Annotated in this window: 41 protein-coding genes and 1 pseudogene (2 of these 42 cut by a window edge); 24 read left to right on the top strand and 18 right to left on the bottom strand. The window is 73.3% G+C overall.

The genetic code is table 11. From position 1 onward, the window contains the following. Positions 1–920, bottom strand: partial view of an aldehyde dehydrogenase family protein gene (locus D7193_RS17310; protein ID WP_120780567.1) — the 5' portion only. Its footprint begins 580 nt before the window's first position; the window shows 920 of its 1,500 coding nt (coding positions 1–920); the start codon lies at positions 918–920; its stop codon lies off the left edge, out of view. A gap of 267 nt (positions 921–1,187) precedes the next feature. On the opposite strand from D7193_RS17310, the gene D7193_RS17305 reads away from it, so the two are divergent. From D7193_RS17305 to D7193_RS17285, 5 genes are all read left to right on the top strand, one after another. After that, on the top strand, positions 1,188–1,604 hold the full coding sequence (locus D7193_RS17305) for an FHA domain-containing protein (RefSeq protein ID WP_120780566.1): 417 nt from the start codon (positions 1,188–1,190) through the stop codon (positions 1,602–1,604). Between the two features lie 160 nt (positions 1,605–1,764). Then, the gene (locus tag D7193_RS17300) at positions 1,765–2,829 is read left to right on the top strand and encodes an alpha/beta fold hydrolase (RefSeq protein WP_120780565.1); all 1,065 of its coding nucleotides are present in this window, start codon (positions 1,765–1,767) and stop codon (positions 2,827–2,829) included. 195 nt (positions 2,830–3,024) lie between these two features. Further along, positions 3,025–4,815, top strand: coding sequence for a 3-hydroxyacyl-CoA dehydrogenase family protein (locus tag D7193_RS17295; RefSeq protein WP_120780564.1), 1,791 nt, complete (start codon positions 3,025–3,027; stop codon positions 4,813–4,815). A 53-nt stretch (positions 4,816–4,868) separates the two neighbouring features. Next, positions 4,869–5,195, top strand: coding sequence for a hypothetical protein (locus D7193_RS17290; protein ID WP_120780563.1), 327 nt, complete (start codon positions 4,869–4,871; stop codon positions 5,193–5,195). A gap of 67 nt (positions 5,196–5,262) precedes the next feature. Beyond that, complete coding sequence (locus D7193_RS17285; RefSeq protein ID WP_120780562.1) at positions 5,263–6,072, top strand: alpha/beta hydrolase; 810 nt, start codon at positions 5,263–5,265, stop codon at positions 6,070–6,072. 7 nt (positions 6,073–6,079) lie between these two features. Here the strand turns inward: D7193_RS17285 and D7193_RS17280 are convergent, their stop codons facing one another. From D7193_RS17280 to mce, 5 genes and pseudogenes are all read right to left on the bottom strand, one after another. After that, positions 6,080–7,483: an AI-2E family transporter gene (locus D7193_RS17280; RefSeq protein WP_338324093.1), complete on the bottom strand. Its 1,404-nt coding sequence runs from the start codon at positions 7,481–7,483 to the stop codon at positions 6,080–6,082. A gap of 1,484 nt (positions 7,484–8,967) precedes the next feature. Then, positions 8,968–10,579 (bottom strand): annotated as a pseudogene (locus D7193_RS34965) (coiled-coil domain-containing protein); the annotation flags it as partial. A gap of 176 nt (positions 10,580–10,755) precedes the next feature. Beyond that, on the bottom strand, positions 10,756–12,015 hold the full coding sequence (locus tag D7193_RS17265) for a coiled-coil domain-containing protein (RefSeq protein ID WP_120780559.1): 1,260 nt from the start codon (positions 12,013–12,015) through the stop codon (positions 10,756–10,758). A 386-nt stretch (positions 12,016–12,401) separates the two neighbouring features. Continuing rightward, positions 12,402–13,757 (bottom strand): crotonyl-CoA carboxylase/reductase, encoded by a 1,356-nt coding sequence (ccrA, locus tag D7193_RS17260; RefSeq protein WP_120780558.1) that lies wholly within the window; start codon positions 13,755–13,757, stop codon positions 12,402–12,404. Positions 13,758–14,174: 417 nt separating this feature from the next. Then, positions 14,175–14,648 (bottom strand): methylmalonyl-CoA epimerase, encoded by a 474-nt coding sequence (mce, locus tag D7193_RS17255; RefSeq protein WP_120780557.1) that lies wholly within the window; start codon positions 14,646–14,648, stop codon positions 14,175–14,177. 62 nt (positions 14,649–14,710) lie between these two features. On the opposite strand from mce, the gene D7193_RS17250 reads away from it, so the two are divergent. The 6 genes from D7193_RS17250 to D7193_RS17225 all read left to right on the top strand — a co-directional run bounded on the left by D7193_RS17250 (position 14,711) and on the right by D7193_RS17225 (position 21,726). Beyond that, positions 14,711–15,910 carry an acetyl-CoA C-acetyltransferase gene (locus tag D7193_RS17250; protein ID WP_120780556.1) on the top strand — a complete coding sequence of 400 codons (1,200 nt, stop codon included), beginning with the start codon at positions 14,711–14,713 and terminating at the stop codon, positions 15,908–15,910. A 100-nt stretch (positions 15,911–16,010) separates the two neighbouring features. Continuing rightward, entirely contained in the window at positions 16,011–16,946 is a 936-nt protein-coding gene (gene meaB, locus D7193_RS17245; protein ID WP_377456129.1) for a methylmalonyl Co-A mutase-associated GTPase MeaB, read from the top strand. 81 nt (positions 16,947–17,027) lie between these two features. Further along, on the top strand, positions 17,028–17,441 hold the full coding sequence (locus D7193_RS17240; protein ID WP_120780554.1) for an Asp23/Gls24 family envelope stress response protein: 414 nt from the start codon (positions 17,028–17,030) through the stop codon (positions 17,439–17,441). Positions 17,442–17,568: 127 nt separating this feature from the next. Continuing rightward, on the top strand, positions 17,569–19,257 hold the full coding sequence (locus D7193_RS17235; protein ID WP_120780553.1) for a coenzyme B12-dependent isobutyryl-CoA mutase large subunit: 1,689 nt from the start codon (positions 17,569–17,571) through the stop codon (positions 19,255–19,257). Between the two features lie 206 nt (positions 19,258–19,463). Beyond that, a complete protein-coding gene (locus tag D7193_RS17230; RefSeq protein ID WP_120780552.1) occupies positions 19,464–20,372 on the top strand; it encodes a tetratricopeptide repeat protein in 909 nt (302 codons plus the stop codon). Positions 20,373–20,445: 73 nt separating this feature from the next. Continuing rightward, positions 20,446–21,726 carry an arginase family protein gene (locus D7193_RS17225; protein ID WP_241563162.1) on the top strand — a complete coding sequence of 427 codons (1,281 nt, stop codon included), beginning with the start codon at positions 20,446–20,448 and terminating at the stop codon, positions 21,724–21,726. A gap of 574 nt (positions 21,727–22,300) precedes the next feature. Here D7193_RS17225 and D7193_RS17220 read toward each other — a convergent pair. After that, positions 22,301–24,265 carry a penicillin-binding transpeptidase domain-containing protein gene (locus tag D7193_RS17220; protein WP_120780551.1) on the bottom strand — a complete coding sequence of 655 codons (1,965 nt, stop codon included), beginning with the start codon at positions 24,263–24,265 and terminating at the stop codon, positions 22,301–22,303. Between the two features lie 289 nt (positions 24,266–24,554). Here D7193_RS17220 and D7193_RS17215 point away from each other — a divergent pair, with 289 nt between their 5' ends. After that, entirely contained in the window at positions 24,555–29,615 is a 5,061-nt protein-coding gene (locus D7193_RS17215; RefSeq protein WP_120780550.1) for an NAD-glutamate dehydrogenase, read from the top strand. Positions 29,616–29,676: 61 nt separating this feature from the next. Here D7193_RS17215 and D7193_RS17210 read toward each other — a convergent pair whose 3' ends face one another. Together D7193_RS17210 and D7193_RS34605 are read right to left on the bottom strand one after the other, a co-directional pair. After that, a complete protein-coding gene (locus D7193_RS17210; RefSeq protein ID WP_120780549.1) occupies positions 29,677–30,375 on the bottom strand; it encodes a class F sortase in 699 nt (232 codons plus the stop codon). After that, positions 30,359–31,669, bottom strand: coding sequence for a putative sodium/potassium/calcium exchanger (locus D7193_RS34605; RefSeq protein ID WP_120781340.1), 1,311 nt, complete (start codon positions 31,667–31,669; stop codon positions 30,359–30,361). Before D7193_RS34605 ends, D7193_RS17210 begins: the two co-directional genes overlap by 17 nt. A gap of 531 nt (positions 31,670–32,200) precedes the next feature. On the opposite strand from D7193_RS34605, the gene D7193_RS17200 reads away from it, so the two are divergent. Continuing rightward, positions 32,201–33,940, top strand: coding sequence for a glycoside hydrolase family 6 protein (locus D7193_RS17200; RefSeq protein WP_120780548.1), 1,740 nt, complete (start codon positions 32,201–32,203; stop codon positions 33,938–33,940). A gap of 108 nt (positions 33,941–34,048) precedes the next feature. On the opposite strand, the gene D7193_RS17195 is transcribed toward D7193_RS17200, so the two are convergent. The 5 genes from D7193_RS17195 to D7193_RS17175 form a co-directional block, all read right to left on the bottom strand. Then, the gene (locus D7193_RS17195) at positions 34,049–34,432 is read right to left on the bottom strand and encodes a hypothetical protein (RefSeq protein ID WP_120780547.1); all 384 of its coding nucleotides are present in this window, start codon (positions 34,430–34,432) and stop codon (positions 34,049–34,051) included. Between the two features lie 81 nt (positions 34,433–34,513). Continuing rightward, positions 34,514–34,864, bottom strand: coding sequence for a hypothetical protein (locus tag D7193_RS17190; RefSeq protein ID WP_120780546.1), 351 nt, complete (start codon positions 34,862–34,864; stop codon positions 34,514–34,516). Positions 34,865–34,880: 16 nt separating this feature from the next. After that, positions 34,881–36,539 carry a sodium:solute symporter family protein gene (locus D7193_RS17185; RefSeq protein WP_120780545.1) on the bottom strand — a complete coding sequence of 553 codons (1,659 nt, stop codon included), beginning with the start codon at positions 36,537–36,539 and terminating at the stop codon, positions 34,881–34,883. A 184-nt stretch (positions 36,540–36,723) separates the two neighbouring features. Continuing rightward, the gene (locus D7193_RS17180; protein WP_120780544.1) at positions 36,724–37,731 is read right to left on the bottom strand and encodes a hypothetical protein; all 1,008 of its coding nucleotides are present in this window, start codon (positions 37,729–37,731) and stop codon (positions 36,724–36,726) included. Between the two features lie 12 nt (positions 37,732–37,743). Next, positions 37,744–38,403 carry a hypothetical protein gene (locus tag D7193_RS17175; protein WP_241563160.1) on the bottom strand — a complete coding sequence of 220 codons (660 nt, stop codon included), beginning with the start codon at positions 38,401–38,403 and terminating at the stop codon, positions 37,744–37,746. 443 nt (positions 38,404–38,846) lie between these two features. Between D7193_RS17175 and D7193_RS17170 the strand changes: the two genes are divergently transcribed. From D7193_RS17170 to D7193_RS17140, 7 genes are all read left to right on the top strand, one after another. Continuing rightward, positions 38,847–41,483 carry a sensor histidine kinase gene (locus D7193_RS17170; protein WP_120780543.1) on the top strand — a complete coding sequence of 879 codons (2,637 nt, stop codon included), beginning with the start codon at positions 38,847–38,849 and terminating at the stop codon, positions 41,481–41,483. Then, positions 41,483–41,905, top strand: a complete 423-nt coding sequence (locus tag D7193_RS17165; protein ID WP_120780542.1) for a roadblock/LC7 domain-containing protein — start codon at positions 41,483–41,485, stop codon at positions 41,903–41,905. Before D7193_RS17170 ends, D7193_RS17165 begins: the two co-directional genes overlap by 1 nt. Continuing rightward, complete coding sequence (locus D7193_RS17160; RefSeq protein ID WP_120781339.1) at positions 41,895–42,281, top strand: DUF742 domain-containing protein; 387 nt, start codon at positions 41,895–41,897, stop codon at positions 42,279–42,281. The genes D7193_RS17165 and D7193_RS17160 overlap by 11 nt, the downstream gene beginning before the upstream one ends. Further along, complete coding sequence (locus D7193_RS17155; protein ID WP_120780541.1) at positions 42,262–42,864, top strand: GTP-binding protein; 603 nt, start codon at positions 42,262–42,264, stop codon at positions 42,862–42,864. The genes D7193_RS17160 and D7193_RS17155 overlap by 20 nt, the downstream gene beginning before the upstream one ends. A gap of 87 nt (positions 42,865–42,951) precedes the next feature. Then, on the top strand, positions 42,952–43,986 hold the full coding sequence (locus D7193_RS17150) for a lactonase family protein (protein WP_120781338.1): 1,035 nt from the start codon (positions 42,952–42,954) through the stop codon (positions 43,984–43,986). A 163-nt stretch (positions 43,987–44,149) separates the two neighbouring features. Then, positions 44,150–45,907, top strand: a complete 1,758-nt coding sequence (locus D7193_RS17145; protein ID WP_120781337.1) for a substrate-binding domain-containing protein — start codon at positions 44,150–44,152, stop codon at positions 45,905–45,907. Positions 45,908–46,135: 228 nt separating this feature from the next. Further along, on the top strand, positions 46,136–47,620 hold the full coding sequence (locus D7193_RS17140) for a sugar transferase (RefSeq protein ID WP_120780540.1): 1,485 nt from the start codon (positions 46,136–46,138) through the stop codon (positions 47,618–47,620). 15 nt (positions 47,621–47,635) lie between these two features. On the opposite strand, the gene D7193_RS17135 is transcribed toward D7193_RS17140, so the two are convergent. Beyond that, a complete protein-coding gene (locus D7193_RS17135; protein WP_120780539.1) occupies positions 47,636–48,766 on the bottom strand; it encodes a PP2C family protein-serine/threonine phosphatase in 1,131 nt (376 codons plus the stop codon). 58 nt (positions 48,767–48,824) lie between these two features. Between D7193_RS17135 and D7193_RS17130 the strand changes: the two genes are divergently transcribed. Beyond that, complete coding sequence (locus tag D7193_RS17130) at positions 48,825–49,397, top strand: MarR family winged helix-turn-helix transcriptional regulator (protein WP_241563158.1); 573 nt, start codon at positions 48,825–48,827, stop codon at positions 49,395–49,397. Between the two features lie 15 nt (positions 49,398–49,412). On the opposite strand, the gene D7193_RS17125 is transcribed toward D7193_RS17130, so the two are convergent. Beyond that, positions 49,413–50,651 (bottom strand): ROK family transcriptional regulator, encoded by a 1,239-nt coding sequence (locus D7193_RS17125; protein WP_241563156.1) that lies wholly within the window; start codon positions 50,649–50,651, stop codon positions 49,413–49,415. 75 nt (positions 50,652–50,726) lie between these two features. Between D7193_RS17125 and xylA the strand changes: the two genes are divergently transcribed. The 3 genes from xylA to D7193_RS17110 all read left to right on the top strand — a co-directional run bounded on the left by xylA (position 50,727) and on the right by D7193_RS17110 (position 54,962). Next, positions 50,727–51,914 carry a xylose isomerase gene (xylA, locus tag D7193_RS17120; RefSeq protein WP_120780537.1) on the top strand — a complete coding sequence of 396 codons (1,188 nt, stop codon included), beginning with the start codon at positions 50,727–50,729 and terminating at the stop codon, positions 51,912–51,914. Between the two features lie 10 nt (positions 51,915–51,924). Then, a complete protein-coding gene (xylB, locus tag D7193_RS17115; protein WP_120780536.1) occupies positions 51,925–53,379 on the top strand; it encodes a xylulokinase in 1,455 nt (484 codons plus the stop codon). A 143-nt stretch (positions 53,380–53,522) separates the two neighbouring features. Then, positions 53,523–54,962, top strand: a complete 1,440-nt coding sequence (locus tag D7193_RS17110; protein WP_120780535.1) for an MFS transporter — start codon at positions 53,523–53,525, stop codon at positions 54,960–54,962. A 63-nt stretch (positions 54,963–55,025) separates the two neighbouring features. On the opposite strand, the gene D7193_RS17105 is transcribed toward D7193_RS17110, so the two are convergent. Together D7193_RS17105 and D7193_RS17100 are read right to left on the bottom strand one after the other, a co-directional pair. Continuing rightward, positions 55,026–56,702 (bottom strand): glycoside hydrolase family 13 protein, encoded by a 1,677-nt coding sequence (locus D7193_RS17105; protein WP_120780534.1) that lies wholly within the window; start codon positions 56,700–56,702, stop codon positions 55,026–55,028. A gap of 66 nt (positions 56,703–56,768) precedes the next feature. Then, positions 56,769–57,671 carry the 3' portion of a LacI family DNA-binding transcriptional regulator gene (locus tag D7193_RS17100; RefSeq protein WP_120780533.1) on the bottom strand. The gene runs 171 nt beyond the window's last position, so only the last 903 of its 1,074 coding nucleotides appear in the window; its start codon lies beyond the right edge, outside the window; it ends in the stop codon at positions 56,769–56,771.

Here is a 57,671-nt window from a genome sequence, read left to right as displayed (position 1 = left end):
GTGAGCCGGCCGGCCCGGGCGACCACCTTCTCGACGAAGGCGTCGAAGACGGGCTCGACCGCGTAGACCCGCTCGATGCCGATGCACGTCTGGCCGGCGTTGGTGAGCGCGCCCCAGACGCACGCCTCGGCGGCCGCGTCCAGGTCGGCGTCGGAGTCGACGATCATCGCGTCCTTGCCGCCCGCCTCCACGAGCACCGGCGTCAGGGTCTCGGCGCAGGCCGCCATCACCTTGCGGGCGGTGGCCGTGGAGCCGGTGAAGGCCAGCTTGCCCACGCCCGACCGGCAGAGCGCCGCACCCACGTCGCCGAGCCCGTGCACCGCGGTGAGGACCGGCTGCTCCGGTACGACCTCGGTGAACGTGTCGACCAGCCACTGCCCGACGGCCGGCGTGTACTCGCTCGGCTTGAAGACGACCGCGTTCCCGGCGGCCAACGCGTACGCCGTGGAGCCGATCGGGGTGAACACCGGGTAGTTCCACGGGCCGATCACGCCGACCACCCCGTACGGCTGGTACTCCAGGTGGCCGGAGAACTCGGCGAGGATCAGCCGGGAGCGCACCCGCCGCGGCCCGAGCACCCGCCGGGCGTTGCGCGCCGCCCAGTCGACGTGCTCGACGGCCGTGACGACCTCGACGACCGCGTCGCCGATCGGCTTGCCGCCCTCCCGGTGCACCAGGTCGGCCAGCTCCTCGATCCGCTGCGCGAGCAGCGCGCGCCACCGCAGCAGCCGCTCGCGACGGCCGTCGAAGCCCAGCGCGGCCCACCACTGCCCGGCGGCGCGGGCCCGCTCGACCGCGGCCGTCACGTCGGTCGGGCTGGCGACGGGGAAGCGGCCCGCCTCGGCCCCGGTGGCCGGGCTGGAGGAGACCAGCACACCGCCGTCGATGACCGGGGCGCCGGGGACATGCACAGCCGTCATGGCGGAAGTCTAGACCCGAGCGTTACTCGCCGGTAGGCCGCGAGCGGCACCCGGCGGGCCGGCGGGGGCGAGGACCTGCGGCGCGTCCCGCCGTCCGGCGGCGGCCGTCACGGCACGATGGGCGGAGTCACCCGTCCCGCCCGAACCGGGGAGCGGAAGGTGGCCGGCCGGAGCCGTGGCGATGACCGCGTGGCCGTGGAGGACGACTACGGTCCGATGGGACGCTGACGCGGGGAGTGATGGTGTGGGGTGGAGGGCTGACTGTCCATGGAGGAGCATCCAGAACTACTGCCGTTGTTGACGGTCGCCGCTGGGCCGATGCGGGGAGCGAGCTTCCGGCTACGGGCCGCGCCCCTGGTGATCGGTCGGGCGCCGACGGCCGACGTCGTCGTGTCCGACCCGCACCTGAGTCGCCGGCACGCCGAGGTCTGGCTCGCGCCGGAGGGCGCCTCGGTGCGTGACCTCGGCTCGACCAACGGCACGTGGCTGAACGACCGCCGGATCAGCGGGGTGGAACAGCTCGCCGACGGGGACGTGATCCGCCTCGGTCGTACCGAGCTGCGCGTCTTCGACCCCGGAGTGGCCCGTACGGATCCCGTCGGCTTCAGCTTCGGCACGCCTCGCCGGGACCACCGGCCGACGCTGCCGCTGCCGGTGCCCGCGACGCCGCCGGCGCTGCGCTGACCGGGACGCCGCCGGCGCTGCGCTGACCGGGACGTCACACCGTCCGCGCCGACCCGTGCCCCGGCCCGGCGGGCACGGGGCGCGGCCACACCGTGCGGCTCCGCCGGGTGGCGGCCGGCCACATGGACCGACGCCGGTCGCGGGTGGCAGCATCCCGCGGATGGAGAGCGAGCAGCGGATCGTCACGGCGAACGGCATCACCCAGGCGGTACGGGTGGCCGGGCCGCCCGGCGGGGTGCCCGTCCTGCTCGTGCACGGCAACTGCTCCTCGGCCGCCTTCTGGGAGCCGCTCGTACGGCGGCTGCCGGACACGCTCCGCGTCGTGGCGCCCGACCTGCGTGGCTACGGCGCCACGCAGACGGCCCCCGTGGACGCCACCCGCGGGCTGCGCGACTTCGCCGACGACGTCGCCGCCCTGCTCGACGACCCGAGCCTCTTCGGCGCCCCCGACGCGCGCCCGGTGGTGGTGGGGCACTCGCTCGGCGGGGGAGTGGCGATGCGGCTGCTCATCGACCACCCGCACCGGATCGCCGGGCTGCTGCTCGCCGCGCCGGTGTCTCCGTACGGCTTCGGCGGCACCCGCGACCTGGCCGGCACGCCGACCACGCCGGACTTCGCGGGCACCGGCGCCGGTACGGCCAACCCGGACTTCGTGGCCCGGCTGGCCGCCGGGGACCGGGGCGACGACGCCCCGGCCAGCCCGCGGAACGTGGTGCGGACCGCGTACGTGGCGGACCCGGCCGCGCTCGGCGACGACGAGGACCTGCTCCTGGACACCGTCCTCTCCACCGCCACCGGGGACGACAACTACCCGGGCACCTCGGTCGCGTCGCCCCACTGGCCCGGCACCGCACCGGGTGAGCGCGGCGTCCTGAACGCGCTCGCGCCCACCTACTTCCGGATCGCCGACGACCTCGTCGCGGTGGCACACAAGCCGCCCATCACCTGGGTGCGCGGCGACGCCGACGTGATCGTGTCGGACACCTCGCTGTTCGACCTGGCGTACCTCGGCTCGCTCGGCGCCGTACCCGGCTGGCCCGGCCCGGAGGAGTGCCCGCCGCAGCCGATGATCGGCCAGACCCGCGCGGTGCTCGACCGGTACGCGGCGGCCGGTGGGGCGTACCGGGAGGTGGTGCTCCCCGGCTGCGGGCACAGCCCGCACCTGGAGCGGCCCGCCGAGTTCGTGGCCGAGCTGCTGGCGCTGGCCAGCGTCCCGGCGGCCTGACCGGCCCGGCGCGCCGTCCGCCGGTCGCTTCCCCGCGGGCGACAGGTCACCCGGGGACAGGCCGGTGACCAGGTAGGGGGGCGGTGGGTGAAATATGCCACGGCGTCTCGACAACGGAGCGTCGCATGGCAGACTCGCGCGCATAACCTTAGCGGCCGTTCATGCGGCCTGCGGAGCGTACAGGGGAGGCCGGTCGTGGCGCGCGAGTTCACCAGCGTGGGCGTTGTGGGGCTGGGCACCATGGGTGCCGGCATCGTGGAGGTCTTCGCGCGCAACGGCATCGACGTGGTCGCCGTGGAGATCTCCGAGCCGGCGCTGGAACGCGGCCGGGCCAACCTCACCGGCTCCACCGACCGCGCGGTCGCCAAGGGCAAGCTCGCGCCGGCCGACCGGGACGCGCTGCTCGGCCGGGTCACCTTCGCGGTCGGCCTGGACGCCCTGCACTCGGTCGACCTCGTGGTCGAGGCCGTTCCCGAGCACCTGGACCTGAAGCAGCGGATCTTCGCCGAGCTGGACCGCGTCTGCAAGCCCGAGGCCATCCTCGCCACGAACACCTCGTCGCTGAGCGTCACCGAGATCTCGGTGGCCACCACGCGGCCCAACCAGGTCATCGGCATCCACTTCTTCAACCCGGCGCCGGTCATGAAGCTGGTCGAGGTCGTCCGGACGGTGGTCACGTCAGCCGACGTGGTCGCCGACGTGGAGGCGCTCTGCGCCCGCCTCGGCAAGGTCGACGTCACCATCAACGACCGCGCCGGCTTCATCGCCAACGCGCTGCTCTTCGGCTACCTGAACCACGCGGTCGCCATGTTCGAGTCGAAGTACGCGAGCCGCGAGGACATCGACGCCGCCATGAAGCTCGGCTGCGGCCTGCCGATGGGTCCGCTCGCGCTCATGGACCTGATCGGCGTGGACACCGCGTACGAGATCCTGGACACCATGTACCGGCGCGGCGGCCGGGACCGCCGGCACGCGCCGGTGCCGCTGATCAAGCAGATGGTCACGGCGGGGCTGCTCGGCCGCAAGTCGGGCCGGGGCTTCTACACCTACGAGCGGCCGGGCTCCCCGGTGGTCGTACCCGACGAGACGACGCCGCTGGCCGCGGAGGCCGGGGTCGCCGACGGCGCCCGGGCCATCGCGAAGGTCGGCGTGGTCGGCTCCGGGACGATGGCCACCGGGATCATCGAGGTCTTCGCCAAGGCGGGCTACGAGGTGGTCTCGGTGACCCGCGGCGCGGAGAAGTCCGCCACGGTCTGCGAGGCCGTGAAGACCTCGCTGAACAAGGGCGTGGTACGCGGCAAGCTCAGCGAGGAGGACCGGGACGCGGCGCTCGGCCGGGTCACCTGGTCGGCCACCCTCGACCACCTCGCCGACGTCGACCTCGTGGTCGAGGCGGTGGTCGAGGAGCTGAGCGTGAAGAAGGCGCTCTTCGCGAGCCTCGACGAGATCTGCAAGCCGGGGGTCGTGCTCGCCACCACCACCTCCTCGCTGCCGGTGATCGAGGTGGCCATGGCCACGCAGCGGCCGGCCGACGTGGTCGGGCTGCACTTCTTCAACCCGGCGCCGATCATGCCGCTGGTCGAGGTGGTCCGCACCATCCGCACCTCGCCGGAGACCACCGCCACCGCCCGCGCCGTCTGCGCGGCGCTCGGCAAGACCGCGGTGGTCTGCGGGGACCGGTCCGGTTTCATCGTCAACGCGCTGCTCTTCCCGTACCTCAACGACGCCGTGCGGATGCTGGAGGCCAGCTACTCGACGGCCGACGACATCGACCACGCCATGAAGCTGGGCTGCGGCTACCCGATGGGCCCGTTCGAACTGCTCGACGTGGTCGGCCTCGACGTCTCGCTGGCCATCCAGCGCGAGCTGTACCTGGAGCTGCGCGAGCCCGGGTTCGCGCCCGCGCCGCTGCTGGAGCACCTGGTCACCGCCGGGTACCTGGGCCGCAAGACCGGCCGGGGTTTCCGCGACCACACCCACCGCTGATCGGCGAACCGGCCGGCGGGCCGTCCCTCCGGCCGGTGCGTACGCTTGACGACGTGAGTCCTCGTCGCAACCGTCCCCGCCGGGACGACGCCCCTGAGCTGGACAGCGAGCGGGCCCGACAGGGCGTGGCCGCCGTGCAGCAGTGGCGCGACGGCGAGTGGCAGGTACGCGGGATCAGCGGCGGCGCGTCCGTGAAGACGTACCGCTGCCCGGGCTGTGACCAGGAGATCCGCCCCGGGGTGGCGCACGTCGTGGCCTGGCCGTCCGACGGCCGGGGCGACCTGACCGATCGCCGGCACTGGCACAGCGGCTGCTGGCGGGCACGGGACCGGCGCGGCCCGGTCATCCAGCGCGGCCGCAGCGCCCCCCACTACGGCTGAGCGATCTGCGTCACGCTGTTTCCTCCCCGGGCGGGCGGCCGGCGCCGTGTGGCGCGAGACTTGACCGGTGAGCAAACCCATCCGCGCGTCGTCCATCCTTCCCGGTCACCGGGAGGACATCGAGCTGCACACCGCCGACGGTCTGCGGCTGGTCGGCGAGCTGGCCCGCCCGGTCGACCGCGAGCCGGTCGCCACCCTGGTCTGCCTCCACCCGCTGCCCACCCACGGCGGGATGATGGACAGCCACGTCTTCCGCAAGGCGGCCTGGCGGCTGCCGGCGCTGGCCGACGTCGCGGTGCTGCGCTTCAACACCCGGGGCACCAGCAGCATCCGTGGCACCAGCGAGGGGGCCTTCGACAACGCGGTCGGCGAGCGCTACGACGTGGCCGCCGCCATCGAGTACGCCGAGTTCCACGACCTGCCGAACCTGTGGCTGCTGGGCTGGTCGTTCGGGACCGACCTGGCCCTGAAGTACGGCTGCGACCCCGCCGTCGCCGGCGCGATCCTGCTCTCCCCGCCGCTGCGCTACTCCGCCGCTGAGGACCTGGCCCGCTGGGCCGAGTCGGGCCGGCCGCTGGTGGCCCTGGTGCCCGAGTTCGACGACTACCTGCGCCCCGCCGAGGCGCGGGAGCGTTTCGCGGCGGTGCCGCAGGCCGAGGTGGTCGGCGTACCGGGGGCGAAGCACCTGTGGGTGGGTGACGCCGAGCGGGTGCTCGACGAGGTGGTCCGCCGGGTCAACCCGGCCGTCCCCCTGCCGCTGCCGACGACCTGGGACGGGCCGATGGAGACCGGCGACGTGAGCGCGTACGCCGACCGGACCGTGGCGTCGTTCGCGGACCGGCCGGTGCCCGGCCCGCCGCAGTCGCGAGCCCGCTGAGCGCCGGTCACCGCGTCTGCTGCCGGGGCAGCACCACCTCGCGCAGGATGAGCTGGATGGCGGCCACCGTGGGGATGGCGATCAGCGCGCCCACCACACCGATCAACGCGACGCCGAGCAGCGCCGCGAGCAGCGCGGCCACCTCGTTGACGTGCACCGAGCGGCGCATCACCTTCGGGTAGATGAGGTAGTTCTCGACCTGCTGGTACACGAGGAAGAAGACCAGGCAGGCGATGCCGGAGGAGAGGTCGGTCGCGAACCCCACGAGAGTCACGATCACCGCGCCGAGGGTGGCCCCGATCTGCGGGATGAGGTCGGTCACCGCGACCACCACGGCCAGGGCCATCGGGTACGCGAGCCCGACGATCAACGCGAAGACGAACGTGCTCAGACCGGCCAGCACGGCGATGCTCAGCGCACCCACCATGTACGCCCCGACCTTCGCGAGGATCTCGTCGCCGATGAGCTGCACCCGCTCCCGGCGGGACCGGGGCACCAGGGCGTAGCCGAGGGAGCGCAGCCGGTCGAAGTACGCCAGGAAGTAGATCGTCAGCACGAGGACGGTCAGGATCCGGAAGATCGTGCCGAAGATCAGTTGGGCGCCGCCGAGCACGCCGCCCAGCGCGCGGCCAACCGTGTTCGCGTTCACCGCGTCCTGGACCCGCTGCACCACGTCGTACCGCTCGACCAGCTCGTTGACCGTCTCGCTGCGGCGCAGCTCCTCGATGTACGAGGGAAGCTGCTCGATGAACTGGCCGGACTGGGTGATGATCGGCGGCACCAGCGCCACCACGCCGCCGCAGAGCAGCAGCAGTACGGCCAGCGCCACGAGCGCCACGGAGAGGCCGTGCGGCAGCCCCCAGCGGCGCAGCCGGGCCACCGCCGGGTAGAGACCGACCGCCAGGAAGAGCGCGATCAGCACCAGGACCAGGATGCCGGCGGCGTTGCGGATGCCCTGGTAGAGGGCGTACGCCGCCAGCACGCCGAGCCCACCGGTGAAGCCGACCAGGAAGCTGTTGCGCCGCAGCGGCCGCCCCGGCGGCCCGAACCGCCCGGAACCGGTGACCGGCGGAGGGTCGAGCGCCTCGGGCGAGCCCGCGGCCGGCGCAGCCTCGGGGTGCGGGGGCGTCGCCGCCTCCGGCGAGGGGGTGTGCCGGTGCGTGCCCGCCCGCTCGCGGGCCTGACCCGCGGCCTCGGCCGGCTCCTGGCCCTGGCCGCTGCCCTGGGCCTGGCCGCTGCCCTGGCTCTGGCCGCTGCCCTGGCTCTGGCCGCTGCCCTGGCCGTGGCTCTGGTGCTGGCTCTGGCCCTGGCCGCCCTGGGTCTGGCCGCGGCCCTGGCCTGGTGCGTCAGCCCGATCCGGGTCTGGCCCGCCGGTCGTCGGCCCGTCCTGCGTCACCAGTCCTCCGGTCACGTCACGCGGCTCGGCCGCCCCATCACCCGTCCGCCGCCCGTCCAGCCCCGCGAGCCGCGGGTGGCTCGCCTGTCCGGCTCGCCGGCTCGCGCCCGATCGGCTCGCGCCCGATCGGCTCGCGCCCGATCGGCTCGCGCCCGATCGGCTCGCGTCGGTCCGGCTCGCGTCGGTCCGGCTCGCGCCCGATCGGCTCGCGCCCGGGCCCGTTCCACCTGCCGGGGCTCGGGGCTGAACGGCCCTGCCCGGAGACTACTGGCCGCCCGCGTGGCGAACCACCCGCCTCCGCCCACCATCCATCACCCGGGTCCGCCGTATTCGCCGAGCGTCGGCCAGGTCCGTCTCTGTCAGCGCCTCCGCCTGGGTGGTCCGGTGAGCGTGATGCCTCTGCGGCATAAATATGACGCAGAGGCATCACGCTCGGAGAACGTGGAGGCCGGCAGGCCCGGAAGCGAGGTGTCGCCCACGAAGATCGTGCTCGATCCTGGTAACAGTGGCCTCGGGGACGCCAGGAGACCACTACTTCCAGGATCGAGCGCGATCATGGCGTCCCGCTGAAGATGGCCCGGACGGTTGGCGTCCGCGCGGCGATCACTCCTTGTCGACGGCCACCGTGTTGGGCTTGGCGGCCCGTTCGTCGGTGGTCGGCTTGCTCGGCCGCTTGCCGTTCTCGCCGGTACTGGTGATCTTCGTGGGAGTGGCGCCCCGGCCACCCTCGCCGGGCATCGCCGCCACCGTCGGCTCGCCGTCCTTGGCCGCCCCGGCCTCACCGTCGTCCACCGTGGTCACCGGCTCGGCGATCGGGCGGGCCTTCGGCTGGCCCGACGCCTCCCGCTCGCCCTCCGCGCTCGCCGCCTCGGCCGGCGCGGCCACCGGGTCCGGCGCGGCGCCGGCCGTCTGGCCCTTGCCTCCGGTGGACTGCGTGGTGCCCCCCGGCTGGCCCTTGCCTCCGAAGGACTCTGCCGTGCTCCCCGGCTGGCCCTTGCTAGCGGCGGGCTGCGTCGTGCCGGCGACCGGCTGTGCCGTGCCCCCGACGGGCCGGACCGTGCTCCCGACGGGCTGCGCCGTGCTCTCCGCCGGCTGGGCCGTGCTCTCGGCCGGTTGCGCCGTGCTCCCGACGGGCTGGACCTTGCTCCCGGCCGGCGGGGCGCCGCCGGCGGGTTGGGGCGCGCCGCCCACCGGTGACGTGGTGGTCTTCGTGGGCTGGGCCTTCGCGCCGGCCGGCTGGGCCTTCACGGGTTCCGGCTGCGCCGTGCCCGGCTCGGTCTTCGACCCACCCGGCCGTGACGTCTCCGCCGGCTTGGTCGGCGCCTCGCCCGCGCGGGCGGCGTCGATCGGTCGGGCGGCCACGGCCGGCCCGGCGGCCGAGGCGGGAGTGACCGTACCGGCCGCCGAGGCGGGAGCGGTCGTACCGGCGGGCGGGGGCGAGGTCGGGCCGTCGGAGCCGGTCGCGGCGGCGGCCGTCTGCACCCGCAGCTGGGCCAGCTTGCGCTGGATCTCGTCGGACTCCTGCCGGGACTTCCAGGTCTCCTGCCGCAGGTCGGCGAGCTGCTGCTGGGCCTGCGCGATCTCCAGCATGACCTGGGCGAGCTGCTGCCGGCCGGCCGCGACCTCCTGCTGCGTCGCAGCCAGGTGCTGCTGCGTGGTGGCCAGCGCCTGCTGGGTCGTGGCGGCGTACTCCTCGAACTGCCGCCGGGATGTGGCCACGTGCTCGTCGGCCGCGCGGCGCTTCTCGGTCGCCTCGGTCTCGGCGCGGCGCAGCAGCTCGGTGGCCTGCTCCTCGGCCTGCTGACGCAGCGTGGCCGCGTCCCGCTCGGCGGTCTGGCGGATGCGGTCGGCGCCCTGCTCAATCTCGTTCTTGCGGGCCGTGTACTCGGCCTCCAGCTGGTCCCGCCGGCTGGTGAAGGTGGTCTCCAGCTCCTGCTTGCGGCTGGCGAAGCCGCTCTCCAGCTCCTGCTGGCGGGACTTGTACTGCTTCTCCAGGTCCTCACGGCGCTTGGCGAACTCCTGGTCGGCGGCGGCCCGTCGCTGGGCCAGGTCGCGGTCCGCGGCCTCCCGGCGCGAGTTCACCTCCTGCTCCACGCCGGCCCGCCAGGCGCCCAGCTCCTGCTGCGTCTGCGCCCGCGCCTGCTGCACGTACGCCTCGGTCTCGCCGCGCATGCGCTGGACGTACGCCTCGGTCTCGGCGCGGCTGCGCTTGGCCGCCTCGGCCGCCTGCGTGGTCAGCCGCTCCGCCTCCTGCTGGGCCTTGGCCCGCGTGGCCCGACCGGCCATCGAGGCGTCGTCGATGATCTGCTTGGCGTCCCGCTGCGCCTTGGCGTGGGTGGCGCGCCCGGCCTCGGTCGCCTGGTCGACGAGGCGCTTGGCCTCCTGCTGGGCCTTCGCGTGCACCTCCTTGGCCGCGTCCCGCAGCTGCGTGGCCTCCTGCTGCGCCTTCGCGAGCACCTCCTTGGCCGCCTCGCGCAGCTTCGTGGACTCCTGCTGGGCCCGCGCGTGGATCTCCTTGGCCGTCTCCCGCAGCTGGGTCGCCTCCTGCTGCGCCTTCGTGAGCTCGTCCTGCGCGTTGCGGCGCAGCTTCGCGGACTCCTCCTTGGCGCTGCGCAGCGCGGCCTCCGACTCGGCCTTGCGGGCCGCGGCCTGCCGCTCCTCCTCGGCGCGCCGGGCGGCGAGGGCGATCTCGAAGTCCTTCAGCGCCGTGGCGGCCTGCTGGCGGGCGTCCTCGACGATGTGCTCGGCGGCGGCCCGACGGGACTCGATCTCCTCGTTGCCGGCGCGGAGAATGTCCTCCGCCTGTTCCTCGGCGAGCAGCAGGATCTGTTCCACGCGGGGGCCGAGGTGCCGGAACGACGCCCGGTCCACGACACCGACCTGTTTGCGCACCTGGGCGAGGTCGCGCTGGAGCACCTCGACCTGGCCGGCGAGCTTGTGGATCTGTGTGTAGGCCTGCTCCCGCTCGGCCGCGAGGGTCGCGATCTCGTGCTCCGCACGCGCGACGTACCGGTCGACCTGCTTCTTCTCGTACCCCCGCAGCGCGGACTCGAAGCTGGGCTCCGTGGCCACGTCCCCGCCGAGAGCGAACAGTTCCTCGCCGTGCGACATGCCACCATCCTCACACGCATCCGGCCCTGCTGGGGCGATACGGACGCCCCTGTTGGGACCTACTTCACTCGGGTCGTACCGGTGGATAACAAAGGGTTGCGAAAGCATGCGGCGCGGGGTGCCACCGGTCACCCGGTGCCACCCCGCGCCGCGTCATGCCCCGACCTGGCGATGCGTCAGCTGGCCGACTCCGCGGCCACCTTGTCGCCGCCGGCCTTGTCGGCCTCCGGCTTGGCGGACGACCCGGCCGACGCGTTCGGCACGCCCGGCACGATGCCGGCGAGACCCGAGAGCATCTGGCCGAGCTGGGCCGTGACGGCGTCCTTCTGACGGGTGAGGTCCTCGACCTCGCGGCGGGCCGCCTGCGTGGTGAGCTCCGCCTCGGTGCGCGCCTCGCTGAGCAGGCGGTTCGACTCCGCCCGCGCCTCGTTGAGGGTCTTCTCGGCGAGCGCCTTGGCCTTGTCGACCGTCTCGTTCGCGGTGCGCTCCGACTCGACCCGGCGGGCCTCCGCGCGCTGCTCGATCTCCTTGGCCCGCTCCTGCGCGGCCCGGGCCCGCTGCTCGGCCTCGCTGACCAGCTTCTGGGTCTGGGCCACCTGCGCGGCGTGCCGCTCGGACTCCTCGCGCTCGGCCTTCTCCCGCCGCTCGGCGAGCTGGAGCTCCAGGGCCTGGAGGTCCTTGTCGCGCTTGTCCCGCGCGTCGGTGAGCAGCTTCGTCGCCTCGGCGCGCTTCTCCTCGGCCTCGCGCGCGGCCTTCGCCCGCTGCTGGGTGATCTCCCGCTCGGCGGTGGCCCGGAGGGTGGCCACCTCACGCTCGACGGTGGACTTCAGCTCGGCCACCTCGTGCGCGGTGACCGTACGCAGCTGCTTGGTCTCGCGCTCGGCGTCCGCGCGCAGCGTGTCGGCCTCGCGGCGGGCCTGGACGCGGACCTCGGCGGCCTCCCGCTCGGCGGCGGTGCGGACGTTGCCGGCCTCGCGCTCGGCGGTGGCCTTCATGGCGGCCGCCTCGGCGCGCGCCTTGTCCGTGATCTCACGCGCCTCGAGGCGGGCGGCCGAGAGGATGCCCTCCGACTCGCGCTTGGCCTCGTTGCGGTGGTCGTTGGCCTGCTCCTCCGCCAGCCGGAGGATCTGCTCGACGCGGGTGCCGAGGCCGGAGAGGGTCGGCCGGCTGTTCTCCTCGAGCTGCTTGTTGGTGTCCGCGAGCTTCTGCTCCAGCGCGGCCATGCGCTGCTCGGCCTGGCGGAGGCGACGCTGGGCGTCGTTCATCCGCTGCTCGGCCTCGGCGCGGGCCTGCTCGGACTGGGTCAGCGCGGCGGTCATCCGGCCGATGAAGTCATCGACCTGGTGGGTGTTGTATCCGCGCAGGCCAACGGTGAAATCTGGCTGCGAGTTCGCGTTATCGAAGAACGCGAGAGGGGAGGACTGCTGCTGGGGCATTGGGACATACTGGCAGACGCCCCAGGGTGCTCCGCAAGAGCGGTGCGAAGCTTTCGAGTCCTCTTTACATGGTCAACTCCGGCCGGCCATCAGACCGGACCAAACGGCGATCTTGGCAGGTCCGGGCCGCGTCGGACGGCGCCGCTCGGAACGCGGAAATGGGTCGGGTCGCGTCGCCCGGGCCAACCCTTTGTCCACGCTCCCACGCACACTCGAATGGGTCGGCGGCGACCGCCGGAAACGCGAGTCCGGCGCAATGGTCGACCACTCGTCATCCGGACGGACCGTCCCGCTCCGGCCGCGGGGACGGGCGGCCCGCCGTCCCGCTCCGGCCGCAGGGACAGCGGCCGGAGCGGGCGGGGTCCGCCGGGGCGGCTTGGCCGCGGTCAGTGGCCGCGGAACCGGTTGATCGCGTCCTCGTGCCGGGAGCGCATTTCCGCGTCGCGTACGCCGAGGCCGTCACGCGGGGCGAGGCACCGGACCCCGACCTTGCCCTGGTGGGCGTTGCGGTGCACCTCGTACGCGGCCTGGCCGGTCTGCTCCAGCGGGTAGGTCTTCGACACCGTCGGGTGCACCTTGCCGAGCGCCACGAGGCGGTTGGCCTGCCATGCCTCGTGGTAGTTGGCGAAGTGGCTGCCGACGATTCGCTTGAGGTGCATCCAGAGGTAGCGGTTGTCGTACTGGTGCAGGTAGCCGCTCGTGGAGGCGCAGGTGACGATCGTGCCGCCCTTCTTGGCGACGTAGACACTGGCGCCGAAGGTCTCCCGGCCGGGGTGCTCGAAGACGATGTCCGGGTCCTCGCCGCCGGTCAGCTCCCGGATGCGCTCCCCGAAGCGGCGCCACTCGTCCTGGTCCTGCGTCTCGGAGTCCCTCCAGAACCGGAAGCCCTCGGCGGTGCGGTCGATGACCAGTTCGGCGCCCATCTTCCGGCACAGCGCGGCCTTCTCGGGCGAGGACACGACGCACACCGGGATGGCCCCGCCGTTGAGCGCCATCTGCGTGGCGTAGCCACCCAGGCCGCCGGACGCGCCCCAGATGAGTACGACGTCACCCTGCTTCATGTTGGCGCCGTGGTGCGACACGAGCTGCCGGTACGCGGTCGAGTTGACCAGCCCCGGGCTGGCCGCCTCCTCCCAGCTGAGGTGGCGCGGCTTCGGCATGAGCTGGTTGGCCTTGACCACGGCCAGCTCGGCGAGGCCGCCGAAGTTGGTCTCGAAGCCCCAGATCCGCTGCTGCGGGTCGAGCATCGTGTCGTCGTGCCCCGCCGCGTCCTCCAGCTCGACCGAGAGGCAGTGCGCCACGACCTCGTCGCCGGCCTTCCACCGGGTGACACCGGGACCGGTGCGCAGCACCACGCCGGCCGCGTCCGACCCGACGACGTGGTACGGCAGGTCGTGCCGGCGCGTCAGCTCGGAGAGCCGGCCGTACCGCTGGAGGAACTTGAAGGTGGGCAGCGGCTCGAAGATGCTGGTCCAGACGGTGTTGTAGTTGATGGCGCTCGCCATCACCGCCACCAGCGCCTCGCCGGGGCCCAGCTCCGGCGTGGCGACCTCCTGGACGTGCAGCGCCTTGCGCGGGTCCTTGTCGCGGGTGGCCATGCCGTCGAACATCCGGGCCTCCTCGGCCCGTACCACGACGCCCCGGTAGCTCTCCGGCACCGGCAGGCCGGCGATCCCGGCAAGTTCCCGCTCCGGCTGGCTGGAGCCCTCCGCCGCCATGATCGCTTCGAGGATGTCCTGCACGGTGACCTCCCGTTCGTCCGCACCCGCGCGCGGGCCTGGGTGCTGCCATCGTCGGCGCCGGTGCGACCGACCGCCATGTCGGCATCCGACACATCCGGCACCGGTCGCGCTCCTGTTGGGGGCGGACGTTACTGAACGGTAGCTAGGGCGGGAAGTCCTCTGTGAAAAACTGCATCGCTCGATGCGTGAAGGTGTCCGGACCACCGTCAAACCGCGCACCCCCGCGCCCCGCGCCCCGCGCCCCGCGCCGCACCCCGCGCCCTGTTCACCCGCGTGATCATGAAGTTATCGCCGCGACACGCCGAGGAATCCGGCAATAACTTCATGATCAACGCGCTCGTTGGCGCTGGTCGGCACTGGTCGGCGCTGGTCGGCACTGGTCGGCGCCGGGCGGGGGCGTGGCGGCAGGGGCAGCGCTCAGTGGGTGGGCGCCGGTTCGACCAGCTCCACCAGGACGCCCCCGGCGTCCTTCGGGTGCACGAAGTTGATCCGCGAGTCGGCGGTGCCGCGCCGGGGCGTCTCGTAGAGCAGGCGCATCCCGCGTTCACGCAGGGCCGCGCACGCGGCGTCGATGTCCGCCACCGTGTACGCCACCTGCTGCACACCCGGGCCGTTGCGATCGAGGAACTTCGCGATGGTGGACTCCGGGGTGAGCGGGGCGAGCAGCTGCACGCAGCCCCCCGAGGTGTCCGGCCCGACGGCCAGCATCGCCTCCCGGACCCCCTGCTCGCTGTTGGTCTCGGTGTGTACGCAGCGCATGCCGAAGGTCCGCTCGTAGAAGTCGATCGCGGCGTCCAGGTCGGCGACGGCGATGCCGACGTGATCGATTCGGCGCAGCCCGATGTCTGTGACGTAGTCCGCAGCGGGCTCGACGGGGGAGTTCTCTGCCATGGCGCTAGTCTGGCCGAACATTCGTTAAGGCGTACAGGTCGGCACCCCCCTCGGAGGCAGGTATGGCTTCGGTGATCGTCAGCGGCGCGCGGACCCCCATGGGGCGCCTGCTGGGCAACCTCAAGGACCTCCCGGCCACGAAGCTCGGCGGTATCGCCATCAAGGCGGCCCTGGAGCGGGGCGGTGTCAGCCCCGACCAGGTGCAGTACGTGATCATGGGTCAGGTGCTCCAGGCCGGCGCCGGCCAGATCCCGGCCCGCCAGGCGGCGGTCGAGGCGGGCATCCCGATGTCCGTGCCGGCGTTGACCGTCAACAAGGTCTGCCTCTCCGGCCTGGACGCGATCGCGCTGGCCGACCAGCTGATCCGGGCCGGCGAGTTCGACATCGTGGTTGCGGGCGGCATGGAGTCGATGACCAACGCGCCGCACCTGCTGATGGGCCAGCGCGCCGGCTACAAGTACGGCGACGTGGTGGTCAAGGACCACATGGCGCTCGACGGGCTCACCGACGCCTGGGACTGCTGCTCGATGGGCGAGTCGACCGAGCGTCTCGGCACGAAGCACGGAATCAGCCGCGAGGAGCAGGACGCCTTCGCGGCGGCGAGCCACCAGCGGGCCGCCGCCGCGCAGAAGAACGGCCACTTCTCCGAAGAGATCACCCCCGTGGTCATCCCGCAGCGCAAGGGCGACCCGCTGGTGATCAGCGAGGACGAGGGCATCCGCCCGGACACCACCGTGGAGACGCTGGCGAAGCTGCGGCCGGCGTTCACCAAGGACGGGACGATCACCGCCGGCAGCTCGTCGCCGATCTCCGACGGCGCCGCGGCCGTGGTGGTCATGAGCAAGGCGAAGGCCAAGGAGCTGGGCCTCACCTGGGTGGCCGAGATCGGCGCCCACGGCAACGTGGCCGGCCCGGACAACTCGCTGCACTCGCAGCCGTCGAACGCCATCCAGCACGCGCTGCGCAAGGCGGGGCTGACCGTGGCCGACCTCGACCTCATCGAGATCAACGAGGCGTTCGCCCAGGTCGGGATCCAGTCCACCCGTGAGCTCGGCATCAGCCCGGAGAAGGTGAACGTCAACGGCGGCGCCATCGCGCTGGGTCACCCCATCGGCATGTCCGGCGCCCGGCTGGTGCTCACCCTCGCGCTGGAGCTGAAGCGTCGGGGCGGCGGCACCGGCGCGGCCGCGCTCTGCGGTGGCGGCGGGCAGGGCGACGCGCTGATCATCCACGTCCCCGCGCCGGGTGAGAGCGGTCAGTGAACACAGTCGTGGGAGAGGCCCCGGAGGGCGGTCGGTGAGCGGAACCGTGGAGAACGTCCCGGCGGCCACCGGCTCGCTGCGCCGCAGCCGGGACGTACCCATGCTGGTCGAGCGGGCCCGCGCGGGTGACCCCCGCGCGGTGGCCCGGCTCATCACGCTGGTCGAGAACGGCGACGAGCTGCTGCGCGACGTCGCCGCGGCGCTCGCGCCGTACGCCGGTCAGGCCCAGGTGGTCGGGCTGACCGGCTCGCCCGGCGTGGGCAAGTCGACCACCACGAACGAGCTGGTCCGGGCCCTGCGGGCGCGCGGGCACCGCGTCGGCGTGCTGGCCGTGGACCCGTCGAGCCCGTTCACCGGCGGGGCCATCCTCGGCGACCGGGTCCGCATGCAGGACCACGCCACCGACCCGGGCGTCTACATCCGCTCCATGTCGAGCCGCGGCCATCTCGGCGGGCTGGCGGCGGCCACTCCGCAGGCCGTCCGGGTGCTGGAGGGCGCCGGCTGCGACGTGGTGCTGGTCGAGACGGTCGGCGTGGGCCAGGCCGAGGTGGAGGTCGCCTCGCTCGCCGACACCACGCTCGTGCTGCTCGCGCCCGGGATGGGTGACGCGATCCAGGCGGTGAAGGCCGGGATCCTGGAGATCGCCGACGTGTTCGTGGTCAACAAGGCCGACCGCGACGGCGCCGACGCGACGTACCGCGACATCCAGGGCATGATCGCGCTCGGCGAGCGCGGCCCGGGGGAGTGGCGGCCGCAGGTGGTGCGCGCGATCGCCGCCCGGGGCGAGGGGATCGACGACATCGCGGCGGCCGTCGACAAGCACCGCGGCTGGCTGGTCGAGCACGGCGAGCTGCGCCGCCGGCAGGAGGCGCGGGCCGCCGCCGAGATCGAGGCCATCGCGCTGGGCGTGCTCCGCGACCGCATCGGTTCGCTGCGCGACGGTACGGAGCTGCCGTCGCTCGCCGCCAAGGTGGCCGAGGGGGCCATCGACCCGTACGCGGCGGCCGACCGGCTGCTGGCCCAGCTCGGGAGCTGACCGGTCCACTGCGGACCCGCCCTTCTTAGTACGCTCGCACCGCCGCACGGACCCGTGAGGGCGCAGCGAGGGTGGGAGAGCATGGCTGACGAGGCGACGCAGGAGCTGTCGGTGACGCCGGACGCGGTGGCGGCCGGGACGACGACCGTGTCCGACGAGGTGGTGGAGAAGATCGCGGTGGCCGCCGCCCGGTCGGTGCCCGGGGTGACCGAGCTGGGCGGCGACGTGGCGCGGTTCTTCAACGCGGTGCTCGACCGGGTCGGGCTCGACCAGGTCGGCGACGCCCGTCGCGGCTGCTCGGCGCACGTCACGAACGGCGCCGCCGTCGTCAACCTGGTCATCGTGATCGAGGCGGGCCGCACCGTGCCCGAGGTGACCGAGGCGGTCCGGGTGAAGGTGACCGAGGCGGTCGAGGCGTACGGGCTGCGGGTCGACGAGGTCAACATCCGGGTGGACGACGTGGCGCTGGGTGGACCGGCCGCGCCGACCGCCTGAGCGCGCGCCGACGTCTGAGCGGGCCTCCGGGCCGGCCGGTTACCCGCCGGTACGGGTTTCCTTATCGATCGTTCAGGTAGGGGCTCTACACTCGACGTGCAGTCGAGGACCCGAGGAGGAGCCCCGCATGAACGCCGACGAGATCGCCGCCGGACGGGCCCGCTGGCAGGCCCGGTACGACGCCGCGCGCAAGCGGGACGCCGACTTCACCACGCTCTCCGGGATGAGCGTCGACCCGGTCTACGGGCCGCCGGAGGGTGTCGCGTACCCGGGCTTCGAGCGCATCGGCTGGCCGGGCGAGTTCCCGTACACCCGGGGGCTCTACCCGACCGGCTACCGCGGGCGGACCTGGACGATCCGGCAGTTCGCCGGCTTCGGCAACGCCCGCCAGACCAACGAGCGCTACAAGATGATCCTGGGCGCGGGCGGTGGCGGGCTGTCGGTGGCGTTCGACATGCCGACCCTCATGGGCCGGGACTCGGACGACCCGCAGGCGCTCGGCGAGGTGGGGCACTGCGGCGTGGCGATCGACAGCGCCGCCGACATGGAGGTCCTCTTCGACGACATCGACCTCGCCGGTGTCACCACGTCGATGACGATCTCCGGGCCCGCGGTGCCGGTGTTCTGCATGTACCTGGTGGCCGCCGAGCGGCAGGGTGCCGACCTGTCCACCCTCGACGGCACGCTGCAGACGGACATCTTCAAGGAGTACATCGCGCAGAAGGAGTGGCTCTTCGACCCGGAGCCGCACCTGCGCCTCATCGGCGACCTCATGGAGTACTGCGCCCGGGAGATCCCGCGCTACAAGCCGCTCTCGGTCTCCGGCTACCACATCCGCGAGGCGGGCTCCACCGCCGCGCAGGAGCTGGCGTACACGCTGGCCGACGGCTTCGGCTACGTCGAGCTGGGCCTCAGCCGCGGGCTGGACGTCAACGTGTTCGCCCCGGGCCTGAGCTTCTTCTTCGACTCGCACGTCGACTTCTTCGAGGAGATCGCCAAGTTCCGGGCCGCCCGCCGGATCTGGGCGCGCTGGCTGCGTGACGTCTACGGCGCCACCAGCGAGAAGGCCCTCTGGCTGCGCTTCCACACCCAGACCGCGGGTGTGTCGCTGACCGCGCAGCAGCCGGTCAACAACGTGGTCCGTACCGCCGTCGAGGCGCTCGCCGCCGTGCTCGGCGGGACCAACTCGCTGCACACCAACGCGCTGGACGAGACGCTCGCGCTGCCCACCGACGAGTCCGCCGAGATCGCCCTGCGTACGCAGCAGGTGCTGATGGAGGAGACCGGCGTCACCAACGTGGCCGACCCGCTCGGCGGTTCCTGGTACCTGGAGGCGCTCACTGACAAGATCGAGGCCGAGGCGGAGGAGATCTTCGCCCGCATCCGCCAGCTCGGTGGCGAGGGCCCGCACCAGATCGGGCCGATGACCTCCGGCATCCTGCGCGGCATCGAGGACGGCTGGTTTACGAGCCAGATCGCCGAGGCGGCGTTCGTCTACCAGCAGGCGCTGGAGAAGGGCGAGAAGAAGATCGTGGGGGTCAACACCCACACGAACACCGTCGCCAAGGACCTGGAGATCCTGCGTATCTCGCACGAGGTCGAGCTGGAGCAGCGCCGGGTGCTGGCCGAGCGCAAGGCGGAGCGGGACGACGCCGCGGTGAAGGCCGCGGTGACCCGGATGGTCGAGGTCAGCCGGACGGGCGAGAACATGATCCCGGCCATGCTCGACGCCGTACGGGCCGAGGCCACCCTGGGCGAGATCTGCGACGCGCTGCGCACCGAGTGGGGCACGTACCGCGAACCAGCGCGCTTCTAATCTCCCGCGGTGCCCCTCACCCCTCGCGATCTTGCACTTTCGGCCCCTGGTTCGTGGCATTCGTGCCGTATGTCGGGGCACAAAGTGCAAGATCGCGGGGGTGGGGCGCTGGGGCGCACGGGGGCGGGATGAGCAGGGTGAGAACTGCAACTGTCGCCGTCGCGGTTGATCTGAGTTCGGCGGCGTCCGTGCGAAACTAGATAACCATGAGCGACCCACGGATCACCTCGTCGATCTTCACGCGCGGCGCGGTCGACCTCAGCGCCCTGCGCACCCCTGCCCCGACCTCAACCCCGGTCCAGGCCGGTCCCCCCGCCGGCGCGCCCGGTGGCGCCACCGGCGGCGCCGTCACCGTCATCGACGTGACCGAGGCGACCTTCCAGTCCGAGGTGCTGGAGCGTTCGCTCAACACGCCCGTGGTGATCGACTTCTGGGCCGAGTGGTGTGAGCCCTGCAAGCAGCTCTCCCCGGTGCTGGAGCGGCTGGCCGTCGAGGGCGGCGGCGCCTGGGTGCTCGCCAAGATCGATGTGGACACCAACCCGCGCATCGCGCAGATGTTCCGGGTGCAGGGCATCCCCATGGTGTACGCCGTGGTCGGCGGCCAGCCCGTCGACGCCTTCTCCGGCGTGGTGCCGGAGGCCCAGCTGCGGCAGTGGATCCAGGCGGTGCTCAAGGCCGGCGGCGTCAGCGTGGCCGCGCCGAGCGATCCACGCCTCGACGAGGCCGACGACGCCCTCATGACCGGTGACCTGGACGCCGCCGAGCGCGCGTACCGGAAGATCCTCGCCGACTCGCCGGCGGACGCCGCGGCCGAGGCCGGGCTTGCCCAGGTCGGCCTGGCGCGCCGCGTGGCCGGCGTCGACCCGCGGGCCGCGCTCGCCGCCGCCGAGGCCAACCCCGACGACGTGGACGCGCAGACGCTGGCCGCCGACATCGAGGTGCTCAGCGGGATGGCCGAGCAGGCCTACAAGCGCCTCGTCGACGCGGTGCGCCGCACGGCCGGCGACGAGCGGGAGAAGGTACGCCAGCATCTGATCGGCCTCTTCACCATCGCCGGTCCCGAGGACCCGGCCGTCGCCTCGGCGCGGCGGGCCCTGGCCAGCGCCCTGTTCTGAGGTAACCAACACGTAAGACGCCAGCGCGGGCCGGCGTACGGCCGGCCCGCCCGACCTTCGAGGACGGGAGCCCATGATGCGCCGGATCGCCGTCCTCGACGCGCCGACGAACCTGGGCCTGCGCCCTCCCACGCCCAGCTCGGTCCCCGGCTGCGCCAAGGCGCCCGGCGCGCTGCGCGACCACGACCTGCTGGCCCGCCTGCGCGCCCGCGACGCCGGTTGCCTCACCCCGCCGCGCTACGACCCCGGCGAGTGGCGGCCCGGCGACGGGGTCTGCCACGCGCCGGAGATCTCCGGGTACTCGGTGGCGCTGGCCGACCGCATCGGCGCGATCATCGACCGCGGCGAGTTCCCCCTCGTGCTGGGCGGGGACTGCTCGGTGCTGCTCGGGTCGGCACTGGCCATGCACCGGCTCGGCGAGGCGGTCGGCGGCCGGATCGGGCTCGTCTTCGTCGACGGTCACTCCGACTTCCGGCACCCGGGCAACGCCTCGTACGTCGGCGCCGCCGCCGGGGAGGACCTCGCCCTCGTCACCGGCCGCGGCCAGGCCGACCTCGCGGCCATCGAGGGGCGGCGACCGTACTTCCGGGACATCGACGTCGTGGTCCTCGGCATCCGGGCCCAGGACGAGTACCGGCTCGACCTCCAGGCGGCCGGCATCCTCACCCGGCCGGTCCCGGCGCTGCGCGCCGAGGGCGCCGCCCGGACCGCCCAGTGGGCGCACGAGCAGCTCGCCGACTGCGCCGGCTACTGGGTGCACATCGACGTGGACGTGCTCGACCCGGCGGTGATGCCCGCGGTGGACGCGCCCGACCCCGGCGGCATCGCCTTCGCCGAGCTGGAGATCCTGCTCGCCGGGCTCGTGGACACCCCGCACTGCCTGGGCGTGGAGCTGACCGTCTTCGACCCCGACTACGACCCGGACGGGTCGTACGCCGCCGAGATCGTCAACACCGTGGTGGCCGGCCTGTCGCCGGTGACCGCGCCCGAGGCCGTCCCGCCCCGGCTGCTTCCCGGCCCGACAGCCCCGCCGCCCGCACCCGCCCCGCGGCGCGGAAACGGCCGTCCCGCCGTACCCGCCGCCGGCCCGGTCGATCCGGCCGCCCCGTCCGCCGTGTCGGACCGGTCCGGTCCGGTGGGTGCGTCCGGGCCGGCGGGTGTTCCGGTTGGCGCGCTCGGGCCGGTTGGCTCGCTCGGGCTGGAGCCGGTCGGGCTGGAGCCGGTCGGGCCGCCCGCGTCCGCCGGCCCGGGCCGGCTCCGCCGATCGCCGGCGCCGTCCGACGAGGCCGCGCCGGAGGCGAGCGAGCCGCCGTCGGACGACGACAGCCCGCGCTCCGCCGCCGGCTTCGCCTGACCGCCCCTGACCGGCTTCCGTCGCTGACTGGCTGCTCCGCAGTCCCTGGCCGGCCCTGATCACTGATCGGGCCGTCTGCGGTCCGTGGCGGGGACCGCTCCGGAGCGGCCAGCCCGGCCGCCGGCCAGGCGCGGCGCCCTCGCTCGGGGTTGGCGGTGCCTGTGCCGCCCTGTCGAGCTGCCCCAGATATGGGGCATGCATGATCCACTCCGGTTCCGGGAAGTTGCGGTGTTCTCAGGGCCGTGACACCCCGACTTCAGGGAAGTGGAGTCGATCAACCGGAGCCTCGCTCCAGCATCAGCGATCGTTTCCGGGCGGGAGCCCCGGGAGAGAGCGGGAGCCGGGGAGCTAGCGGAGGGAGCTAGCGAAAGGCGGGGAGAGAGCGGGAGCCGGGAGAGGCCCACCGGTCCGCCCCATTTCTGGGGCAGCTCGACAGTGCGCGACTGACGTCTGCCGCCCTCGGTAGGGCCGGGGCGTCGGTGAGCGTGCTGCTCGCCGATGTGGCGGTGTCCCGGCGCTCAGGACACCGCCACATCGACGGAACGGAGTCGATCAACCCGCCGGGCGGGGTGGGTCAGCGGGAGAGGGCGCGGAGGAACCGTTCCGCGACCGGGACGGCGGTGGCCGTGCTGGCTCCGCCCTCCTCCACGAACACGGCGAACGCGATGTCGCCCTGCCAGCCCACGAACCAGGCGTGGGTGTGCGCGGGGTTGTTGTCGTACTCGGCGGTGCCGGTCTTGCCGTAGACCGGCTTGCCGGGCACGTCCTTGAGGGCCGTGCCGGTGCCCGTGGTCACCACCTCGCGCATCATGGCCCGCACCGCGTCGACCGACTCGGCCTTGAGTTCGGGCCCTGCCGGGGCGGGCTTGGCGGGCGCCGGGTCCAGCAGCAGCTTGGGCTGCTCGAAACGGCCCCGGGCGACGGCCGCCGTGGCGCCCGCCATGGCCAGCGGGCTGACCACCGTGGTGCCCTGCCCGAAGGCGGCGGCGGCCTGCTCGGCCGGCGAGCCGTTCACCGAGACCTTGCCGGTGAACGCGTCCACGCCGAGGTCCCACTGGCCCTCCAGGCCGAGGGACCGGCCGGCGGCGGCCAGCCCGTCGGCGCCCAGCTTCGGCGCCAGGGAGGCGAAGGCGGTGTTGCAGGACTTGGCGAAGTCCGTACGGAAGGGCACCGAGCCGAGCGCGAAGTTGTCGGAGTTCTTGAACGACCGGCCGTCCACGGTGAAGGTCTTCGGGCAGTCGACCGGGGTGGTCGGGGTGACGGCGCCCTTGTCGAGCAGACCCAGCGCGGTGACCATCTTGAACGTCGACCCGGGCGGGACCTGGGCGGTGAAGGCGAGGTTCTCCCCGGCCGGCCCGGGGCCGTTCGCCGCGGCGAGCACCGCGCCGTCGCTGATCCGTACCGCCACCAGGGCGGCCCGTCGCTTCTCGTCGCGCAGCGCGTTGTCGGCCGCGTTCTGGGTGGCGACGTCGAGGGTGGTCTTGAGCGGCTGACCCGGCTCGGGGTCGCGGTGGAACACCTCGGTGCCGGTCGGCACCAGCTTGCCGTCCTCGCCCGGACGCTCGATGAGCACCGTCAGCCCGGGCCGGCCGCGCAGCCGGTCGTCGTAGCGGCCCTGCAGCCCGCCGTGGCCCACGAGGTCGCCGGCGGTGTACTTGTCCGGGTGGGCGGTCAGGTCGTCGGCCTGCGCCGGGTCGACCGAGCCGAGCAGCGCCCGGGCGAACTCGCGGGTGGGCGCGAGGTCCAGCTTCTCGGAGCGGAACTTGGTGCCGGGAAGGTCGTAGATGCGCGACTTGATCTGCCGGTACGCCTCGTCCCGCAGCGTCACCACCTCGACGAAGTCCCCCTCGCCGCCCTCGGCGATGCGCTTGGGCAGATCGGACAGGTCGACGGCCGGCACCAGCGCCGGGCGGATCGCCTTGAAGGCGGCGTCGAGCTTGCTGACCAGGCCCTTCACGTCGGTCACCTCGCCGGGCTGCACGCCCACCCGTACCACCGGGCGGGGTGTCACGACGGGCTTGCCGGCGCCGTCCAGCACGCCGGCTCGGGAGCCCACGTCCCGGCGCAGCCCCAGGCGGTCACCCTCGGTGAGCTTCTCCTGCACCAGCTGCGGCTCCCAGATCACCCGCCACTGGTCGTCGTCGCCGCGGGACAGGCGCACCGGGCGGTCGTACCCCCAGCGGGTGTCGCCCGGCAGCGTCCACTCCACGTGGATCGTGGCGGTCGCGATGTCCTTGGTGACCTTCGCGTCGCCCTGTCGCCGGAGTGCCGGTGGGGTGGCCGCCAGCTCTCCGGAGAGGTCCTTGAGCTCCTGCGCCACCTCGTCCGCGGGCAGCTTGGTGCCCTGCGGGTCGATGAAGCCGACCGCCTGCAGGTCGCCGGAGCGCCAGCCGGCCAGGAAGGCGTCCACGCTGCCTTCCGGGCCGTCGTCGCCCGAGCACGCGGTGAGCGCGGCGGCGGCGAGGGCGGTCACGGCGAGGAGGGCGATCGGACGTGGGGTACGGGTGCGGCCGGGGCGGTGCGGGTACGACAGGCGCATGGAGCAGGTCCCTTTCGATCTCGGGCTGCCTCACGGTAGTACGCGAACGCCGTCCCCATCGTCCCCACCTGGGGTCCGACGTGCCGAAAGACGGACCCGCGACAGTGTGATGAACATCGCGTGGCGGGGTACACCGCAGGCGGCCAACCTCGGACCCGCAACGGGTGAAAGGACAAAGTCCCGATCCGGACGTCCGGCCCGTGGTCCGCCGGCCAAGGTGCAGACCGGCAGGGCCTAGGCTGGGCGGCAGAGTGACCCACAACGCTGTGGGTCGAGGGGAGTGGCACCGATGGACCGGCGTCCGGCGATCAAACCGGAACCCGACCTCCGGCAGGATGACACCGGCCGGAACGACGACAGCTTCGATTCGGCGACCGACGGCGACGGCTACGGCCGGCTCGACACGGGCGTGACCGGGTTGACCGGGTCGAGCATCGACACCATCTACGATCTCGGCCTGCCAGCAGAGGCGCTGGCCGACGACGTGGAGGAGGCCGAGCTCGACGAGCCCGTACCCAACGCCGAGCGTCTGGTGGCCCAGGCCGTCGCGCTCGCCGGGGACGACCAGGACGCGGCGACACTGGTCAGCCGCTTCTGGCGGTTCGCGCCGGACGAGGAGCTGATCGGCTTCACCGCGGAGGAGATGCTCGACGCGGCCCGCGCGCACCGTGATCTGGCGCAGCAGCGGGTGCCGGGCGAGTTGAAGCTGCGGATTCACGAGCCGGACGCCGAGCAGCACCACACGGTGATCGAGATCGTCGTCGACGATATGCCCTTTTTGGTCGATTCGGTCACCGCGCTGCTCAACTCGTACCACCTCGACGTGCACCTGCTGGTCCACCCGCTCGTGGTGGTGCGGCGCGAGCCGCTGGGCCGGCTGACCGAGGTCGCCGCGGACGTCGAGCCCGACGACGCCATCGCCGGTGACCTGGTCGAAAGTTGGATGCGGATCGAGATCGACCCGGTCCGTGACGCCGCGGAACGGGACCGACTCCGCCGCGAACTCCAGCGGGTCCTCACCGACGTCCGGGAGGCGGTGGAGGACTGGCCCAAGATGCGCCAGCGGGCCCTGTCGCTCGCCGACGAGCTGGCCGCCGCCCGTACCAGCGACAACCGGCCCCCGGTGCCGGAGAAGGACATCACCGACTCGGTGGAGCTGCTCCGGTGGCTCGCCCAGGACCACTTCACGTTCCTCGGCTACCGGGAGTACCGGCTGGTCGGTACGCCCGAGGGCGGTCAGGCGCTGGAGGCGGTGCTCGGCACCGGGCTCGGCATCCTGCGGCAGGACTCGCCGGAGGCGCGGACGCTGTCGTCGATGACCCCCGAGGCGCACGAGAAGGTGCTCGAGAAGCGCCTGCTGATCATCACGAAGGCCAACTCGCGCGCCACCGTGCACCGCTCGGCGTACCTGGACTACATCGGCTTCAAGGTGTTCGACGAGGCCGGCCAGGTGATCGGGGAGCGCCGGTTCCTCGGGTTGTTCTCCACGGCGGCGTACCGCACCAGCGTGCGGGAGCTGCCGGTGGTGCGCCGCAAGGTCGCCGAGGTGCTGGAGCGCTCCGGCCTGAGCCAGCGCAGCCACTCCGGGAAGGACCTGCTCCAGATCCTGGAGACGTACCCGCGCGACGAGCTGTTCCAGATCAAGACCGACGACCTGTACCACGCGGTGATCGGCGTGCTGCGCATGGCGGGCCGCCGGCAGCTGCGGGTCTTCCTGCGCAAGGACGCGTACGGCCGGTTCATCTCGTGCCTGATCTACCTGCCCCGCGACCGGTTCACCACCCAGAACCGGCTGCGGATGCAGGACATCCTGCTGCGCGAGCTGAACGGTGTCGGGGTGGACTACACGACCCGGGTCACCGAGTCGATGCTCGCGCGGGTGCACTTCATCGTCCGCACCGACCCGACCAACCCGCCCGGCGACGTGGACGCCGACCTGCTCGCCGAGGAGCTGGCCGACGCGACGCGCCTCTGGGACGACGACTACCGGCTGGTGCTGGAGCGCAAGCTCGGCGACGAGCAGGCCAAGCACCTGTTCGCCCGGTACGCCGACGCGTTCCCGGAAGGCTACAAGGACGGCCACACGCCGTACGAGGCCATGAAGGACCTGGCGAAGCTGGAGCTCCTGGAGGAGCCCGGCCAGCTGGAGATGCACCTGTTCCGCAAGCAGCTCGCGCCCCGGGCGGGCGCGCGCGTGCCGGGCACCGACGTGGACGAGACGATGGACGTCCGGTTCAAGGTGTACCGGTACGGCGAGCCGATGATGCTCTCCGCCGTGCTCCCGGTGCTGCACTCGCTCGGTGTGCGGGTGATCGACGAGCACCCGTACGAGGTGGACCGCATCGACGGCCGGATCTGGCTGTACGACTTCGGGTTGCAGCTGTCCGAGGGGCACCAGGAGCTGGCCGAGGTGCGCCCGCACGTGGAGAACGCCTTCGCGGCGGCGTGGCGGGGCGAGGCCGAGGTCGACCGCTTCAACGAGCTGGTGCTGCGTGCCGGGCTGACCTGGCGGCAGGTGGTGGTGCTCCGCGCGTACGCGAAGTACCTGCGGCAGGCCGGCACGGTCTTCTCCCAGGACTACATGGAGCAGACCTTCATCGCGTACCCGCGCATCGCCGAGCTGCTGGTCCAGCTCTTCGAGACCCGGTTCGTGCCGGGCGGGGCCGACGCCGACGAGCGGCAGCGGCGCAGCGCGGAGCTGGTGGACACCATCCGCGAGGCGCTGGACGACGTGGCGAGCCTCGACCAGGACCGGATCCTGCGCGCTTACCTCACGCTGATCCAGGCGACCCTGCGGACGAGCTTCTACCAGCGGCGCGAGGACGGGCGTCCGAAGTCGTACGTGGCGTTCAAGCTCGACCCGCAGGCGATCCCGGACCTGCCGGCGCCCCGGCCGAAGTTCGAGATCTTCGTGTACTCGCCCCGGTTCGAGGGTGTGCACCTGCGGTTCGGGCCGGTGGCCCGGGGCGGCCTGCGCTGGTCGGACCGCCGGGAGGACTTCCGCACCGAGGTGCTGGGCCTGGTCAAGGCGCAGATGGTGAAGAACACGGTCATCGTGCCGGTCGGCGCCAAGGGCGGCTTCGTGCTGAAGCAGAAGCCGGGCGACCGGGACGAGGCGGTGATCTGCTACAAGGAGTTCGTCTCGGGTCTGCTCGACGTCACCGACAACATCGTCGGCGGGCAGATCGTGCCGCCGGAGGACGTCGTGCGCCACGACGGCGACGACCCGTACATGGTGGTCGCGGCCGACAAGGGCACGGCCACGTTCTCCGACATCGCCAACGAGATCTCGCAGGCGCACAACTTCTGGTTGGGCGACGCGTTCGCCTCCGGCGGTTCGGCCGGCTACGACCACAAGAAGATGGGCATCACCGCCCGGGGCGCCTGGGAGTCGGTCAAGCGGCACTTCCGGGAGCTGGGGCACGACACCCAGACCGAGGACTTCACCGTGGTCGGCGTCGGCGACATGTCCGGCGACGTCTTCGGCAACGGGATGCTGCTGTCCGAGCACATCCGGCTGGTGGCCGCGTTCGACCACCGGCACATCTTCCTCGACCCGGACCCGGACTCGGCCACGTCGTACGCCGAGCGGAAGCGGCTGTTCGAGATGACCCGCTCGTCGTGGGAGGACTACAACCCGGAGCTGATCTCTCCCGGTGGCGGCGTCTTCGCGCGTACCGCCAAGTCCATCCCGGTCTCGCCGCAGGTGCGGGCGCGGCTCGGCCTGGACGACGACGTGGACCAGATCTCCCCGCAGGAACTCATGCGGGCGATCCTGACCGCGCCGGTGGACCTGTTCTGGAACGGCGGCATCGGCACCTACGTCAAGGCGTCCAGCCAGACGAACGCCGAGGTCGGCGACAAGTCCAACGACGCGATCCGGGTGGACGGCAAGAGTCTGCGCTGCCGGGTGGTCGGTGAGGGCGGCAACCTGGGCTTCACCCAGCTCGGCCGGATCGAGTACGCGCTGACCGGTGGCCGGATCTACACCGACTTCATCGACAACGCGGCCGGCGTGGACACCTCGGACCACGAGGTGAACATCAAGATCCTGCTGAACACCGCGGTCGCCGACGGGGAGTTGACCACCGCGGAGCGGGACGAGCTGCTCGCCGAGATGACCGACGAGGTCGCCCACCTGGTGCTGCGCGACAACTACGACCAGGCCCGGGCCATCAACAACGCCCAGGCGCAGGCGGCCTCGCTGCTTCCGGTGCACCGGCGCATGATCAACGATCTGGAGCGTTCGGGGGCGCTGGACCGGGCGCTGGAGGCGCTGCCGCCGGACGAGGAACTGGCCGTCCGGATCGAGTCCGGGCTCACGGCGCCGGAGTTCGCGGTGTTGCTCGCGTACGTCAAGATCGTCCTGGAGCGGGACATCCTCGCCGACGGGCTGGCCGACGAGGAGTGGACGACCGACGTCCTGGTCAACTACTTCCCGACGCCCATGCGCGAACGCTTCGCCGACCGGATGGCGCGGCACCGGCTGCGCCGGGACATCGTCACGACGGTGCTGGTCAACGAGGCGATCAACCGGGGCGGCATCTCGTTCGTGTTCCGCGTGGTGGAGGAGACCGCCGCGTCGGCGGCGGACGTGCTCCGGGCGTACGTCGTGGTCCGTGAGGTGTTCGGGCTGCGCGAGCTGTGGGACGCGGTCGAGCGGCTGGACAACAAGGTCGAGCCGGAGCTGCAGACGGCCGTCTACCTGGACACGCGTCGGCTGCTCGACCGTGCGGTGCGGTGGTTGGTGACCAACCGTCGCTCGCCGATCGACGTTCCGGCGGAGATCACCCGGCTCCGCAGCGGCGTGGCCCGCCTGCTGCCGGGGCTCGAGGATCTCTTCTATGGCAGCGAGCGCGAGGCCATCACGGCGCACATCGACTCGATGGCCGGGCGCGGGCTGCCGCGTGAGCTGGCCGAGCAGGCGACCCGGCTGATGTACAGCTTCGGCCTGCTCGACGTGGTGGAGACCGCGGCGAGCCGGGGCCGGGACGTCGGCGAGGTGGCACCGGTCTACTTCGTGCTCTCGGACCTGTTCCGGGTCGACGCGTTGCTGTCGAAGATCTCCCTGCTGCCGCGGGAGGACCGGTGGCAGACGCTGGCCCGGATGGCGCTGCGGTACGACCTGTACGCCGCGCTCGCCGCGCTCACCGCGGAGGTGCTCGACTCCACGCCCGAGAACCTGTCGCCGCAGGAGCGGGTGCAGCAGTGGGAGCAGTCGAACGCGACCTCGATCCACCGGACGCGGCGGGCGATGGGCGAGTTCGACGAGTCCCGCGCCGACCTCGCGGCCCTGTCGGTGCTGCTGCGGCAGATCCGCACCCTGGTGCGGACGTCCGCCGCGGCCTGATCGCCACACGGACGCGGGCCGGCCGGTCGGGGAAGACCCGACCGGCCGGCCCGCGTCGTTCTCAGCCGACCAGACTGGCGAAGACGATCACATTGTTCAGGTAGCTGCGGGCGTTCTCGTCGAACTGCCCGCCGCAGGTGACCACCCGCAGGCTGGGCCGGTCGCTCGGCCCGTACACCAGCTCGGTGGGGAACGACGTCTTCGGGTACGACTTCACCTCGTCCACCCGGAAGGTCGCCGGTTGACCGTCCTGCCGGTTGACCGTGACGGTGTCCCCGGGTTGCAAAGCCCCCAGGTCGAAGAAGACCGCGGGGCCGAGCTTCGCCGAGTCGACGTGCCCGACGATGACCGCGTTGCCGACCTCGCCGGGGCTCGGCCCCGGCTCGTACCAGCCGGCGAGCTGGGCCTGGTCGAGCGGGGGCACCTGGACGGTGCCGTCCGGGTTGGTGCCGAGCGACATGATCTGCGCGTCCACCCCGATCCGCGGGATCGTGATGGTGGTGGGGGTGGAGCGGGGCAGGCCGGCCGGGGCGGGGCTTCCCTCGGCGGGCTGGTCCGCCTCGGCCGGCTGACTGCTGTCGGGCGCGGCCTGGGCGAGGGGCTGTGGCGGCCGAGGTGCCGGGGTGGTCTTCAGGGAGGCGCCGATCATCCCGGCGCCGGCCAGCGCGAGCAGGACGACGACGGCGACGCCGGCGGCGCGCCACGGTCTCCCGTGACGGCCGCCGGCCCCTGTCGCCGTCGCGTCAGGCGACCGACTCATCGGTCCGCCGACGACGCATCAGCACGATCCCGCCGAGCGCGGCGGCACCGAGCAGGCTGGCACCACCCGCGGCGAGGCCCTTGTCGGTGCCGGCGGCAGCGCCACCGTCACCGCCGTCGACCCCACCGTGCGGCAGGACGACCAGCTCGCCCTCGCCGCACGAGCCCTTCAGCTCGTAGCGGCCCGGCTTGGCGTGCTTGTCGACCTTGGCCTCGCCGTAGTAGACGAAGTCGCGCTTGTGCTCCCAGTCGTCCTCGCCCTTGCCGTGGTCCTTGGACTTGTCCTCGTCCTTCTTCCAGTCGGAGCCGTACTCGTCGGAGCGGCTCTCCTCCGAGCCGTACTCGTCCGAGCCGTACTCGTCGTGGCCCTTGGACTTGTCCTCGTCCTTGGACTTGTCCTCGTCCTTCTTCCAGTCCGAGCCGTACTCGTCCGAGCCGTACTCGCCGGAGCGGCTCTCCTCCGAGCCGTACTCCTCGGAGCCGTACTCCTCGTGGCTCTTCCCGTCGTCCTTCTTGTCGCCCTTGTCGCCCCGGTCCGCGGCGTCCTGGCCGTGCTCGTAGCCGGTCCAGTCCTTGCGGTCCTCGTCCTTGCCCTTGTCGTCCTTGCCCTTGTCGTCCTTGCCGTGTTCGTCCTTGCCCTTGTCGTCCATCCGGCCGTCGGCCGCGGCGCCGCCGCCCTGGCCGTCCGGCTGCTCGTCGGCGGCCGGGGGCTGCTCGGCGTCGGCGGTCGGCGGCTGGCCGTTCTCGTAGCCGTTGTCGCCGTTCTCGCCGTTCTCCCGGCCCTCGTAGTCACGGCCCTTGTCGTCCTTGCCGTGCTCGTCCTTGCCGTGTTCGTCCTTGCCGTGTTCGTCCTTGCCGTGCTCGTCCTTGCCCTCGTGGTCACGGCCCTTGTCGTCCTTGCCGTGCTCGTCCTTGCCCTCGTGGTCACGGCCCTTGTCGTCCTTGCCGTGTTCGTCCTTGCCCTTGTCGTCCTTGCCGTGCTCGTCCTTGCCGTCACGGTCCTCGTCGCGCCAGTCGCCCCGGTCGTCGCCGCGGTCGTCCTTCACCGGCTTGAGGTCGACCTTGCCGGTGACCTTCGACCAGACGAACGCGTGCTCCTGCCGTTCGGAGCAGATCTCGAGGAGCTTGACCTCCTCACCGGCCTTCACCACGTGCGGCTTGGCCAGGACCTTGCCGTCGCGGTCCTTGCCGTCGTGGTGCCCGTCCGCGAACGCGGCCGCCGGTGCGAACACCAGGAGGGACGCCCCACCGAGGGCGGCGCCCGCGACGACCTTCCCGAGCATCTTCTTAGCCATGACCTGCGTCACTCCATCCCTGTTGTCCTGAACTCGGTCCCCACCGAGCTAAGGCCGACGTTAGACCGATTCACGACCTATGAAGGGAAAGATTCGTGTTTCTATGTTCATAGGGGATACGCCCCATGCGGGTGGTACCCGGCGTCTCCGTCCGGCACGTGGCGTTGCGGCCGCTCCACGGTGTTCCCACCCGCTTGTTCCCGCTGGTCGCGGCCGTCCCGCAGCGACCGGCCATGGGGCGGAGACATCGAGGCATTGCCATGGAAGCGCTCCCATGTAAGAATCGGCCCCACGCGGTTCTCGGAGAGCCACACCGCGCAGGCAGGGGTCGAGGGCATTCCGGCGCGCCGGAACGACATCCCGCCGCCCGCCCACCGACCGGCCTTTCCACCGGTCGCGGGCCACCACCACCGCCCGACCGGGCCGGGCACCCCCATCCCGTCGGCACCGGCGGCCGTCCCCCGCGGGACGCCCACCGGGCCACTTCGCCGGACCGTCCCCGGACCGGCCTCGCCCTAGGAGATCAGTGGCATGAACGTGTGGAGAAGGCTGTCCGGCTCACGCCGGGCCCTCGCGCTCGCCGGCGCGGGCGCCCTGGTCGCCGGCGGGCTGGTGACCCTGCCGGTCACCGTGGCGCACGCGGCGACCCAGTGTGAGGTGACCTACTCGACCAACGACTGGCCGGGTGGCTTCACCGCGAACATCACCGTCAGGAACCTCGGCGACCCGGTCAACGGCTGGACGCTGGGCTGGACCTTCCCGGACTCGGGCCAGCGGGTGCAGCAGGGCTGGTCCGCCGAGTTCAGCCAGTCCGGGAGCCAGGTCACCGCGCGCAGCCTGTCGTACAACGGCAACCTCGGCACCGGCGCGTCGACCAGCATCGGCTTCAACGGCGCCTGGAGCGGCAGCAACCCCAAGCCCACCTCGTTCACGCTCAACGGGGTGACCTGCAACGGCGGAGGACCCACCACGCCGCCCCCGACCACGCCGCCGCCCACCACCCCTCCGCCCGGCAACAAGGTCGACAACCCGTACGCCGGGGTGCGCGGCTACGTGAACCCGGAGTGGAAGGCCAAGGCGGACGCCGAGCCGGGCGGCAGCCGGGTCTCCAACAACCCGACCGCGGTGTGGCTCGACCGGATCGCGGCCATCAACGGCACCCCGGACAGCAGCTCGAACGGCGCGTTCGGCGTCCGCGACCACCTCGACGAGGCGCTGCGCCAGGGCGCGGGCTACATCCAGTTCGTCATCTACAACCTGCCCGGCCGGGACTGCGCGGCGCTCGCGTCCAACGGTGAGCTGGGCCCCGACGAACTGCCGCGCTACAAGGCCGAGTACATCGACCCGATCGCCGCGATCCAGGCCGACCCGAAGTACGCGAACCTGCGCATCATCAACATCATCGAGATCGACTCGCTGCCGAACCTCGTGACCAACACCTCGGGCCAGCCCGGCGGCACGGCGATGTGCGACACGGTCAAGGCCAACGGCGCGTACGTCAACGGCGTCGGGTACGCCCTGGCGAAGCTCGGCGCGATCGGCAACGTCTACAACTACATCGACGCCGCGCACCACGGCTGGATCGGCTGGGACAGCAACTTCGGCCCGACCGCGGACATGCTGAAGAGTGCGGCCATCGCCTCCGGCAGCACCGTCCAAAACGTGCACGGCTTCATCGTCAACACGGCCAACTACTCGGCTCTGCGCGAGCCGTACGTGAAGATCACCGACTCGGTGAACGGGCAGACCGTCCGCCAGTCGAAGTGGATCGACTGGAACCAGTACGTCGACGAACTCTCGTTCGCCCAGGCGTTCCGGCAGAAGCTGGTCTCGGTCGGCTTCGACTCCGGGATCGGCATGCTGATCGACACGTCCCGCAACGGTTGGGGCGGCACGGCACGGCCCACCGGCCCCGGCGCGACGACCAGTGTGGACACGTACGTCAACGGGGGCCGGATCGACCGCCGGATCCACGCGGGCAACTGGTGCAACCAGGCCGGCGCGGGCCTCGGCGAGCGGCCCAAGGCGGCGCCGGAGGCCGGGATCGACGCGTACGTCTGGGTGAAGCCCCCGGGCGAGTCGGACGGCTCCAGCAAGCTCATCGAGAACGACGAGGGCAAGGGCTTCGACCGGATGTGCGACCCCACGTACGGCGGGAACGCGCGCAACGGCAACAACCCGACCGGCGCCCTGCCGGACGCGCCGATCTCCGGCGCGTGGTTCTCCGCCCAGTTCCAGGAGCTCATGCGGAACGCCTACCCGCCGCTGTGAGCCTCGCGCCAGCCTGCGCCGGCGGCAGGTGAGGCGGTCCGGCGGCAGGCACACCGGGTCCCTGGCCCGACCCCAGAGGTCGGGCCAGGGACCCCCGCGCGCGTACGGTCAGGGCACGGTGCGCTCCACCGCTGCCCGGCCCAGCTCCTCCAGGTCCCGGCGGGCCTGTTCGAGGTTCTCCGGGGTGGGGTCCTGTCCCCGGGCCTGCACCAGGTCCTCCGGGTCCCACGGCTGCTCGGCTCCGGTGCGGATGTTGTCCCCGCCCGCCCCGGTGCCGGTCCCGGTGGCCCCGGTGCCCGCCGCGTACGGGTCGCCGATGATGTCGTCGCTCGGCGCGCCCTGGTCGGGGCGGTCACCCGGCTCGGCGAAGGCCGGGTTGTCCCGATCCGCGCCGCCCCCGGTCCGGAGCTGCGGGACGGTGCTGTCGTCGTCCACCGCCGCGGCCATCTCCGGGCTCTCCTCCAGCGGCGACTGGCGGTCGCGATCGGTCATGCTGCTGCCCTCCCTGTCCCGAGGCGCGTCCCTGATCCCCTTGGCGTACCCCCGGCGGGGGCGGTCATGCGCCCGGGTGGGTCAGCGGCCGCCCGGCGAGCCCGGCCCGCTGTCTCCCGACCCGTCGAGGACGCCCCGCTCCTCGGGGCTGGCGGGTGGCTCGGCCGGGCGGATCCACTGCCAGAGCAGCATCAGCAGGCCGAACCCGAGCATCGCGAGCCCGGCCCAGAGGTTGATCCGGACGCCCTGCGCCTTGTCGATCTCGGCCTGGTTGTCGAAGATCCCCATGAGCGTCACGATGATCCCGTAGACGGCGAAGAGGCCACCGATCACGCGACGGATGTCGAACAGGCGCGCGGCCGCCGAGCGCCGCTGTTCCGACTCGGCGCCGCTCACCAGGGGATCGCGGGCCGGCTCGCTGCGGTTGTCCATGGCGCCAACACCTTTCCTAGAACACCGGGATGTAGAGGACGACGGCGAGCACCAGGGCGATCACGCCGAGCAGCAGGGGCGAGCGGTACCAGGCGGCGTCTCCGGCCAGCACGTCCCCCTTCACGTCGATGCCGCCCATGCCGTAGACCAGCCCGCGCAGGTCCTCGTCGCGCTTCGGCGCGGTCAGCGGGGTGAGGATCGCCGCGACCACGGCCACCGTGGCGAAGGCGAGTCCCGCGCCCCAGAAGCTCTCCTCCAGGTCCGAGTTGAAGTGGATCACGCCGCCCTTGTAGAGCAGGTAGGTCCCGACCGCCACCACGGTGCCCGACAGCAGCGACCAGAAGCCGGCCAGCGCGCTCATCCGCTTCCAGAACATGCCGATGATGAAAGTGCCGAACAGCGGGGCGTTGAACACCGAGAAGAGCGCCTGGATGTAGTTCATGATGTTGCTGAACCCGGCGGCGATGAACGCGGTGCCGATGCCGATCACGACGGCGGCGATGGTCGCGTACCGGCCGATCCGCAGGTAGTAGGCGTCCGGCCGGTCCCGGCGGACGTACGCCTGCCAGATGTCGTACGTGAACACGGTGTTGAAGCCGCTCACGTTCGCCGCCATGCCGGCCATGAACGAGGCGATCAGGCCCGTGACGGCGACGCCCAGCACGCCGTTGGGGAGCAGGTCCCGCATCAGCAGCGGGATCGCGTTGTTGTACTGCAGGTCGCCGCTCGGCGCGCCCAGTCCCTTGACGGTCACGAGCGCGATCAGGCCGGGGATCACCGTCACCGCCGGGATCAGCAGCTTCGGGTACGCGGCGATGATCGGCGTACGGCGGGCCGCGCTCATGTTCTTCGCGGACAGGGCCCGCTGCACCTCGGCGAAGTTGGTCGTCCAGTAGCCGAACGAAAGGACGAAGCCGAGGCCGAAGACGATGCCGAGCCAGTGGGCGCCCAGCGGGTTGGCCGTGCTGCCCGTGTCCTGCCAGGCGTGCAGCCCCGCCTCGCCGAGCCGCGAGTCGCGGACCGCGTCCATCAGGCCGGAGACCCCGCCGACCTTCACGAGACCGATGACGGTGACCGGGATGAGGCCGGCCAGGATCACGAAGAACTGGAGCACCTCGTTGTAGATCGCGCCGGAGAGACCACCGATGGTGATGTAGACCAGGACGATGGCCGCGCCGACGATGATCGCCACCCAGAGCGGCCAGCCGAGCAGCGCCTGCATGACCAGCGCCAGGGCGTAGAGGTTCACACCGGCGATCAGCACCTGGGCGACCGCGAAGCTGATCGCGTTGAGCAGGTGGGTCGGGCGGTTGAACCGCAGCCGCAGGTACTCGGGGACGCTGCGGACCTTCGAGCCGTAGTAGAAGGGCATCATCACGATGCCGAGGAAGACCATGGCCGGCACGGCGCCGATCCAGTAGTAGTGCACCGTCATCACGCCGTACTGGGCGCCGTTGGCGGCCATGCCGATGATCTCCAGCGCGCCGAGGTTCGCCGAGACGAACGCGAGGCCGGTCACCCAGGCGGGCAGCGAGCGGCCGGACAGGAAGAAGTCGACGCTGGTGCGGATCGCACGGCGGGCGGCGAAGCCGACGCCGAGGACGGTGACGAAGTAGAGCGCCAGCAGGACGTAGTCCAGTGCGTTCATGTTGAGCCGGAGTCCGCCGCCGTCCATCCCCGTCACCTTCCGTTCCGCCGTCCGTGGCCGGGTGCGGGCCGGCTACTACCCCGAACGGCGAAAATCCACGCCTGTCCTCGATGCCCGGTTCGCCGGTCGCGGACAGGCGGATGCCCCGGCCCAGGTCGGCCGGAGCATCCCGTGGTCGGCGATCGCGCGCGGCCGTAGCCGCCGCGGCAGGTCAGCGGCCCAGCACCCGGTCCAGGAAGTCCCGGTACCGGCGGACGGCCATCCGCAGTTCCTCGGTGTCCGAGGAGCCGGCCTCCTGCCAGCCGCCCAGGGTGGTCTTCTGCGCCGCGAGGGCCGCGGACAGGGCCTCGATCGCCTCCTCCACCAGCGACTCGGCGTCGCCCGCCGCGGCCCGCGGGTCGTCCACGAAGCGCAGCTGGACGTCCCGCCACCGGTCCCGGAAACTCTGGGCTGTCGAGGAGTCGAACAGGCTCGCCGGCTCGGCGGCCACGGTCGAGCCGATCGGCCGGGCGGTCCCGGCCGAGGAGAGGGAGCCCGGCGCCCCGGCACCGACAGCGCCCGCGGCGCCGGCGGCGGCCGGGTCGGCGTCCGGCGACACCGCGTCCGGGTCGACCATCCGCGGCGCCGCGCTGCCATAGCCGGCGGGCACGGCCCCCGGGTCGCCGCCGAGCGGAGTCAGGTCGCCGCGCCGCTCCGGGTCGCCGTCGGACCCGGCGGGCGGTTCGACGGTACGAGTCGCCGACGCGTCCGGACCGGCCGCCGACGCGGTGACCGAGGTGCCCCGCCGCCCGTCCAGTTCGGCGGTCGGGTCGGCGCGCCAGCCCTCCCGCTCGCCCTCCTCCGCGCCGTCGCCCGGCCGGGCGGTGCGCTCCTCCATCGGGTCCAGCTCGTCCTCGGCACGGGGACTGGCCATGGCGGACGCGGCGACCGCGCCCGCCACGGTGGGCGCGCCCAGGGCGGAGGGCACGGGCCCGGGATCGTGGAAGCCGCCCTCGCCGGCGTCCCGCTGCGCCGTCCGTTCGACCCGGATGTCGTCGGACGCCTCGGCGTCGCGCCGCTCACCGGCGACCGACGGGTCGTCGAAGGTGCCCCGGTCGTCGAGCGCGTCCTCGGGCACCTCCGTACGGCCGCCGCGTTCGCCGGCCTGCGGTACGGGTACCGGGGTGGACCGGACGGCCTCGGGGTGGTCGTTGCTCGCCTGCTGCTCTTCCTGGCGCATCGCGGTGCCTCCTCAGCGGTTGGTGACGTCGTGGGGCGTGTCCGGCCGGCGCTCCGGTTCCTGCTCCTCCGGGTGCCGCTGCTCCGGCTGGTCCGGAAGGCCCTCGTCGGACTGGCGCGGCGCCGGTGGCCGTGCCTGCACCGGGTCCTCGCCGAGCAGATCGGCGACGAGCGCGCGGTAGTGCACCACCGCCTGCCGCAGCTCCTCCGTGCTGGCCTCGCCCCGGGTGTTGCGCAGGTGGATCTCGTGCGCGTCGCGGTAGTGAGTCAACGTGCGGGCGTGCTCGACGGACAGATGGGCGATCTGGTCGGAGAAGTCACCGGTGGGGTAACCGCGTTCCGCGACGAGCCGGGTGACCAGTTCGTCGGCGTCGCCCACGGCGTCGGCGGGGGAGTCGACGAAGCGGACCTGCAGTTCCTCCCAGGCGGCCGCGTAGCGGGCCCGGGACTCGGGGGAGAGCGGGGTGAGCGTCAGTTCGGCGTGCCGGCGTTCACGGTCCCTCAGCTCCCGTTCGGCGGCGGTGCGGCTGTCCCGCTCGGCGACCACCCGGTCGTACTCGGGGCCGAAACGGTCGCGCAGGGACCGGCGACGGGCCACCGTCCGGGCGGCGACGGCCAGCGCCGCGATCACCAGCACGGCGAGGATGACGACGATTATCTGCGTGGGCGACATGGCTCCTCCTTCGTCACCCGGTATTCCCTCGGCTCACTGATCGCCAATCCCCATCCGCGGCACTTTCCTGCGGCGACCACGGGTTGGATGTCGAGTCGATCATCGGCTCGGGCGGGGGGTTTGGGCGCTCTGTCCGGTTCACGGGCCGCGGGTGGCACACCTGCGCTCGCGAGGAGACGTGCGACTGCCCGGCCGGCGTCAACCTCTGATCGACCCACAGCGCGCCACCCGTCGGCCACCACCGTCGGCGCGCCCGTTCGTGATCGGCTCCACATCGGAGCGTCGTGGTAGGCGCAACGGGCGGTAGTGCATCGGCCCGGGATTACGTATCCTGCCCAAGGCGCCCGTGCCGGTGCCCGGCGCCAGGTGCCGGGAGGCTGCCCCGGTGGGAGCGCTGCCCGGCCGTCGCCGGCGCCCCTTCTGCCACACCCGGGCGAGGTCCGATGAGAACGCGCGACTGGCCGATCCGCTCGAAGCTGACGGCGCTGGTCGTCGTACCGGTGACCGCCCTGCTGGCGCTCTGGATCTTCGCGACCACGCTCACCTTCGGGCCGGCCCTCGACCTGCTCGCCGCCCGCACCTACCTCTACGACCTGGGACGGCCCGGCGAGGCGGTGGTGGCCGAGCTGCAACGGGAGCGCCGGCTCACGGTGGTGCAGCTGGCCAGCACCGAGGCGTTGCCGGCCCTCGCGGAGCAGCGGCAGCGGACCGACCGGGCGATCGACGAGCTGCGCCGCCGGACCGGCGGCGAGGAGTTCCGCGACGCCGCCGACGCGCCGCTGGAGGCCCGGGTCGACCAGCTGGTCACCGCGCTCGAGGCGCTGCCCGCCGGTCGCGACTTCATCGACCGGCGGAGGCTGGACCGGGCCGGGGCGTTCGGCCTCTACAACGGAATGATCGGGTCGGCGTTCCAGGCGTTCTCCGCCATGGCGGCGCTGCCCGAGCCGGACCTTACCCGGGAGGCCCGCGCGCTCACGGCGCTCGGCCGGTCCCGGGAACTGCTCGGCCAGGCCGACGCGCTGCTGGCCGGCGCTGTGACGGCCGGCCGGTTCGCCGACGGGGAACACGCCCGCCTCGTGCAGATCATCGGCAACCAGCGGTTCCTCGTGGAGGACGCGGTGGCCGACCTGCCGGCGGCGGACCGGACGGCGTACCAGCGGCTCACCGAGGGCGAGGCGTTCGCCCGGCTCCGGGCGATGCAGGACGGCCTGGTCGCCGCCGACCGCGCGGCGCCCCCGCCCGTGGACCCCGCCGGATGGCAGGCCGCCTACGACGCGGTCCAACAGCAGCTGCGGGAGTTCGAACTGGACGCGGCCGACGGGCTCGCCGACCGTTCGGTGCCGACCGCGGTACGGGTGCTCGTGCGGCTCGCCGCCGCCGGCGTGCTCGGGCTGGTCGCCGTGGTGGTCTCGGTGCTGGTGGCGGTGCGGGTCGGCCGGACCCTGGCCCGGCGCCTCAGCGGCGTACGCACCGCCGCCCTCGAGCTGGCCGAGCACCGGCTCCCGGACGTGGTGACCCGGCTGCGCCGGGGCGAGCAGGTCGACGTGGCCCGCGAGGCGCCCCCGCTGGAGTACGGCGACGACGAGATCGGCCAGGTGGGACGGGCGTTCAACGAGGTGCAGCGCACCGCCGTCCAGGCGGCCGTGGACGAGGTCACCCTGCGCCGGGGCCTCAACGAGGTCTTCCTCAACATCGCCCGGCGCAGCCAGGGCCTCGTGCACCGGCAGCTCGCCCTGCTCGACCGGATGGAGCGCGGCGCCGAGGACCCGGACGAGCTGGCCGAGCTGTTCCAGGTGGACCACCTCGCCACCCGGCTCCGCCGGCACGCCGAGGACCTGGTCATCCTGGCCGGCGCGGCGCCGGGCCGCGGCTGGCGCAACCCGGTCGCGATGCTCGACCTGGCCCGCGGGGCGATCTCCGAGGTCGAGGCGTACGACCGGGTGGACATCACGAGCGTGCAGCCGGCCGGCGTCCTCGGGCGGGCCGTCGGCGACGTCATCCACCTGCTCGCCGAGCTGATCGAGAACGCCACCGCCTTCTCCCCGCCGGCCACGAGGGTGACGGTCTCCGGCCAGCGGGTGGCCAAGGGGTACGCGCTGGAGATCACCGACAGCGGCCTGGGCATGTCCGACGCCGCGCTCGAGGACGCGAACCGCCGCCTGGCCCGCTCGCCCGAGTTCGATCCGGCCGAGAGCGCCCGCCTCGGGCTGTTCGTCGTGGCGCGGCTGGCCACGCGGCACGGTGTACGGGTGAGCCTGCGCCGCTCCGAGGCGGGCGGGGTCATCGCCGTGGTGCTCGTACCGCCCGATCTGATCACCGACGAACCGGCCCTGGGCGTGCTCGACTCCGACGGCCGGGCGCCGGGACGGCCGCAGCGGCGGCTCACGGGCGGGCCGCGGCGCGGCGCGCTGCCGCGACCCCGTGCCGCCGCCGACCGCCGCCGGTCGTCACCCGACGCCCCGACCGTCGGCCGGCCCGCGCCCGCACTGCCGGGCGCCGTCGAGGAGGGCGCGCCGCAGCCGTCCACGGACGCGGAGGCCGGTGCCGCCACCGGCGGCGAGATCGACGGACTGCCCCGGCGGGTCCGGCGGCGCGGCCCGTCCGCCCGGCCGCGGCACCCGGGCGCCGACACCCCGACGCCCCGCCCGCCCGAGGAGGTGCGCCGGGTGATGTCGGCGCTCCAGGCCGGCACCGCCCGCGGCCGCCTCGCCGCCGACGCCGGCCGTCCGGTACCCCGACCGGGTGACGCGGCTCGCCCGGCCGCTCCGGCGGCCGACCCGGCGGGTACCGCCCGCCCGCCGGCCGCCGGTCCCATGCCGGCCGCCGCCGGTACCGCCGTTCCCGCGCCAACCGCCGGCCCTGTGCCCGTAGCGGAAGGGGCTGCCGCTCCCACGCCGGCCGACGGCCCCGCGACCACGGACGGGGCAGCCCACCACGCGCCCACGCCGGCGGACGGGCCGGAGCCTCCGGCGGGTGACCCGGCCCGCCGGACGCCTCGCGACGCCGACAAGACGGTCGCACTGCCGACCCTGGCGCCGGTGGCACGTGACGAACCGACCGAGAGTGAGAGGGACGCCTAGTGCGGCAATCGACGAAGCAGAGCGCCGATCTCGACTGGCTGCTCGACGAGTTGGTGCAACGGGTACCGGCCGCCCGCGAGGCGGTGGTGCTCTCGGCGGACGGGTTGCTGCTCGGGGCCACCGCCGACCTGGACCAGGCCGCCGCCGAGCACCTGTGCGCCCTCGCCGCCGGCTTCGCCAGCCTGGCGCGTGGCGCGAGCCGGCACGTCGACGGCGGGCCCGTGCGGCAGACCGTGGTGGAGATGGAGTCGGCGTACCTCTTCGTGACCGCGGCCGGGCAGGGCGCGTGCCTCGCCGTGGTGAGCGACGCGGACGCGGACATCGGTCTGGTGGCGTACGAGATGGCGATGCTGGTCATCCGGGTCGGCGAGTACCTGACGGCGCCGGCCCGGTCGGCGGCGGGTGCCGTCGATGCTGACTGAACCGCCCGGGCCGCAGCACGAGTGGCTGGACGACGCCGCCGGCCCGGTCGTCCGTCCGTACACCCTCACCGGCGGTCGGGTCCGGTCCGCCGCCGACGGGTTCGACCTGGTGGCGTTCGTGCTGGCCGGTCCCGAGGTGGACGCCGCCGACCCGCGGCTGTCCCCGGAACACCGGCGCCTGGTCGACCTGGCCCACCGGCCCGTGCCGGTCGCGGAGCTGGCGGCCGAGCTGGACCTCGCCGTCGGCGTGATCCGCGTGCTGCTCGGTGACCTGCTCGCGCGCGGTCTGGTCGCGGTCCACGAACCGCCCGCCGCCGCCCCCCTGCCCGACGACGACATCCTCAAGGCGGTGGTCAGTGGACTCCGTGCGCTATGACCGAACCGGTTCCGGCACCCGGATCCCGTTGGCCCTGAAGATCCTCATCGCGGGTGGCTTCGGGGCCGGCAAGACGACGCTGGTGAGCGCGTTGAGCGAGGTCCGGCCGTTGCAGACCGAGGAGATCCTGACCGGCGCCGGTGTCGACACCGACGACATCTCCGGGGTGGAGGGGAAGTCCACGACCACGGTCGCCATGGACTTCGGGCGGATCACCATCAACGACGACCTCCAGGTGTACCTGTTCGGCACCCCGGGGCAGGACCGCTTCTGGTTCCTCTGGGACGAACTGGCCTTCGGCGCGCTCGGTGCGGTGGTGCTCGCCGACACCCGGCGGCTCGCCGACTGCTTCCCGTCGATCGACTACTTCGAGCAGCGCGGGATCCCGTTCGTGGTGGGCGTGAACTGCTTCGACGGCGCCCGCCGCTTCGACCTGGAGAGCGTACGCCGGGCCCTGGACCTCGACCCGGACGTGCCGCTCGTGCTCTGCGACGCGCGCGACCGGCAGTCCGGCAAGCTGGTGCTCATCTCCCTGGTCGAGCACGTGGCCCGGCAGCGGGGCGAGCCGGTCCCGGCGGCCTGAGCCGCCGACCCGCGACGTGCCGGTTACCGTGCCGGCCGCCGGCACCTCTGGTTGGATCTGACCAAGGCGTCGGCGGAGGGTGGGACGGTGAACGGTCGGGACGGGGTCGTCCACATCGGGTGCTACACGGCGGAGAGCGGCGGCCGGGGGACCGGCATCATGGCGGCCCGGCGGGACGCGGCCACGGGCGCGTTGACGCCGCTGGGCACCGTGGCCGCGACGGCCTCGCCGTCCTTCCTCACCCGGCACCCGGCGCTGCCCGTCCTGTACGCGGTCAACGAGCTCCCGGCCGGGAGGGTCAGCGCGTGGCGGGTCGGGGACGACGGCGGCCTGACCCCGCTCGCGACCCGCGGCACCGGCGGGGCGGAGCCGTGCCACCTGGCCGTGATGCCGGGCGGGGGTCACCTCGTGGCCGCCAACTACGGCGGCGGCAGCGTCGCCGTCTTCCCGCTCGACGCGGAGGGTGTCCCCGGCGAGCGCAGCGACCTCGTCGTGCACGAGGGGCACGGTGCGGACCCGGAGCGCCAGGAGCGGGGGCACGCGCACATGGTCTCGCCGGACCCGGCCCGCGGCCCGCTGCTCGCGGTCGACCTGGGCACGGACTCGGTCTACCGGTACGACCTCGACGCCGCCACCGGCCGGCTGGTGCCCCGGGCCCCGCGGGTCCGTACGGCGGCCGGGGCCGGCCCTCGCCACCTGGCCCGGCACCCGGACGGGCGGCGCTGCTACCTGGTGGGTGAGCTGGACGCGACGGTCACCGGGTACGAGCTGAGCGACGGCTCGCTGCACCAGCGCAGCCGGGTCGACGCGAGCGGGCGGCCGGGGCACGTGCAGCCGTCGGAGGTGGCGGTGGGGCCCGACGGGCGCTTCCTGTACGTGGCCAACCGGGGCGTCGGCACCATCGCGGTCTTCGACCTGCGGGGGGAGCGGCCGGACCTGGTCGCCGAGGTGGACACCGACGGCGAGTGGCCGCGCCACTTCGCGCTGGTCGGCGAGCATCTGTACGTGGCGGACGAGCGGGCCGACATGATCCGGGTCTTCCGGGTCGACCGTGACAGCGGGGTGCCCGAGGCGGTGGGCGAGCCGGTGCCGGTGCCGAGCCCGACCTGCGTGCTCCCCTGAGCCCGTGCGGGGCCGCCGGACGGCCGACGTGGCGGTGTTCCGGCGACACGGTGAGTCCAGCCCGTCACTCTCCGTCTCTATACAGAGATCAACTGTTTCTGCTCCGTAACTTTCGTCCGTTCGGTTGTGGCAGTTGTGTGGCGGGATACGCAAGATGGTCACCGTGTCTGCAGGCCGCCATCGCATGCGTTCCAAAATCCGTGGAGCAGCCGCCGCCGCATCGGCGGTGGCGCTCGTCGTCGTGGCGACGGGCACCTGGTTCGGTTACCGAGAGTTAGTCAAACCCTCCTGTTCCGGTGAGATCGAGCTGTCGGTGGCGGTGGCCTCCGAACTCGCTCCCGCGGTGGACGCCGCCGCCTCGCAGTGGGTCGAGGACGGCGCCGCAGTGGGCGGCACGTGCATCGCGGTCAACGTCTCGGCCGCCGATCCGGTGGACGTCGCCGCCGTGGTGGCCGCCAAGCACGGCGCGCTCCTCGCCGGCGTGGGCCAGGCCAGTGGCACGGCGGTGGCCCCGGACATCTGGATCCCCGACTCGTCCACCTGGCTGCTGCGGCTGAAGAAGAACGCGACCGCGTTCGCGCCCACCAACGGCGCTTCGATCGCGCGCAGCCCCGTGGTCGTCGCGATGCCGGAGCCGGTCGCCACCCGCATCGGCTGGCCGAAGGCGAAGCTGCGCTGGGTCGACCTGCTCAACCAGGTGAACAGCAGCAAGCCGCTGCGTACCGGGATCGTGGAGCCCACCCGCGACGCCGCGGGCCTCTCCGGCCTGCTGTCGCTCACCGCGGCGGCCAGCTCGTCCGGGGGCGACGCCCAGCGCAGCACGGTGGGTGCCCTGCGTGCGCTGGCGACCGGCCGGTCCGCCCTGCGCAACGACCTGCTCGCCCGGTTCCCGACCGCCAGTGACCCGACGGCGATCGCGAGCGGGCTCGGCGCCGCGGCGCTGTCCGAAGAGGACGTCATCGCGTACAACAGCAAGAAGCCGCCGGTCCCGCTGGCCGCGCTCTACCTGGAGCCCGCGCCGGCGCCGCTGGACTACCCGTTCGCGGTGCTGCCCGGCATCGAGCCGGCGAAGGCCTCGGCGGCGCGCGTGCTCTACGAGGTGCTCACCACGCCCGGCTTCCGTGACCGGCTCGCCGCCCAGGCGTTGCGCGCGCCCGACGGCAACTGGGGCGCCGGGTTCAAGGCCCCGCAGGGCGCTCCGAGCCCGGCCGGCGAGCCGTCAGCCGCGCCGACCAACGGCGGTACGGCCGCGGGCGGCCTCGACGCGGACTCGATCGACCGGGTCGTCTCCAGTTGGTCCATCGCCACCCAGTCCGGCCGGATGCTCTGCGTCATCGACGTCTCCGGCTCGATGAAGGCGGGGGTGCCGAGCGCCAACAACCGTAGCCGTGAGGAGGTCACGGTCGAGGCGGCACGGCGTGGGCTGAGCCTCTTCGACGACTCGTGGTCGATCGGCCTGTGGACCTTCTCCACCCAGCTGGTCGGTTCCCGGGACTACAAGGAACTCGTCAACATCGCCCCGCTGTCCAGCAACCGGAGCAGGCTCGAGTCGGCGCTCAGCACGATCCGCCCGTCCGACGGCGACACCGGCCTGTACGACACGATGCTCGCGGCGTACAAGGCGGTGCAGGACGACTGGCAGGCCGGCCGGGTGAACTCGGTGGTGCTTTTCACCGACGGCAAGAACGACGACAAGGACGGCATTTCGCAGCAGAAGCTCCTCTCGGAGCTGAAGCGCCTCTCCGACCCGGAGCGGCCGGTGCAGGTCATCATCATCGGTATCGGTGAGGGCGTCAGCGAGGCCGAGCTGCAGTCGATCACGGGGGTGACCGGCGGCGGCAGCTTCGTCACCAAGGACCCGACCGAGATCGGTAGCATCTTCCTCAAGGCCATCGCGCTGCGTCCGCCGGCGCCGCGCTGATTGTGCGGTGCTGACCAATTGGTCAGCAAAAGGGGCCCGCTGTGCCGGTGAATCCGGTACGGCGGGCTCTTTTCGGCACCTGTCGTCGTCGGGGAAAGTGACGGCAATACGTCGGAAGCGATCGGCCGCGATACGTGCCGGGGCAGGATGGCGAGGTGCTCCGGCATCGTCGGCCTCACCCGGCTCGACCACGCCGCCGGGCCGTCCTGAGCGAAGTGGGAGGGACTCGTGACCTCGGCGACGCTGTTGACCCCCACCCGGACGCCGTCGAGGTCGGCCGAGGCCCCCACCGGGGCCGCCGCCCGCACCGACGAACGAAGCTACGTCCGGGCCCTCGTGGTGCTCGACGCCACCGTCCTGAGTGTGGCGTTGCTGGTGGGCTACCTGGCCCGCTTCGGCGACAAGCAGCCGGGCGGCTCGAAGGTGTCCTACGTGCTGGTGGCTCCCGGCCTCGTGCTGGCCTGGCTGCTCGCGCTCAAGGCCCTGCGCTGCTACGACGACCGCGTGATCGGCTACGGCGCCGACGAGTACCGCCGGGTGACCATGTCCGGCCTGCGCCTGGCGGCCGCGATCGCCATCGCCGACTACGTCATCGAGGTCGGCGTCTCCCGCACCTTCCTGGGCATCTTCTTCGCGGTCGGCATGGTCGGCCTCGAGGTGGCCCGGTTCGCCGCGCGCAAGCAGCTGCACCGGGCCCGGTCCCGGGGCGTCGGCTGGTCGCGCAAGGTGCTGGTGGTCGGCGACACGGCCCACGTGCTGGAACTCGTGCATACCCTGCGCCGCGAGCCGTACGCCGGCTACCAGGTGGTCGGCGCGTGCATCCCGGACGCGCTGCTGGCACCGGTGGCGCAGCGGCTGGGCGACGTGCCGGTGGTCGGTTCCTTCCGTGGTATCCCGGAGGCGGCGACCGCCATCGGCGCGGACACCGTCGCGGTCACCGCGTCCGGTGAGCTGACCGCGGCCCGGTTGCGCCGGCTGGGCTGGCAGCTGGAGGGTACGGGGATCGACCTGGTGCTCGCACCGGCGCTCACCGACGTGGCCGGTCCCCGGATCCACACCCGCCCGGTCGCCGGCCTGCCGCTGATCCACGTGGAGGCGCCCGAGTTCCGGGGCACTCGCAAGCTGGTCAAGGCGCTCGTGGACCGGTCCGTCGCGGTGATCGTCCTGACGGTGCTGATGCCGATGCTGGTGGTCATCGCGCTCGCCATCCGGGTGGACAGCCGGGGGCCGGTGTTCTTCCGGCAGACCCGGGTCGGTCAGGGCGGCCGGGAGTTCGGGGTGTGGAAGTTCCGCACCATGGTGGTCAACGCGGACGCGCTCCTGGCCGAGCTGGCCGCCCGCAACGAGACCGACGGCCTCATGTTCAAGATGCGCCACGACCCGCGGGTCACCCGGGTGGGCCGGACGCTGCGCAAGTGGTCGCTGGACGAGCTGCCGCAGCTGATCAACGTGCTGCTCGGGCAGATGAGCCTGGTCGGCCCGCGCCCGCCCCTGCCCTCCGAGGTGGCCCGCTACGACGGGGACGTGGCCCGGCGGCTGCTCGTCAAGCCGGGCATGACCGGGCTCTGGCAGGTCAGCGGCCGGTCCGACCTCAGCTGGGAGGACGGCATCCGGCTCGACCTCTACTACGTGGAGAACTGGTCCCTGGCCGTCGACCTCACCATCTTCTGGAAGACCTTCGGCGCGGTCATCAACGGGCGCGGAGCGTACTGAGCGCCGGCGGCGACGTCAGGGCTGCGGGCCGGTCCAGTCCAGGCAGACCACGACGGCGTCGTCGACCAGGTCGCCGGACACGAAGGCGCGCAGGTCACCGAGGAGCGACCGGACGGCGTCCAGCGGCTCCATCGACCCGGTCCGGCGCAGGAACCGGTCCAGGGCGGTCTCGCCGTACCGGGTCTGCTGCCCGGCCGCTTCGATCACGCCGTCGCTGACCACGAAGAGCCGTTCCCCGCGGTGCAGGGTGAACCGCTGCTCGTGGTAGTCGGTCGCCTCGAACATGCCGAGCGGGAACTGCGCCTCCAGCGGTTGCCCGTGGACCTCGCCGTCGCGTACCCGCAGCAGCCGCGGGGAGCCGGCGTCCACCACGGTCATCTCGCCGCTGGCCAGGTCGAGTTCCATGATCAGGGCGGAGAGGTGCTGGGAACCGCGGTGCAGGTCGTAGACGGCCTGGTCGGCGAGGGCCGCCTGGTCAGCCAGCGCGAGGCCGCCCCGGCGGGCGTTGCGCAGCGCGCTGGTGGCCAGCGCGGTGAGCATCGACGCCGCGACGCCCTCGCCCATCCCGTTGATGGTCGCCAGCCAGAGCCGTTCCCCGTCATCGGACCAGTCGAAGCTGTCGCCGCGCACCGCGTACGCCGGCTCCAGCTGGCCGGCCAGCTTGAACGCCGGGCGGGTCCGGCTCCGGCCGGGCAGCAGCTCCCACTGCATCTCGGCGGCGAGGGTGAGCCGGCGGCTGCGGCGGGCGGAGCGGTAGACGTCGGTGCCCGCGGAGACGGCGGCCAGCTCGTGGGCCAGGGCAGTGCCGATCTCGGTGAGCGCGGCGTGGGCGGCCGGGTCGTCCGGCGCCGGGGCGGTCCGGAGCACGCCGCGCCGCTCGCCGCGCATGCTCACCGGGAAGTAGCCGATCCCGTCGGCCACCACCGGTTCCTGGTGGTCGAAGCAGCGCCAGGCCGGGTGGCCGGGGGTGGTGATCCCCTCGCCTCCGCCGAGCGGCAGCAGGACCGCGAGCCGGTAGTCGACCTGCAGCAGTTCGGTGGTGGTGATCGCGTACGTGTCCGCGAGGACGGCGGCGACCGCGGCGACCAGACGATCAGCCGGAGATTCGTTGAGGACCTCTCGTGCCCGGTTGACCGCTTCGTCCATACCCGCTCCTCGATCGCCGGCCCGACACACCCCGGTTGCGGAGTACTCTCGGGCCACCATGGCCGAACTGCACCGTCCACCGGACCCCGAGATGAGTATGGCCGCCGCACTGGACGCGGTGGCGGGTGCCCTGCTGACCGTGTGGGAGGCGGCGCGGGAGCGGACGACCAGCCGGGTCTCCGGCGCCCAGCTGCGCGCCGTGATGGTGGTCGAGCAGCACGACGGCATCAACCTGCGCCGGCTCGCCAGTCGCCTGGACATGCTGCTCAGTTCGGCCAGCCGCCTCTGCGACCGGCTGGTGGCCGCCGGCATGCTGGAGCGCGAGCCGGGGCGGCTCGACCGGCGCGAGATCTCGCTGCACCTCACACCGGAGGCGCGCCGGCTTCTTGCCGAGCTGCGGGACGACCGGCGCGACCAGCTCGCCCGCATCCTCGCCGGCATGACGCCGCAGGGGCGGGAGGCGCTGCTTCAGGGCATGCGCGAGTTCGACGAGACCGCCCGCCGGCAGGAGGCCGCGTCCGCGCCCGTGGAGCCGGTGCCGGTGCGCCCGGACGGGCTCGACGACGCGCACACGCTTCCCGCGCCCCGGGAGTGGCCGGCGGGCGAGCCGCCGGTGGCGCGGACGGCCTGACCTCCGCGCCGGCCGTCACCCCGCCCGGGCCAGCCAGCCCGCCGGTCGGGTGATGATCCGCCGGACCACCGAGCCGGCCGCCCCCACGGCGGCGGCGTCCGCGCCCAGTACCGCCGGCCGTACGGTGACCGGCGACCAGGCCGCCGTGAGCACCCGGCGGGAGATCTCGGCGAGCACGGGTGGCCGCAGCCACGGGGCGAGCGGGGCGTAGCCGCCGCCCAGCACCACGGTGTCCAGGTCGAGCAGGTTGACCACGCCGGCGACCGCCACGCCGAGGGCCGTGCCGGCCTCGCGCAGCGCCCCGAGCACGTCGGCGGCGCCGCTCCCGGCCAGTTCGGCCAGCCGGGCCGCGGCGGTGTCGGCCGGCAGGTCGGCACCGGCCAGGCCGGCGGCCGCCAGGATGGCCTCCTGCCCGGCGTACTGCTCGAGGCAGCCGCGACCGCCGCACCGGCAGGGCCGCCCCTCGGGGCTGACCGGGATGTGCCCGATCTCGCCGCTCCAGCCACGGGCGCCCCGGAAGAGCGCGCCGTCCAGCACGATGCCGGCGCCGATGCCGACCTCGCCGGAGATGTGCAGGAAGCTGGCCGGCCCGTCGGGGTCGGCGTGCAGCTCGCCGAGCGCCGCGAGGTTGGCCTCGTTGTCGACGACGAGCGGGGGTACGCCGTCGACCGCGTCGGTCAGGGGCGGGTGCACGGCGAGCAGCGACGGCACGGGCACGTCCCGCCAGCCGAGGTTCGGCGCCAGGCGGACCGTGCCGGCGTCGTCGACCAGGCCGGGCACGGCGAGCGCCGCCCCGGCCAGGGTGAGGCCCTGCGCCGTGGCGTCCGCCCGGGCGCGGCCGGCGAGGTCGACGAGCCGGGCGAGGGCGTCGGCGGGGGAGTGCGGCCGCAGGTCGGCGCGGTGCACGGTGTGGTGGCGTACCCGGCCGGCGAGGTCCACCACGCAGGCGGCCAGGTAGTCCACGTTGATCTCCAGGCCGAGCCCGGCCGGCCCGTCGCCGGCGAGCACCAGGCCGCGGGCGGGGCGGCCGGCACCCGAGCGTGGCGCCGGGTCGGCCTCGGTGACCAGCCGGCCGGTGATCAGGTCCTCGACGACGGCCGAGACGGTGGCCCGCGTGAGGCCGGTCTCGGCGGCCAGGTCGGCCCGCGAGGGCGGGCGCTCGGCGGCGGCGATGCGGCCGAGGACCACGGCGAGGTTGAGCTCGCGCAGGCTGCCCTGGCGGACCGCCCCGACGAGGCCGGGAGTAGACGTCACCCCTTGACACTGCCACAGCTCAGCCAAATAATTCAATCGCTGAACAAATAGTGGACCCCACCCCCGGAGGCTGCCATGGCACCCCGTCCCACTTCCGCCGACAAGTTCTCCTTCGGGCTCTGGACCGTGGGCTGGCAGGCCCGGGACCCGTTCGGTGACGCCACCCGCCCGCCGCTGGACGCCGTGGAGGCGGTGCACCGGCTCGCCGAGCTGGGCGCGTACGGCATCACCTTCCACGACGACGACCTGATCCCCTTCGGCGCCGACGCCGCCACCCGCGACCAGCACATCGCCCGCTTCCGCAAGGCGCTCGACGAGACCGGCCTGGTGGTACCCATGGTCACCACCAACCTGTTCACGCACCCCGTCTTCAAGGACGGCGGCTTCACCAGCAACGACCGGGACGTCCGCCGGTTCGCGCTGCGCAAGGTGCTGCGCAACGTCGACCTGGCCGCCGAGCTGGGCGCCCGCACCTTCGTGATGTGGGGCGGCCGGGAGGGCGCCGAGTACGACGTGGCCAAGGACGTCCGAGCCGCGCTGGACCGCTACCGCGAGGCCGTGGACCTGCTCACCCAGTACGCCATCGACCGCGGCTACGACCTGCGCTTCGCGCTGGAGCCCAAGCCGAACGAGCCCCGCGGCGACATCCTGCTGCCCACCGTCGGGCACGCATTGGCCTTCATCTCCACGCTGGCGCACCCGGAGCTGGTCGGCCTGAACCCCGAGGTGGGCCACGAGCAGATGGCCGGGCTGAACTACGCGCACGGCATCGCCCAGGCGCTCTGGCAGGGCAAGCTGTTCCACCTCGACCTCAACGGCCAGCGCGGCATCAAGTACGACCAGGACCTGGTCTTCGGCCACGGCGACCTGCTCAACGCGTTCGCCCTGGTCGACCTGCTGGAGAACGGCGGCCCGCAGGGTGGCCCGGCGTACGACGGCCCGCGGCACTTCGACTACAAGCCGTCGCGCACCGAGGACATCGACGGCGTGTGGGCGTCCGCCGAGGCGAACATGCGCACCTACCTGCTGCTCAAGGAGCGGGCGGCGGCCTTCCGGGCCGACCCGGAGGTGGCCGAGGCGCTCGCCGCCAGCAAGGTGACCGAGCTGGCCGCACCGACCCTGGGCGACGGCGAGGGCTACGACGAGCTGCTCGCCGACCGGTCCGCCTTCGAGGAGTTCGACGTGGACGCGGTCGCCGCCCGCGGCTTCGGCTTCGTACGGCTCAACCAGCTCGCCGTCGAGCACGTGCTCGGCGCGCGCTGAGGCGGCCACCATGCCGCTCGTGGCGGGGGTGGACTCGTCCACCCAGTCCTGCAAGGTCGTCGTCCGGGACGCGGAGACCGGGGCCCTGGTGCGCCAGGGCCGCGCGCCGCACCCGGACGGCACCGAGGTCGACCCGGCCGCCTGGTGGACGGCGCTGCGGGCGGCGGTCGACGCCGCCGGCGGGCTGGCCGACGTGGCGGCCGTGTCGGTCGGCGGTCAGCAGCACGGCATGGTCGCCCTGGACGAGACCGGCCGGGTGGTCCGGCCGGCGCTGCTGTGGAACGACACCCGCTCGGCGGACGCCGCTGCCGACCTGGTCGAGGAGGCCGGCGGCGGCGAGACCGGGCGGCGGTTCTGGGCGGACGCGGTGGGCAGCGTGCCCGTGGCGAGCTTCACCGCCACCAAGCTGCGATGGCTGGCCCGGCACGAGCCGGAGCACGCGGATCGCGTGGCCGCCGTGTGCCTGCCGCACGACTGGCTCACGTGGCGGCTGGCCGGGGCATCCGACCTGGGCACGCTGCGCACCGACCGGGGCGACGCGAGCGGCACCGGCTACTGGTCCCCGGCCACCGGGAAGTACCGCTTCGACCTGCTCGAACGGGCCTTCGGCCGCCGCCTCGCGGTGCCGGCGGTGCTCGGTCCCGCCGAGACGGCCGGTGAGCTGCACCCGGCGGCGCTGGGCACCGACGGCGTGCCGGCGGGCGCCGCCGCCGGCGGGGCGCTGCTGGGGCCGGGCACCGGCGACAACGCGGCCGCCGCGCTGGGCGTCGGGGCCGGCCCGGGCGACGTGGTGGTCTCCATCGGCACGTCCGGCACCGTGTTCAGCGTCGCCGAGGGGCCGTCGGCCGATGCCACGGGCATCGTGGCCGGCTTCGCCGACGCGACCGGCCGGTTCCTGCCGCTGGTCTGCACGCTCAACGCGGCCCGGGTACTGGACGCCGCCGCGTCGATGCTCCGCGTCGGCCTGGACGAGCTGGCCGACCTCGCGCTCGCCGCGCCGCCCGGCGCGGACGGGCTCGTGCTGGTCCCCTACCTGGAGGGGGAGCGCACCCCGAACCGGCCGACGGCCACCGGGGCGGTGCACGGCCTGACCCTGCGCACCTCGACCCCGGCGCACCTGGCGCGCGCCGCCGTGGAGGGATTGCTCTGCGCGCTCGCCGACGGTCTCGACGCGCTGGTCGCCCAGGGCGCCGAGGTCCGCCGGGTGATCCTGGTCGGCGGCGGGGCCCGGTCGGTCGCGGTGCGGCGGATCGCGCCGCAGGTCTTCGGCTGCCCGGTGGTCGTGCCGCCGCCCGGCGAGTACGTCGCCGACGGGGCGGCCCGCCAGGCCGCCTGGGTCGCGCTGGGTGGCGACGCGCCTCCCGGGTGGCGGCTCGACGGCACCGAGGAGTACGCGGCCGAGGCCGTCCCCGCGATCCGTGAGCGGTACGCCGCCGCCCGCGGGCTGATCCTCGAACGCGACTGACCCCGCGGGGCATCGCCACCGATCGTCACCGGTCGAATCGTGACGGGTCCGTCATGGACACGTGGGCGATGCCCCGCCTCCGGGGTCGCGGCAACCGGCGAGCCGTCACCCGGTCGTGACCTTGGGCTGATTGGCTTCCGCTCATGACCATGACCCGGGGTGGGATGGCACGCGCCTGGGGCGGGACGCCGGTGCACCGCGGCTACAGCGTGGTGGTCTTCGTGCTGCTCGCCTCGCTGGACAACGTGGCCATCGGGCTGGTGCCGCCGCTGTACGGGCCGATCGCCGACGCGTTCGCCGTACCGCGGGGGATGCTCGGCCTGGTCACCGCGACCAGCTTCGTGGTCAGCGCGGCGGCCGCGGTCGCCTGGGCGTACGTCGGCGACCGCGCCAACCGCAAGCGTCTGCTCATGGTCGGCACGCTGATCTGGGCCGCCGGGACCGGCGGCAGCGCGCTCGCCGGGAACTTCCCCCTCTTCCTCGCGGCGCAGGTGGTGGCGGCGATCGGCCTCGGCGCGGTGGGCTCGGTCGGCTTCTCCGTGGTCACCGACCTCATCTCGCCGCGCCGCCGGGGCCTGGTCATGAGCTTCTGGGGGCTCTCCCAGGGCGTCGGCACGCTGGCCGGGACGCTGGTCGCCGGCCTGCTCGGCAACACCGACTGGCGCCGGCCGTTCCTCCTGCTCACCGTCGTCGGCCTGGCCGCCACGGTGGCGTACCTGTTCACGTACGACATCCGGCGCGGGCAGAGCGAGCCGGAACTGGCCGGCGCGCTCGCCGAGGGCGGCGACTACGACTACCGGATCAGCCGGTCGGACCTGCCCCGGATCCTGGGCCGGCGCACCAACGTGTGGCTCATCCTCCAGGGGCTCACCGCGCAGGCCGCCTTCGGGTCGCTGGTCTGGCTGCCGGTGCTGTTCAGCGAACGGGCCGAGGCGCAGGGCTTCTCGGAGCCGACCGCCGTGGCCGTGGGCAGCGTCTTCGCCACCCTGTTCCAGCTCGGCGGGGTGTTCTCCATCGTCGGCGGTCTGGTCGGCGACGCGGTCCAGCGCCGTACCCCCCGGGGCCGCGGCCTCGTCGCGGCGGTGGGCGTCCTCGCCGCGGTCCCGTTCTACCTGGTGCTCTTCTTCGTGCCGATGCGCATCGACGTGCCGGACGGCGCCGGCGCGGGCGGTGTGGTGGGTGCCGTGCTGGCCAGCGTCTTCACCGAGCCGACGGTCGGGCTCAGCCTGCTCACCGCGCTGCTGGCGCTGGCCCTGACCTCGGCCAACTCGCCGAACTGGTTCGCCCTGATCGCCGACGTCAACCCGCCCGAGCACCGCGGCACCGTCTACAGCCTCGGCAACCTGGTCAACGGGATCGGCCGGGCGGCGGGCAACGGTCTCGCCGGGCTGGCCTTCCGGGCGCTCGCCGCGCCGTTCCCGCCGCCGCTGAACTTCGCCGTGGGGCTCGCGGCGTTCCAGCTGTTCTTCGTGCCCACCGGCGTCATGTACTGGCTCGCCGCGCGCAACTCGCCGCGCGACATCGAGGCCGTGTACGCGCTGCTGCACGACCGCGCCCGGCACGTGCGCGCCGAGACCCGGTGAGCCGGCCGACGACGCCACCCGCCACGGCGGGGTCTCCGGCCGCGACCGGAGACCCCACCCGCGTCAGGCGCGGAACCAGACCGTCACGTCGGTGGGGACGGCGCCGTCGTCGGTGAGCGGGGCGCTGGAGTGCAGCACCTCGGCCCCGGCCGGCAGCGGCACCGGCGCCTCGCCGAAGTTGGTGAGCACCGTCAGCCCGCCGTTGTCGAAGATGAGCACCGCGTCGCCGGACTCCCGCCAGCGCAGCGCGCTCCGGCCCAGCGCGTACTCGCGGCGCAGCCGCAGCGCGGTCCGGTACATCTCGTAGGTCGACCCGGGCACGTCCCGCTGCCGGTCCAGGGCGTACTCGGCCCAGACGGCCGGCTGCGGCAGCCAGCTCGCGTCGGTCGGCCCGAACCCGTACGACGGGGCGTCGGCCTCCCACGGGATCGGCACGCGGCAGCCGTCCCGGCCCCGCTGGGTGTGCCCGCTGCGCGCCCAGGTCGGGTCCTGCCGGGCCTCGTCGGGCATCGTGGTGTGCTCCGGCAGCCCCAGCTCCTCACCCTGGTACAGGTAGGCCGAGCCGGGCAGGGCGAGCATCAGCAGGGTGGCCGCGCGGGCCCGGCGCAGGCCGAGCGCCGCGTCCGGCTGCGGGTCGCCGATGCCGATGCCGTTCGGCCGCGGCGTGCCGACCGGCAGGCCGAGCCGGGAGGCGTGCCGGACCACGTCGTGGTTGGACAGCACCCAGGTGGTCGGCGCGCCGACCGAGTCGGTCGCCTCCAGCGAGCGGGTGATCACCGCGTACTGGGCGGGCGCCGTCCAGGACGCCAACAGGTACTCGAAGTTGAACGCCTGGTGCATCTCGTCCGGCCGCACGTAGCGGGCCAGCCGTTCGGCCGGCTCCACCCACGCCTCGGCCACGAGGATCCGCTCGCCGGGGTACGAGTCGAGCACCCGGCGCCACTCCCGGTAGATCTCGTGCACGCCGTCCTGGTCCCACATGGGCGGGCGCGGCTTGTCCTCCTCCTCCCTGCCGGAGAGGATCTCCTGCGGCTCCCGCCAGTCGGCCAGGTCGGCCTGCTTGACGAGGCCGTGCGCCACGTCGACCCGGAAGCCGTCCACGCCGCGGTCCAGCCAGAACCGCAGGATGTCGAGGAACTCCGTGCGCACCTCGGGGTTGTCCCAGTTCAGGTCCGGCTGGCCGGTGTCGAACAGGTGCAGGTACCACTGGCCGGGCTGGCCGTCGGGGTCGACCACGCGGGTCCAGGCCGGCCCGCCGAAGACGCTCTGCCAGTCGTTCGGCGGCTGCTCGCCGGCCGGGCCCCGGCCGTCGCGGAAGACGTACCGGGCCCGTTCCGGGCTGCCGGGCGCCGCGGCGAGAGCCGCCGCGAACCAGGGGTGGGCGGACGAGGTGTGGTTCGGCACCAGGTCGACGATCACCCGCAGGCCGCGCGAGTGCGCCTCGGTGATGAGCTTGTCGGCGTCCGGCAGGCGGCCGAACAGCGGTTCGACGTCCCGGTAGTCGGACACGTCGTACCCGGCGTCGGCCTGGGGGGACGGGTAGAAGGGGGAGAGCCACACCGCGTCGACACCCAGGTCCACGAGGTGGTCGAGGCGGGCGGTGATGCCCGGCAGGTCCCCGATTCCGTCCCCGTCGGAGTCGGCGAACGACCGGGGGTAGATCTGGTAGATGACCGCCTCGGTCCACCAGCCGGTGATCGGGTCGCCGGACGGGTTCTGTTGCGTCACGTTGGTGTTCAGGGCCTTCTCCCGTGTGTGCGTGTGGTCGTGCGGCGGTCCCCCCGGCGACGGTGGCGGGCGGTCCGTTCAGTGTGCCCGCGGCGGTGCGGTCGATTCACGGACGACCAGCCGAGTGGGCAGGATCACGGGCGGGTCCGGCGTGTCGGCGCCGCCCGGGTCGGTCGCCGGGTCGAGCGGGCGACCGCCGACCGGGCCGAGGGCCCGGCCGCCCAGCGGGTCGAGCAGGATCCGGGCGGCCAGGCGGCCCTGCTCCGCCGCCGGCTGGGCCACGGTGCTGAGGCCGAGCACGCCGGCCAGGTCGTGGTCGTCGATCCCGATCACGCTGACGTCCTCCGGTACGCGCAGCCCGGCGTCGCGCAGCGCCGTCATCGCACCCATCGCCATCTCGTCGCAGGCGGCCACGATGGCGGTGGGCGGCTCGCCGCGTGCCAGCAGCTCGGCGGTGGCGCGGGTGCCGCCGTCGATCGTGAACTGGGACTCCACGTCCAGGCTCGGGTCCGGGCGCAGCCCGGCGGACCGCAGCGCCGCCTGGTAGCCGCGCCGCCGGTCGACATGGGTGGTGAAGGCCAGCTCGTCGTCGGGGTCGCCGGAGATGTGCGCGATGCGGCGGTGACCCAGGTCGAGCAGGTGCCGGGTGGCCAGCCGGGCGGCGGCCACGTCGTCGATGCGGACGCACGGCCAGCCCGGCACCGGTGTGCCCGAGCTGATGATGACGCCCGGCACCTCCAGCGCGGTGAGCGCGCTCAGGTCGGCGCCGCGCAGCGGGGTGGCCACCAGCATGATGGCGTCGACGCGCTTGTGCAGGTTCGCCGTACGCAGCACCCGCTGCCGCATCTGCTCCCGGCCGCCGAGGTTGTAGAGCAGCAGGTCGTAGCCGCACTGGTGGAGGAACTCCTCGACCGCCTCGACGACGGTGGCGAAGAACCACCGGGTGATCCTCGGGACCACCACGGCCACGGTGCCGGTGCG

The sequence above is a fragment of the Micromonospora costi genome (genome assembly GCF_003626655.1).
Classification (GTDB): Bacteria; Actinomycetota; Actinomycetes; order Mycobacteriales; family Micromonosporaceae; genus Micromonospora; species Micromonospora costi.
This window is presented reverse-complemented; position numbering and strand designations above follow the sequence as displayed.

What these genes read in the sequence shown, in the direction of transcription:
- D7193_RS17305 (WP_120780566.1), top strand. Translation starts at nt 1,188, where the DNA reads ATGGAGGAGCATCCAGAACTACTGCCGTTGTTGACGGTCGCCGCTGGG.
- D7193_RS17300 (WP_120780565.1), top strand. Translation starts at nt 1,765, where the DNA reads ATGGAGAGCGAGCAGCGGATCGTCACGGCGAACGGCATCACCCAGGCG.
- D7193_RS17265 (WP_120780559.1), bottom strand. Translation starts at nt 12,015, where the DNA reads ATGCCCCAGCAGCAGTCCTCCCCTCTCGCGTTCTTCGATAACGCGAAC.
- mce (WP_120780557.1), bottom strand. Translation starts at nt 14,648, where the DNA reads ATGGCAGAGAACTCCCCCGTCGAGCCCGCTGCGGACTACGTCACAGAC.
- D7193_RS17250 (WP_120780556.1), top strand. Translation starts at nt 14,711, where the DNA reads ATGGCTTCGGTGATCGTCAGCGGCGCGCGGACCCCCATGGGGCGCCTG.
- meaB (WP_377456129.1), top strand. Translation starts at nt 16,011, where the DNA reads ATGCTGGTCGAGCGGGCCCGCGCGGGTGACCCCCGCGCGGTGGCCCGG.
- D7193_RS17240 (WP_120780554.1), top strand. Translation starts at nt 17,028, where the DNA reads ATGGCTGACGAGGCGACGCAGGAGCTGTCGGTGACGCCGGACGCGGTG.
- D7193_RS17235 (WP_120780553.1), top strand. Translation starts at nt 17,569, where the DNA reads ATGAACGCCGACGAGATCGCCGCCGGACGGGCCCGCTGGCAGGCCCGG.
- D7193_RS17230 (WP_120780552.1), top strand. Translation starts at nt 19,464, where the DNA reads ATGAGCGACCCACGGATCACCTCGTCGATCTTCACGCGCGGCGCGGTC.
- D7193_RS17225 (WP_241563162.1), top strand. Translation starts at nt 20,446, where the DNA reads ATGATGCGCCGGATCGCCGTCCTCGACGCGCCGACGAACCTGGGCCTG.
- D7193_RS17220 (WP_120780551.1), bottom strand. Translation starts at nt 24,265, where the DNA reads ATGCGCCTGTCGTACCCGCACCGCCCCGGCCGCACCCGTACCCCACGT.
- D7193_RS17215 (WP_120780550.1), top strand. Translation starts at nt 24,555, where the DNA reads ATGGACCGGCGTCCGGCGATCAAACCGGAACCCGACCTCCGGCAGGAT.
- D7193_RS17210 (WP_120780549.1), bottom strand. Translation starts at nt 30,375, where the DNA reads ATGAGTCGGTCGCCTGACGCGACGGCGACAGGGGCCGGCGGCCGTCAC.
- D7193_RS34605 (WP_120781340.1), bottom strand. Translation starts at nt 31,669, where the DNA reads ATGGCTAAGAAGATGCTCGGGAAGGTCGTCGCGGGCGCCGCCCTCGGT.
- D7193_RS17200 (WP_120780548.1), top strand. Translation starts at nt 32,201, where the DNA reads ATGAACGTGTGGAGAAGGCTGTCCGGCTCACGCCGGGCCCTCGCGCTC.
- D7193_RS17195 (WP_120780547.1), bottom strand. Translation starts at nt 34,432, where the DNA reads ATGACCGATCGCGACCGCCAGTCGCCGCTGGAGGAGAGCCCGGAGATG.
- D7193_RS17190 (WP_120780546.1), bottom strand. Translation starts at nt 34,864, where the DNA reads ATGGACAACCGCAGCGAGCCGGCCCGCGATCCCCTGGTGAGCGGCGCC.
- D7193_RS17185 (WP_120780545.1), bottom strand. Translation starts at nt 36,539, where the DNA reads ATGGACGGCGGCGGACTCCGGCTCAACATGAACGCACTGGACTACGTC.
- D7193_RS17180 (WP_120780544.1), bottom strand. Translation starts at nt 37,731, where the DNA reads ATGCGCCAGGAAGAGCAGCAGGCGAGCAACGACCACCCCGAGGCCGTC.
- D7193_RS17175 (WP_241563160.1), bottom strand. Translation starts at nt 38,403, where the DNA reads ATGTCGCCCACGCAGATAATCGTCGTCATCCTCGCCGTGCTGGTGATC.
- D7193_RS17170 (WP_120780543.1), top strand. Translation starts at nt 38,847, where the DNA reads ATGAGAACGCGCGACTGGCCGATCCGCTCGAAGCTGACGGCGCTGGTC.
- D7193_RS17160 (WP_120781339.1), top strand. Translation starts at nt 41,895, where the DNA reads ATGCTGACTGAACCGCCCGGGCCGCAGCACGAGTGGCTGGACGACGCC.
- D7193_RS17135 (WP_120780539.1), bottom strand. Translation starts at nt 48,766, where the DNA reads ATGGACGAAGCGGTCAACCGGGCACGAGAGGTCCTCAACGAATCTCCG.
- D7193_RS17130 (WP_241563158.1), top strand. Translation starts at nt 48,825, where the DNA reads ATGGCCGAACTGCACCGTCCACCGGACCCCGAGATGAGTATGGCCGCC.
- xylA (WP_120780537.1), top strand. Translation starts at nt 50,727, where the DNA reads ATGGCACCCCGTCCCACTTCCGCCGACAAGTTCTCCTTCGGGCTCTGG.
- xylB (WP_120780536.1), top strand. Translation starts at nt 51,925, where the DNA reads ATGCCGCTCGTGGCGGGGGTGGACTCGTCCACCCAGTCCTGCAAGGTC.
- D7193_RS17110 (WP_120780535.1), top strand. Translation starts at nt 53,523, where the DNA reads ATGACCATGACCCGGGGTGGGATGGCACGCGCCTGGGGCGGGACGCCG.